Annotated in this window: 60 protein-coding genes (1 of these 60 running past the window's edge); 31 read left to right on the forward strand and 29 right to left on the reverse strand. The window is 35.7% G+C overall.

Going from position 1 to position 57,671, the window contains the following annotated elements:
* The first annotated feature begins 308 nt into the window (after nucleotides 1-308).
* Together A2530_RS05610 and A2530_RS05615 are read left to right on the forward strand one after the other, a co-directional pair.
* Nucleotides 309-1,496: an OmpP1/FadL family transporter gene (locus A2530_RS05610; RefSeq protein ID WP_294885145.1), complete on the forward strand. Its 1,188-nt coding sequence runs from the start codon at nucleotides 309-311 to the stop codon at nucleotides 1,494-1,496.
* 179 nt (nucleotides 1,497-1,675) lie between these two features.
* Complete coding sequence (locus A2530_RS05615) at nucleotides 1,676-2,257, forward strand: DUF302 domain-containing protein (protein ID WP_294885144.1); 582 nt, start codon at nucleotides 1,676-1,678, stop codon at nucleotides 2,255-2,257.
* A 65-nt stretch (nucleotides 2,258-2,322) separates the two neighbouring features.
* Here the strand turns inward: A2530_RS05615 and purM are convergent, their stop codons facing one another.
* The 3 genes from purM to A2530_RS05630 form a co-directional block, all read right to left on the reverse strand.
* Nucleotides 2,323-3,318 (reverse strand): phosphoribosylformylglycinamidine cyclo-ligase, encoded by a 996-nt coding sequence (purM, locus tag A2530_RS05620; RefSeq protein WP_294885143.1) that lies wholly within the window; start codon nucleotides 3,316-3,318, stop codon nucleotides 2,323-2,325.
* A gap of 64 nt (nucleotides 3,319-3,382) precedes the next feature.
* Nucleotides 3,383-3,562 (reverse strand): DUF2892 domain-containing protein, encoded by a 180-nt coding sequence (locus tag A2530_RS05625; RefSeq protein WP_294885142.1) that lies wholly within the window; start codon nucleotides 3,560-3,562, stop codon nucleotides 3,383-3,385.
* 150 nt (nucleotides 3,563-3,712) lie between these two features.
* Nucleotides 3,713-5,053, reverse strand: a complete 1,341-nt coding sequence (locus A2530_RS05630; protein ID WP_294885141.1) for an FAD-dependent oxidoreductase — start codon at nucleotides 5,051-5,053, stop codon at nucleotides 3,713-3,715.
* A gap of 181 nt (nucleotides 5,054-5,234) precedes the next feature.
* Between A2530_RS05630 and A2530_RS05635 the strand changes: the two genes are divergently transcribed.
* Genes A2530_RS05635 through dapF form a run of 3 tightly spaced genes read left to right on the forward strand, consistent with a single transcriptional unit; the run spans nucleotide 5,235 to nucleotide 7,116 of the window.
* The gene (locus A2530_RS05635) at nucleotides 5,235-5,780 is read left to right on the forward strand and encodes a spermidine synthase (protein WP_294885140.1); all 546 of its coding nucleotides are present in this window, start codon (nucleotides 5,235-5,237) and stop codon (nucleotides 5,778-5,780) included.
* On the forward strand, nucleotides 5,780-6,382 hold the full coding sequence (gene coaE / locus A2530_RS05640; protein WP_294885139.1) for a dephospho-CoA kinase: 603 nt from the start codon (nucleotides 5,780-5,782) through the stop codon (nucleotides 6,380-6,382). Before A2530_RS05635 ends, coaE begins: the two co-directional genes overlap by 1 nt.
* The gene (gene dapF / locus A2530_RS05645) at nucleotides 6,379-7,116 is read left to right on the forward strand and encodes a diaminopimelate epimerase (RefSeq protein ID WP_294885138.1); all 738 of its coding nucleotides are present in this window, start codon (nucleotides 6,379-6,381) and stop codon (nucleotides 7,114-7,116) included. The genes coaE and dapF overlap by 4 nt, the downstream gene beginning before the upstream one ends.
* Nucleotides 7,117-7,160: 44 nt before the next feature.
* On the opposite strand, the gene prfA is transcribed toward dapF, so the two are convergent.
* On the reverse strand, nucleotides 7,161-8,228 hold the full coding sequence (gene prfA, locus A2530_RS05650; RefSeq protein ID WP_294885137.1) for a peptide chain release factor 1: 1,068 nt from the start codon (nucleotides 8,226-8,228) through the stop codon (nucleotides 7,161-7,163).
* Between the two features lie 14 nt (nucleotides 8,229-8,242).
* Nucleotides 8,243-8,503 carry a 30S ribosomal protein S20 gene (rpsT, locus tag A2530_RS05655; RefSeq protein ID WP_294885136.1) on the reverse strand — a complete coding sequence of 87 codons (261 nt, stop codon included), beginning with the start codon at nucleotides 8,501-8,503 and terminating at the stop codon, nucleotides 8,243-8,245.
* A gap of 168 nt (nucleotides 8,504-8,671) precedes the next feature.
* On the opposite strand from rpsT, the gene glmM reads away from it, so the two are divergent.
* The 7 genes from glmM (at nucleotide 8,672) to A2530_RS05690 (ending at nucleotide 15,681) form a co-directional block, all read left to right on the forward strand.
* A complete protein-coding gene (gene glmM / locus A2530_RS05660; protein ID WP_294885135.1) occupies nucleotides 8,672-10,012 on the forward strand; it encodes a phosphoglucosamine mutase in 1,341 nt (446 codons plus the stop codon).
* Nucleotides 10,005-10,466 carry a signal peptidase II gene (gene lspA / locus A2530_RS05665; protein ID WP_294885134.1) on the forward strand — a complete coding sequence of 154 codons (462 nt, stop codon included), beginning with the start codon at nucleotides 10,005-10,007 and terminating at the stop codon, nucleotides 10,464-10,466. The genes glmM and lspA overlap by 8 nt, the downstream gene beginning before the upstream one ends.
* Before the next feature lie 75 nt (nucleotides 10,467-10,541).
* The gene (gene tig, locus A2530_RS05670) at nucleotides 10,542-11,843 is read left to right on the forward strand and encodes a trigger factor (RefSeq protein ID WP_294885133.1); all 1,302 of its coding nucleotides are present in this window, start codon (nucleotides 10,542-10,544) and stop codon (nucleotides 11,841-11,843) included.
* A gap of 5 nt (nucleotides 11,844-11,848) precedes the next feature.
* Entirely contained in the window at nucleotides 11,849-12,439 is a 591-nt protein-coding gene (gene clpP, locus A2530_RS05675) for an ATP-dependent Clp endopeptidase proteolytic subunit ClpP (RefSeq protein WP_294885132.1), read from the forward strand.
* Nucleotides 12,440-12,457: 18 nt separating this feature from the next.
* Complete coding sequence (locus A2530_RS05680) at nucleotides 12,458-13,495, forward strand: GGDEF domain-containing protein (RefSeq protein WP_294885131.1); 1,038 nt, start codon at nucleotides 12,458-12,460, stop codon at nucleotides 13,493-13,495.
* Between the two features lie 15 nt (nucleotides 13,496-13,510).
* Nucleotides 13,511-14,038 carry a peptide deformylase gene (gene def, locus A2530_RS05685; protein ID WP_294885130.1) on the forward strand — a complete coding sequence of 176 codons (528 nt, stop codon included), beginning with the start codon at nucleotides 13,511-13,513 and terminating at the stop codon, nucleotides 14,036-14,038.
* A gap of 131 nt (nucleotides 14,039-14,169) precedes the next feature.
* Nucleotides 14,170-15,681, forward strand: coding sequence for a YifB family Mg chelatase-like AAA ATPase (locus tag A2530_RS05690; protein ID WP_294885129.1), 1,512 nt, complete (start codon nucleotides 14,170-14,172; stop codon nucleotides 15,679-15,681).
* On the opposite strand, the gene A2530_RS05695 is transcribed toward A2530_RS05690, so the two are convergent.
* Nucleotides 15,678-16,247, reverse strand: coding sequence for a YceI family protein (locus A2530_RS05695; RefSeq protein WP_294885128.1), 570 nt, complete (start codon nucleotides 16,245-16,247; stop codon nucleotides 15,678-15,680). The genes A2530_RS05690 and A2530_RS05695 overlap by 4 nt on opposite strands.
* A gap of 101 nt (nucleotides 16,248-16,348) precedes the next feature.
* Nucleotides 16,349-19,840, reverse strand: coding sequence for a methionine synthase (gene metH / locus A2530_RS05700; protein WP_294885127.1), 3,492 nt, complete (start codon nucleotides 19,838-19,840; stop codon nucleotides 16,349-16,351).
* 165 nt (nucleotides 19,841-20,005) lie between these two features.
* On the opposite strand from metH, the gene ccoG reads away from it, so the two are divergent.
* The 7 genes from ccoG to aroC all read left to right on the forward strand — a co-directional run bounded on the left by ccoG (nucleotide 20,006) and on the right by aroC (nucleotide 26,270).
* Nucleotides 20,006-21,439, forward strand: coding sequence for a cytochrome c oxidase accessory protein CcoG (gene ccoG / locus A2530_RS05705; RefSeq protein ID WP_294885126.1), 1,434 nt, complete (start codon nucleotides 20,006-20,008; stop codon nucleotides 21,437-21,439).
* A gap of 48 nt (nucleotides 21,440-21,487) precedes the next feature.
* Entirely contained in the window at nucleotides 21,488-22,534 is a 1,047-nt protein-coding gene (locus tag A2530_RS05710; RefSeq protein ID WP_294885125.1) for a YeiH family protein, read from the forward strand.
* Between the two features lie 67 nt (nucleotides 22,535-22,601).
* Complete coding sequence (locus A2530_RS05715) at nucleotides 22,602-23,069, forward strand: hypothetical protein (protein WP_294885124.1); 468 nt, start codon at nucleotides 22,602-22,604, stop codon at nucleotides 23,067-23,069.
* Nucleotides 23,069-24,115: a tetratricopeptide repeat protein gene (locus tag A2530_RS05720; protein WP_294885123.1), complete on the forward strand. Its 1,047-nt coding sequence runs from the start codon at nucleotides 23,069-23,071 to the stop codon at nucleotides 24,113-24,115. The genes A2530_RS05715 and A2530_RS05720 overlap by 1 nt, the downstream gene beginning before the upstream one ends.
* Nucleotides 24,090-24,521, forward strand: coding sequence for a ribonuclease HI (gene rnhA, locus A2530_RS05725; protein WP_294885122.1), 432 nt, complete (start codon nucleotides 24,090-24,092; stop codon nucleotides 24,519-24,521). The genes A2530_RS05720 and rnhA overlap by 26 nt, the downstream gene beginning before the upstream one ends.
* A complete protein-coding gene (gene rnc / locus A2530_RS05730) occupies nucleotides 24,518-25,204 on the forward strand; it encodes a ribonuclease III (protein WP_294885121.1) in 687 nt (228 codons plus the stop codon). The genes rnhA and rnc overlap by 4 nt, the downstream gene beginning before the upstream one ends.
* Nucleotides 25,197-26,270, forward strand: coding sequence for a chorismate synthase (gene aroC / locus A2530_RS05735; RefSeq protein WP_294885120.1), 1,074 nt, complete (start codon nucleotides 25,197-25,199; stop codon nucleotides 26,268-26,270). Before rnc ends, aroC begins: the two co-directional genes overlap by 8 nt.
* Nucleotides 26,271-26,289: 19 nt before the next feature.
* On the opposite strand, the gene A2530_RS05740 is transcribed toward aroC, so the two are convergent.
* The 6 genes from A2530_RS05740 to A2530_RS05765 all read right to left on the reverse strand — a co-directional run bounded on the left by A2530_RS05740 (nucleotide 26,290) and on the right by A2530_RS05765 (nucleotide 31,000).
* Nucleotides 26,290-27,264 (reverse strand): DUF6781 family protein, encoded by a 975-nt coding sequence (locus A2530_RS05740; RefSeq protein WP_294885119.1) that lies wholly within the window; start codon nucleotides 27,262-27,264, stop codon nucleotides 26,290-26,292.
* A 12-nt stretch (nucleotides 27,265-27,276) separates the two neighbouring features.
* Nucleotides 27,277-27,546 carry a DUF493 domain-containing protein gene (locus A2530_RS05745; protein WP_294885118.1) on the reverse strand — a complete coding sequence of 90 codons (270 nt, stop codon included), beginning with the start codon at nucleotides 27,544-27,546 and terminating at the stop codon, nucleotides 27,277-27,279.
* Entirely contained in the window at nucleotides 27,527-27,997 is a 471-nt protein-coding gene (moaC, locus tag A2530_RS05750) for a cyclic pyranopterin monophosphate synthase MoaC (protein WP_294885117.1), read from the reverse strand. Before moaC ends, A2530_RS05745 begins: the two co-directional genes overlap by 20 nt.
* Nucleotides 27,998-28,056: 59 nt before the next feature.
* Nucleotides 28,057-28,629 (reverse strand): molybdenum cofactor guanylyltransferase MobA, encoded by a 573-nt coding sequence (gene mobA, locus A2530_RS05755; RefSeq protein ID WP_294885116.1) that lies wholly within the window; start codon nucleotides 28,627-28,629, stop codon nucleotides 28,057-28,059.
* Nucleotides 28,630-29,667 (reverse strand): OmpA family protein, encoded by a 1,038-nt coding sequence (locus A2530_RS05760; RefSeq protein WP_294885115.1) that lies wholly within the window; start codon nucleotides 29,665-29,667, stop codon nucleotides 28,630-28,632.
* A gap of 70 nt (nucleotides 29,668-29,737) precedes the next feature.
* Nucleotides 29,738-31,000: a 3-isopropylmalate dehydratase large subunit gene (locus A2530_RS05765; RefSeq protein WP_294885114.1), complete on the reverse strand. Its 1,263-nt coding sequence runs from the start codon at nucleotides 30,998-31,000 to the stop codon at nucleotides 29,738-29,740.
* A gap of 148 nt (nucleotides 31,001-31,148) precedes the next feature.
* On the opposite strand from A2530_RS05765, the gene A2530_RS05770 reads away from it, so the two are divergent.
* From A2530_RS05770 to A2530_RS05780, 3 genes are all read left to right on the forward strand, one after another.
* Nucleotides 31,149-31,991, forward strand: a complete 843-nt coding sequence (locus A2530_RS05770; RefSeq protein WP_294885113.1) for a helix-turn-helix domain-containing protein — start codon at nucleotides 31,149-31,151, stop codon at nucleotides 31,989-31,991.
* A 27-nt stretch (nucleotides 31,992-32,018) separates the two neighbouring features.
* Nucleotides 32,019-32,747 carry a GGDEF domain-containing protein gene (locus A2530_RS05775; protein WP_294885112.1) on the forward strand — a complete coding sequence of 243 codons (729 nt, stop codon included), beginning with the start codon at nucleotides 32,019-32,021 and terminating at the stop codon, nucleotides 32,745-32,747.
* A gap of 73 nt (nucleotides 32,748-32,820) precedes the next feature.
* On the forward strand, nucleotides 32,821-33,507 hold the full coding sequence (locus A2530_RS05780; protein ID WP_294885111.1) for a pseudouridine synthase: 687 nt from the start codon (nucleotides 32,821-32,823) through the stop codon (nucleotides 33,505-33,507).
* Here A2530_RS05780 and A2530_RS05785 read toward each other — a convergent pair.
* On the reverse strand, nucleotides 33,504-34,007 hold the full coding sequence (locus tag A2530_RS05785) for a hypothetical protein (RefSeq protein ID WP_294885110.1): 504 nt from the start codon (nucleotides 34,005-34,007) through the stop codon (nucleotides 33,504-33,506). The two genes, A2530_RS05780 and A2530_RS05785, sit on opposite strands and share 4 nt — an antisense overlap.
* A gap of 163 nt (nucleotides 34,008-34,170) precedes the next feature.
* Between A2530_RS05785 and A2530_RS05790 the strand changes: the two genes are divergently transcribed.
* A complete protein-coding gene (locus A2530_RS05790; protein ID WP_294885109.1) occupies nucleotides 34,171-35,385 on the forward strand; it encodes a NifS family cysteine desulfurase in 1,215 nt (404 codons plus the stop codon).
* Nucleotides 35,386-35,537: 152 nt separating this feature from the next.
* The gene (locus tag A2530_RS05795; RefSeq protein WP_294885108.1) at nucleotides 35,538-36,512 is read left to right on the forward strand and encodes an iron-sulfur cluster assembly scaffold protein; all 975 of its coding nucleotides are present in this window, start codon (nucleotides 35,538-35,540) and stop codon (nucleotides 36,510-36,512) included.
* Here the strand turns inward: A2530_RS05795 and A2530_RS05800 are convergent.
* From A2530_RS05800 to A2530_RS05815, 4 genes are all read right to left on the reverse strand, one after another.
* Nucleotides 36,509-37,336, reverse strand: a complete 828-nt coding sequence (locus A2530_RS05800) for a UDP-N-acetylmuramate dehydrogenase (protein WP_294885107.1) — start codon at nucleotides 37,334-37,336, stop codon at nucleotides 36,509-36,511. The genes A2530_RS05795 and A2530_RS05800 overlap by 4 nt on opposite strands.
* Nucleotides 37,336-37,602, reverse strand: coding sequence for a flagellar biosynthesis protein FliQ (gene fliQ, locus A2530_RS05805; protein WP_294885106.1), 267 nt, complete (start codon nucleotides 37,600-37,602; stop codon nucleotides 37,336-37,338). The genes A2530_RS05800 and fliQ overlap by 1 nt, the downstream gene beginning before the upstream one ends.
* On the reverse strand, nucleotides 37,602-38,465 hold the full coding sequence (locus tag A2530_RS05810; RefSeq protein ID WP_294885105.1) for an MqnA/MqnD/SBP family protein: 864 nt from the start codon (nucleotides 38,463-38,465) through the stop codon (nucleotides 37,602-37,604). Before A2530_RS05810 ends, fliQ begins: the two co-directional genes overlap by 1 nt.
* A gap of 63 nt (nucleotides 38,466-38,528) precedes the next feature.
* Nucleotides 38,529-40,841, reverse strand: a complete 2,313-nt coding sequence (locus A2530_RS05815) for an EAL domain-containing protein (RefSeq protein WP_294885104.1) — start codon at nucleotides 40,839-40,841, stop codon at nucleotides 38,529-38,531.
* A gap of 198 nt (nucleotides 40,842-41,039) precedes the next feature.
* On the opposite strand from A2530_RS05815, the gene recA reads away from it, so the two are divergent.
* Genes recA through A2530_RS05835 form a run of 4 tightly spaced genes read left to right on the forward strand, consistent with a single transcriptional unit; the run spans nucleotide 41,040 to nucleotide 44,388 of the window.
* Complete coding sequence (gene recA / locus A2530_RS05820) at nucleotides 41,040-42,077, forward strand: recombinase RecA (RefSeq protein WP_294885103.1); 1,038 nt, start codon at nucleotides 41,040-41,042, stop codon at nucleotides 42,075-42,077.
* Between the two features lie 26 nt (nucleotides 42,078-42,103).
* Nucleotides 42,104-43,369, forward strand: coding sequence for a phosphopyruvate hydratase (gene eno / locus A2530_RS05825; RefSeq protein ID WP_294885102.1), 1,266 nt, complete (start codon nucleotides 42,104-42,106; stop codon nucleotides 43,367-43,369).
* Nucleotides 43,370-43,377: 8 nt separating this feature from the next.
* Nucleotides 43,378-43,656 carry a hypothetical protein gene (locus A2530_RS05830; protein ID WP_294885101.1) on the forward strand — a complete coding sequence of 93 codons (279 nt, stop codon included), beginning with the start codon at nucleotides 43,378-43,380 and terminating at the stop codon, nucleotides 43,654-43,656.
* A gap of 45 nt (nucleotides 43,657-43,701) precedes the next feature.
* On the forward strand, nucleotides 43,702-44,388 hold the full coding sequence (locus A2530_RS05835; RefSeq protein WP_294885100.1) for an AMIN domain-containing protein: 687 nt from the start codon (nucleotides 43,702-43,704) through the stop codon (nucleotides 44,386-44,388).
* 13 nt (nucleotides 44,389-44,401) lie between these two features.
* Here the strand turns inward: A2530_RS05835 and A2530_RS05840 are convergent, their stop codons facing one another.
* On the reverse strand, nucleotides 44,402-44,986 hold the full coding sequence (locus A2530_RS05840; RefSeq protein ID WP_294885099.1) for a hypothetical protein: 585 nt from the start codon (nucleotides 44,984-44,986) through the stop codon (nucleotides 44,402-44,404).
* A gap of 147 nt (nucleotides 44,987-45,133) precedes the next feature.
* Here A2530_RS05840 and mgtE point away from each other — a divergent pair, with 147 nt between their 5' ends.
* From mgtE to A2530_RS05855, 3 genes are read left to right on the forward strand one after another with little or no spacing between them, the layout of a single operon-like run.
* Nucleotides 45,134-46,462: a magnesium transporter gene (mgtE, locus tag A2530_RS05845; RefSeq protein ID WP_294885098.1), complete on the forward strand. Its 1,329-nt coding sequence runs from the start codon at nucleotides 45,134-45,136 to the stop codon at nucleotides 46,460-46,462.
* Nucleotides 46,463-46,475: 13 nt separating this feature from the next.
* Nucleotides 46,476-47,699 (forward strand): dicarboxylate/amino acid:cation symporter, encoded by a 1,224-nt coding sequence (locus A2530_RS05850; protein ID WP_294885097.1) that lies wholly within the window; start codon nucleotides 46,476-46,478, stop codon nucleotides 47,697-47,699.
* A 24-nt stretch (nucleotides 47,700-47,723) separates the two neighbouring features.
* Entirely contained in the window at nucleotides 47,724-48,425 is a 702-nt protein-coding gene (locus A2530_RS05855) for a tetratricopeptide repeat protein (protein ID WP_294885096.1), read from the forward strand.
* Here the strand turns inward: A2530_RS05855 and A2530_RS05860 are convergent.
* From A2530_RS05860 to A2530_RS05905, 10 genes are all read right to left on the reverse strand, one after another.
* Entirely contained in the window at nucleotides 48,422-49,111 is a 690-nt protein-coding gene (locus tag A2530_RS05860) for a response regulator (RefSeq protein WP_294885095.1), read from the reverse strand. The two genes, A2530_RS05855 and A2530_RS05860, sit on opposite strands and share 4 nt — an antisense overlap.
* Nucleotides 49,098-50,627 carry an ATP-binding protein gene (locus A2530_RS05865; RefSeq protein ID WP_294885094.1) on the reverse strand — a complete coding sequence of 510 codons (1,530 nt, stop codon included), beginning with the start codon at nucleotides 50,625-50,627 and terminating at the stop codon, nucleotides 49,098-49,100. The genes A2530_RS05860 and A2530_RS05865 overlap by 14 nt, the downstream gene beginning before the upstream one ends.
* A complete protein-coding gene (gene cobA, locus A2530_RS05870; RefSeq protein ID WP_294885093.1) occupies nucleotides 50,620-51,360 on the reverse strand; it encodes a uroporphyrinogen-III C-methyltransferase in 741 nt (246 codons plus the stop codon). The genes A2530_RS05865 and cobA overlap by 8 nt, the downstream gene beginning before the upstream one ends.
* Nucleotides 51,360-52,499 carry a cytochrome D1 domain-containing protein gene (locus A2530_RS05875; RefSeq protein ID WP_294885092.1) on the reverse strand — a complete coding sequence of 380 codons (1,140 nt, stop codon included), beginning with the start codon at nucleotides 52,497-52,499 and terminating at the stop codon, nucleotides 51,360-51,362. Before A2530_RS05875 ends, cobA begins: the two co-directional genes overlap by 1 nt.
* Nucleotides 52,499-53,620: a radical SAM protein gene (locus tag A2530_RS05880; RefSeq protein ID WP_294885091.1), complete on the reverse strand. Its 1,122-nt coding sequence runs from the start codon at nucleotides 53,618-53,620 to the stop codon at nucleotides 52,499-52,501. Before A2530_RS05880 ends, A2530_RS05875 begins: the two co-directional genes overlap by 1 nt.
* On the reverse strand, nucleotides 53,620-53,925 hold the full coding sequence (locus tag A2530_RS05885; protein WP_294885090.1) for a cytochrome c: 306 nt from the start codon (nucleotides 53,923-53,925) through the stop codon (nucleotides 53,620-53,622). Before A2530_RS05885 ends, A2530_RS05880 begins: the two co-directional genes overlap by 1 nt.
* Before the next feature lie 186 nt (nucleotides 53,926-54,111).
* Nucleotides 54,112-55,752 (reverse strand): nitrite reductase, encoded by a 1,641-nt coding sequence (locus tag A2530_RS05890; RefSeq protein ID WP_294885089.1) that lies wholly within the window; start codon nucleotides 55,750-55,752, stop codon nucleotides 54,112-54,114.
* Nucleotides 55,753-55,813: 61 nt separating this feature from the next.
* Entirely contained in the window at nucleotides 55,814-55,966 is a 153-nt protein-coding gene (locus A2530_RS05895) for a hypothetical protein (protein WP_294885088.1), read from the reverse strand.
* Nucleotides 55,967-55,976: 10 nt separating this feature from the next.
* A complete protein-coding gene (locus A2530_RS05900) occupies nucleotides 55,977-57,401 on the reverse strand; it encodes a cbb3-type cytochrome c oxidase subunit I (protein ID WP_294885087.1) in 1,425 nt (474 codons plus the stop codon).
* Nucleotides 57,391-57,671, reverse strand: partial view of a cytochrome c gene (locus A2530_RS05905; RefSeq protein ID WP_294885086.1) — the final stretch only. Its footprint extends 373 nt past the window's final position; the window shows 281 of its 654 coding nt (coding positions 374-654); its start codon lies beyond the right edge, outside the window — the gene reads right to left on this strand; it ends in the stop codon at nucleotides 57,391-57,393. Before A2530_RS05905 ends, A2530_RS05900 begins: the two co-directional genes overlap by 11 nt.

Below are 57,671 nucleotides of genomic sequence, written 5' to 3' on the forward strand. Positions count from 1 at the left end.
TAACGGCAAGAATAGATACTGAGCAATTATTTTGTTACATAATTACACTTTTTGATTTTTTTATCACAAAGTATATATATAGTTTTATATAAATACATTGCTATTGAAATATACTATTTTCTTATAATAAAGCATAAATCTAATATTTTATATAGTTAAATGATTTTATTTATACATATAAATTATATTAATATCTTTATAAATTTTTTTATTATACTTTGTTTGTATTTGTATAGTTTTTTTTTAAGACTTAGTTAAAAACAACTCGCCTATAATGCTTCTATTCTAAAATACTCGTAGGAGAGAAAATGAAAAGAACAATTAAATTAGCGGTAGTAGCTGCCTTAGCTTTGGGGGCAACTTCTGCATTTGCAACAAATGGATCTGTGATGATTGGTATGGGTGCAAAAACTCGTGGTATGGGTGGAACTGGAATTGGTGTTGGACATGGTGCTGAATCTGCACTCTCAAATCCTGCTTTAATTACTACAATAAAATCAGATCATGAGATATCTTTTGGAGGCACTATATTTATGCCTGACGTTTCAACAAATGCCGGTGCTGGTCCAGAGTCAAGCAGTGATGCTGATATATTTGTAATTCCTTCTGTATCGGTTGCAAATAAAGTAACTGATAACTTTTATGCCGGTGTAGGTATGTGGGGTACAGGCGGTATGGGTGTTGATTACAAAGATAGCACAAATGCAGCACTTATGAACATGGAAACAGCTTTACAGCTTATGCAATTTGGTGTTCCGTTAGTATATACTTCTAATAACTTTTCTGTAGGTTTTACGCCGATTTTACAATATGCTTCATTGGATATTAATTATGTTACAGGCGGTATGACTGTAGGTACGGGTGTTGCTGATGATTTGAGCTTTGGTTATAATCTTGGTTTATCTTACGAGACAAATGGTTTAACGTTTGGTGCGGTATATATATCTGAAATAGAGATGGATTTTAATAGAGTACTAAGCACTGCAATAGGTGCTATGACAGGTGGAACTTATACAAATAATAAATTATCAAGTCCAGCTCAATATGGTCTTGGTGTTAGTTATAAAATGAATCAACATACAATAGCAGTTGATTATAGAAATATTATGTGGGAAGATGCAGAAACATATAAAGATTTTAGTTGGCAAGATCAAAATGTAATTGCTGTTGGTTATGAGTATGCTACTGATGCATGGGCATTGCGTGCTGGTTATCAATATGCAAAAAGTGCTGTTCAAGACAATGCTAATGCTACCGCAATTGCGGCAGGTCCAGCAAATTTAGGCAATACATTTAATCTATTAGGTTTTCCAGGCACACAAGAGTCACATGTGACTTTTGGCGGTACATATAACTTGAGTAAAATGGTATCAGTTGATTTAGCCGCAGTTATAGGCTTAGAAAATGAAGAGACTGCTGGATATTTCGGTGGTGGAAATATTACAACTAAACATTCAGAAACAAGTTATAGTTTTCAGTTAAACTACGCTTTTTAAATAGTAATTTTATTCTACATACCGCCCTTTAGGGCGGTACCTTCTAATATAAATCATAGTATGCTGTCATTGTTAATAAGGTAAAAAAATTCAGATAATATACAGATTTGTATGATATAATGTTTTTAGATTTGTTGTGATACTATTATCACAAAATTATTTAAATCAAAAGGAAAATGATGCTAAAAAAGATATTGATGGGAACTTCAACTATTTTAGTTGCACTAACATTTAGTGGTTGTACGATGATAAAGATGGGTACAACATTTATGGGCTTTGAGTCAGAAACACAAAAAGCTTATGCAGATATGATGGCTATAATTGGGGAGACAGGTGACCCAGCGCAAGCTATGATGAAAGAGTGGAAAGTTGCTGACAATGTATCAGAAGAAGATCTTTTTGAGAACATGAAAGAGCTAGCAGAAAACTACAATATGAGATTTGTTGGCGAAAAAAATATGTTCAGAATCAAAGATGGAAAACCTGATGAAGTTGTACATGCAAGAATCGGTGAATTTTGTTCTTTAAGTATTGCTAAGAAAATGTTAAATCACTCTCGTTATTACGGTGGTTTTATGCCGTGTAGAGTTATCTTTGTTGAGTATGGCGACGGTAGAAGATACCTAATTTCTATGGATATGACACTTGCTCTTTACGGCGGAACAGATAAAAAACCAATTAATAAAGATCTTTTTGAAGATATGTTAGCTGTTAAAAAAGCTATGGAAGAGATTCCAGCAAAAGCTGCGGCAGGCGAATAGTTTCATAATTATTTGCTATTTAATTTTTCACGCAAAAGTGCGTGAAAATTTTTAATTAAAAGAAGTTATATCATTACAGCTTCTCTTTTTCCCTCTTTAATTTCGCCTATTAAATAGCCGTCAGTTTTACTAAGAACTGTAGCTACATCTTCTTCTTTTACAACTAAAATCATACCGACACCCATATTAAACGCTCTATACATTTCATCTATATCTACATGTTGTGATATTAGTTCAAATATAGGTAGAACTTTTATGGCATCTTTTTTAATTTCAGCTCTTAAATTCTCAGGTAAAACACGAGGTAGGTTTTCAACTATTCCACCTCCAGTTATATGAGCCAGTGCAACAATCTGATTTTTTAGTTCTTTAAATATTTTTACATATATTTTTGTAGGTTCTAGCAAAGTTTCTATAAGAGGCTTGCCGTTAAAATCATCATTAAAGTTTAAGTTCATTTTTTCAAAAAGAACTTTTCTTGCAAGTGAAAACCCGTTTGAGTGAAGTCCTGAGCTAGGAAGAGCTATCAATTTATGTCCTGCTTTGACTAAAGCAACTCTGTCCATTTCTGACTTTTCTGCTACGCCTACTGCAAAACCTGCTAAATCATAATCATCATGTGAATACATTCCGGGCATCTCAGCAGTTTCTCCGCCTATAAGAGCGCACTCGCTTCTAATACATCCCTCAGCTATACCTGCAACAACATTTGTTGCAGTCTTAACATCAAGTTTTCCAGTAGCATAATAGTCTAAAAAGAAAGAAGGTGTTCCAAAATTACAGATTAGGTCGTTAACACACATTGCAACAAGGTCTATTCCTACCGTATTATGTATGCCAGAATCAATTGCAAGTTTTAATTTTGTTCCTACACCGTCAGTTGCTGCAAGCATTACAGGTTCTTTAAAGCCTTTTGGCAACTCAAATGCACCGGCAAAAGAGCCGATTCCGCCGATAACACCAGGAATTTTTGTTGATTTTACTAAGGGCTTGATGTTTTCAACGAAACTATTTCCGGCGTCTATATCTACACCGGCATCTTTGTAGCTTATTTGGCTCATTTTTGGCTCCAATATTAAATAATAATGAAATTATATCTAATGGGAGTTAAGATTGCTATTAATCTTAAATTGTACACTTTTTAGTGATTTTGCAGAGTGGACAAAAGTTTACTATGCCTGCAGCTAGAGGAATTACCCCTAAATAAAACCAAGCATTGCCTACTACAACACCCGTTGCTATTAACCCTAAACCTACAACAATACGAACAACTCTACATGTACTTCTTATTTTATCGTAATTCATTATAATTTCACTTTTTAATAATTTAGCAAAATTGTATCAAAATAGGGTTTATTTATAGCTTTTATAATTATGTATTATATTAAAATTAAAAATTTATTTATTTTAAGATAGGGGGTCTAACCCCTATCGCTATAAGGATAAAATATATAACTAATTAAACATATCGGTGTAGAGAGCTGTTGCCCAGCTATAAATAGAATTTGCATTTACTTTTCCGTCTTTTTTCCAATCTTCACTACTTACAGTATCGGCGAAATCAAAGGTATCGCTTATTTTGTCGTATGAGTACTGTGTATAGATATAGATAGCTCGTTCAGGTGCAATAGATACGGCAGAAAAACATGTAGTGGTCGGAGGCTCCCATTTGATTTTAGTTGTTTTGTTTATCTTTCGCGCAATAATAGATGCTACAAAGTGCCCCTCAGAATTTGAAGTATTGCCGGATTTTGAGAAGCCCATTGGGCGAGAATCGCCGGTGATAAAAACATTTTTTGCATCAATAGCTTCATATGTTAGAGGATTTATATTTGCTTCAAGTTTATTTTTAGCATCTTTAGCAAGTCCGACTCTTTCTAAAATTTTAGCGCCTCTTATATGAGGGTAAAAAGCGGCATCTTCAAACTTAAACTGCTCAAATTCAGTATGAACAACTTTATTATCCAAATCAATTTTGCTTATCGCTGTACCGGGGACATATTCGATATAATCTGCGTACAGCTCATCAAAAGCCGATTTAAATCCTTTTTCTTTGATAGTAATGCTATTATTTTCATCAAGCAGGATTACTTTAGCATCTAGTTTTTTTTGTTTGAAATAATCCGCAATTACACAAGCTCTCTCATAAGGTGCAGGAAGACATCTATAGTTTCCGGAAGGCACTGTTAGTATAAAATTACCGCCTTTAAAGTTTAAAACTTTATTTCTTAGAGTAATGTGCTCAGATCCAGGAATAAACCCTGCCGGATACTCTTGTCTAAGTCTATTTTCAAAAGCTATATCTTTTGTCCAGCGGGAGTAATCATAGTCAATCCCCGGAGCAAAAACTAAATAATCATATTTAATATTGCCATCGCTTGTTTTTAAAATTTGATTCTCTTTATCTAAATCAACGGCAGTTGCATGAAAATAGGTGTAGTTGTTTTTTCTAGCGGCTTGAAGATAGTCATGTGTTAAATATTCAAGCTCAATTTTATCTACTAGCCATAAGTTACTAAGAGGGCATGAGGTAAACTCGTGTCTTTGTTCAACTAAAACGACGTCAGCATTCGGTGCAAATATTTTTGTATATTTTGCAATTGAGAGTCCGGACCATCCTCCCCCTACGACAACAACTCTAGGATTTGTTGTATCCGGTAACGGTGCTTTATAATTAATAGCCGACTCTGAATTTTGATTTTGTTTTTTGTTCATAGAGTCAGCGCTTGCGCTTAGAGCGGAAGATGCAACAGCAAGACCAGATAGTGCAAGAGCATCTCTTCTTGAGATAGCCATATAAAACTCCTTATATAATGTTTCGTAATTAGATTATCATTTTTCGACTTACCTAAAGCTTATTTTAGTAAAAGCTACACATTTTTATCAATTGCTGCTTAAATTAATGCTATGTTTTAGCTTTTCAAAACTTTTTAATGCAAATATGCTAAAATCGCATTAAAACATAATTGGAAATCAAATGAAAAATTTTATCTATGCTGAGATGATAGTACATGTACCTATATGTACATCAAAAGAAGCAAAAGATGTTCTAATAATCAGCGATGAAGCGGAGTTATTGAGTGCAGAAGTAGCAAGACATGCTAATACAAACCTAAAAATAATCAGATGTTCTTTAAATGAAATTAGCTCTTTACAAGATAGAAATTATGATGTTGTTATATCTGAAATGAGTGCAGATGCCGCATTCTTTTCACATGTAAATCGTGTATTAAAAGATGATGGACAGTTTGTTAGTTCTAATGTCTCTTTAGAGGATATTCAAGCAACTAAAAATTTGATGATGACTTTGGCGAAATATTTTAAAATTATTATGCCTTATAACATAGGCAACGCCTCTAGCGCACTTTTTTGCTCTAAAGAGTATCATCCAACGGCAGATATTAATCTACAACGTGCAGATATGATTGACGGGTTAAATTACTATAATAGCGATATTCATCCTGCTTCTTTCGCTATGGGCAACTATATACGCAAAGAGTATTTGGGAATCATAAAAAACTAATGGCTTTTAGGTATGCTATAGCGCTAAGCGGAGGAATTGCTACAGGGAAAAGTACCGTAGCTTCTCTCCTTGCGCTTAACGGCATGAGAGTGATAGATGCCGATAGCATATCCCATGATATTCTTGATGCTTCTACTGAATGGGTAAAAGAGAATTTTGGCGATGAGTTTGTAGATGGCTCAAAAGTTGATAGAGAAAAACTCGGCAATATAGTTTTCTCAAATACTAAAGCAAGAAAAAAGTTGGAAGAATTTTTACATCCAAAGATAAGACAAGAAATAGAAAAAAGAAGCATAAAACAGGATAGTTTTAATTTTCCATATCTTATAGATATTCCGCTTTTTTTTGAAAATGACGCTTATGATATAAAAGAGAGCGTAGTAGTTTATACTCCTAAAGAGATTCAGTTAGAGAGATTTATGAAAAGAAACGGTTACTCAAAAGAGGAATCGTTAAAGAGAATAGCTTCTCAGATGGATATTGAGGAAAAGAAAAAGAGAGCTACATGGGTAATTGATAACTCTAAAGATTTGAAACATCTTCAGCGTGAATGTGAAGAATTTGTAGAAAAAATCAAAGTTAAATATTTGGAGAAAAAATGACGGTATCAAAATATAGTGCAAGCGGGAATGACTTTGTAATTTTTCACACATTTGTCAAAAAAGATAGAAGTCTGCTTGCAAAAAAGCTTTGTAACAGACAAAACGGTATAGGAGCAGATGGTCTTATCGCTCTATTGCCCCATAACGAATATAATTTTGAGTGGCAGTTTTATAACTCAGACGGCAGTGAAGCCGAGATGTGTGGAAACGGTAGCAGAGCGGCCGCTCATTATGCTTATGCAAATGAGTTGGCATCAGAGTCGATGAGATTTTTAACAGGTGCCGGAGTTATTGAAGCACATGTAGAAGATGATATGGTTTTAAGCGAATTAACGCCCCCAAAAATCTTAGATAAAACAATTATTGAAAACGGCAAATCTTGGTGGAAACTAGATACGGGAGTGCCGCATCTTGTACATGTATGTAATAATATAGAAGAGTTTGATATAGTAGAGGCTAGAGAGCTTAGATATAAATATAATGCTAACGTAAATATACTTTTTATAGATGGCAAAAACTTGCGTGTTAGAACATATGAACGTGGAGTCGAGAATGAAACGCTAGCTTGTGGGACAGGTATGGCAGCTTGTTTTTACATGGCATATCAGCAAGGCTTAGTAGGAAGCAATGTGGAAGTCTATCCAACGAGCGGAGAAACACTTTATTTAGGTATGAATGAGAGAACTATTACATTTAAGGGTATGGTTAAAAAAGTTTTTGAGGCTACTTATTAATTTTTCTATACGAGAAAAACTTGTATAGATTTGTAGAAGCAAGGTTAAAGACCAGCTGCTTCTACTATTTTTGCTTGATGATCTGCTATAAGCGGTTCTATTATCTCATCCATAAGGCCGCCTTGCATTATTTCAGCAAGCCTATACAACGTAAGAGTTATTCTATGGTCAGACATACGATTTTGCGGATAGTTATATGTTCTAATTCGTCCGCTTCTATCCCCTGTTCCAACTTGTGCCGAGCGGTTTGCACTATCTTTAGCAAGTGCTTCTTGCATCTCTAAATCATAAAGTCTTGCTTTGAGAACTTTCATAGCTTTTTCTTTATTTTTATGTTGAGATTTTTGATCTTGATTGGTTACTACCAAGCCGGTAGGCAAGTGAGTAATCCTAACTGCGGAGTCGGTAGTGTTTACACTTTGACCGCCGCAACCAGATGAACGCATAACGTCAATTTTTAAATCATTTTCATTAATATTTATCTCAACATCATCAACTTCAGGCATAACGGCAACAGTAATCGCTGAGGTGTGTACACGACCTTGCGACTCTGTTGCGGGAACACGCTGAACACGGTGTGTTCCGCCTTCATACTTCAACCTGCTATAAACCTGATCACCTTTTATGAGTGCAATAACCTCTTTGTATCCGCCTGCATCTGATGGAGATGTACTTAAAAGTTCAACTTTCCATCCTTTTAAATCAGCATAACGGGTATAAGCTTCAAAAAGATTACCGACAAAAATAGCAGCTTCATCACCGCCTGCCCCTGCGCGAAGTTCAACAATGATATTTCTATCATCATTTGGATCTTTTGGCAAAAGCAGAAGTTTTATCTCATTTTTTAATATCGGTAGTTTTGGCTCAAGCTCTTTAAGTTCCTCTTTTGCCATATCCGCCATTTCCGGGTCGTAAAGCATCTCTTTTGTATTGGCAATTTCTGCAAGTACTGATTTGTACTCTTTTGCTTTTTCTACAATATCTTCAAGGGAGGCTTGTTCTTTAGAGAGAGCTGTCATTCTTTTGATGTCTGAGGTTATGTCAGGCGAACTTAGCATTTCGCTAAGTTCGTTATAACGGTTGATAAACGGGGTAAGTTTATCGGCTAACATTTATATTGTTAACCTTATATAGCGTTTACAGCTCTGTGCAGACGGCTAATTTTTCTAGCAGCAGTCTCTTTTTTTAAGATACCTTTGCTTACAAATTTTTGAATTTGTTTGTTTGCTACGCCCATTGCTGAGGCTGCTTCTTCTTTGTTACCTGCTGTGATTGCAGAACGAACATCTTTTACGATGTTTTTAAGACGAGTTCTGTAAAAACGATTACGCTCTGAACGAACGATAGTTTGGCGAATTCTCTTAACTGATGACTTGTGATTTGCCATGCATGAGTCCTTCTCATAAAAATTTAGTGCAGAATATTAGCTTAAAAATAATTAAAATTAAGTTAAAGACAAGGTAAATCATAATAATTTCAACTTTATTGATTAAATATGTTAAAATACAGCACTTTATTTCATGAAAAAGTTTTAGATTTTTAAAAAAGGAGAAGCATGAAACTATTTGGAACCGACGGTGTTAGAGGCGAAGCAGGTACTTTTTTAACGGCAGGACTTGCTATGAGAGTGGCGATGGCTGCCGGAATATATTTTAAAGCTCACTCTAAAACAAATAAAATATTAATCGGAAAAGATACACGCAGAAGCGGTTACATGATAGAAAATGCTATTGTTAGCGGACTTACCGCTATCGGCTATGATGTTATTCAAATCGGTCCGATGCCGACTCCGGCGATTGCCTTTATTACCGAAAATATGCGCTGTGATGCAGGAATAATGATAAGTGCTTCTCACAATTCCTATGAAGATAACGGGATTAAATTTTTTGATAGTGCAGGAGATAAACTTCCTCAGAGTGTTGAGGAGGAGATTGAGAAAATCTATTTTAATAATGAGATGATTCAAGATGCTCAGGTTCGCGGTAAAAATATAGGCAAAGCAAAAAGAATCGATGATGTAATCGGTCGTTATATAGTTCAGCTTAAAAATTCATTTCCCAGAGATTTGTCTCTTAAGGATATGCGTATAGTCCTTGATACGGCAAACGGTGCTGGATATATAGTAGGTCCTACTGTTTTGGAAGAGCTCGGCGCAGAGGTTATAGTTTTGCATAACAAGCCTGATGGATTTAATATTAATGATGGTTGCGGAGCATTACACACCAAAGATCTTTGTGAGAGCGTAATAAAATATAGAGCAGATTTGGGTATTGCACTTGATGGCGATGCAGATAGGCTTGTTGTCGTTGATGAGAACGGTGAAGTTATTGATGGAGATCAGCTACTAGGCGCACTTGGCTCTTACATGAAGGATACATGTACTTTAAAAGGCGGAGGAATAGTTTCAACCGTTATGAGCAATAAAGGGTTAGACGATTTTATGGCAGAAAAGGGTCTGAAGCTGTTTCGTTCCGATGTGGGTGATAAAAATGTTTTAGAGATAATGAAAAAAGAGAGTATAAATTTCGGCGGTGAGCAAAGCGGACATGTAATAATAAACGATTTCGCAAAAACCGGAGACGGTTTAGTCTCTGCACTTCAGATATTGGCACTTCTGATAAATACTAAACAAAAAGCTTCAAAAGCTCTTCGCCCTTTTAGCCTTTATCCTCAAAAACTCATAAACATAAATGTAAAGATAAAAAAACCTCTTAACGAGATAGATGGACTTGACGACAAATTAAAAGAGTTGAGCCAAAACGGTATCCATCATTTGATTCGTTATTCCGGAACAGAAAATAAGCTGAGAGTACTATTGGAGTGCAGAGATGCAAAAAAGATGAATTTGCACATGAGTGATATGGTAGATTTTTTTCAAAAAGCTTTAAATGCATAACAAAACCATCCGCTTATTATCGGTGCTTTTTTTCGCAATGGCAGGTGTATTTATAATAGACCAAAATATAAAATCGCTTTTTGTAGATGGATTTAGATATTACGGTGATTGTGTAGATTTTATTTTGGTTTATAACAAAGGCGTAGCATTTTCAATGTTTGCATTTTTGGATGAAGCATTAAAATATATTCAGTCGGTATTGGTTCTTGGAATATTAGTTTATATTATCTATTTAAGCGAGATGTGCTATGCCTTTCCGTCAGGTTTGATGCTAGGAGGCGCTTTCTCAAATATTTATGATAGATTTATTCACGGCGGTGTCGTGGATATGGTTTATTGGCACTGCGGATTTGATTTTGCAATTTTTAATTTTGCCGATGTCATGATAGACGTTGCGGTTGTTTGGATTTTAATACTCCATTTTAAACCAAAATTCTGTAAAAATAGTATCTAAAGATAGATAAAAGCAGATTTAGGGTAATATTGCCAAAAATAATAGTTATATAACAAACTTAGATAAAGGAAATTGATGAAAATCAAAGTAAATAAAATCAATAGCGCAAATGCTCAAATTGAAGCCGAAATCCCAAAAACAGTAGTTGATGCTAATTTAGAAAAAATAGCTAAAGGGCTAACTAAAACTGCTTCCGTTCAAGGTTTTCGTAAAGGTAAAGTTCCTGTAGCCGTAGTTAAAAAACACTATGGAGAGCGTCTGCTTCAAGATGCTGAAGCTGAAGCACTTCGTGAAGTATTAAACAAAGGGCTTGATGAGTTAAAAGTAGCTATGAGTTCTCTAATAGGTGAGCCAAATATTTCTAAATTCGATAAGAGTGGCGACAAGATAGAAGTTACTGTTAAAGTTGCAATGAGACCTGATATAAATCTTGATAATTACAGCGATATGGTTGATGCTTTTGATAAGCCTGCAATAAGTGACGATGAAGTTAATGAAAGATTAGAAAAATTGGCGGATGCTCAGGGCAAATATGTTGATTTAAAAAGAAAAAGAGCGGCAAAAGAGGGTGACAGTGCAATAATAGATTTTGAAGGTTCGATTGACGGAGAGCTTTTTGAAGGCGGTGCAGCGAAAGAATTTGCTCTTGTTTTAGGTTCCGGTCAATTTATCCCCGGTTTTGAAGATCAAGTAATTGGAATGAAAATAGAGGAAGAAAAAGTTATAAAAGTTACTTTCCCGCAAAATTACGGTTCTAACAAATTAGCAGGCAAAGATGCAGAGTTTAAAGTAACTCTTCACAATATTCAAGAAAAAGCAAAAGTTGAAGTTGACGATGCACTTGCAGAGAAACTTCTTGCAGGACAAGATGATAAAACTTTAGAGAACTTAAAAGCTCAAGTGAAAACTCAACTTGAACATGAAGCATTGGCAAAACTTTACAATGACGAGCTAAAACCTGCACTACTAGAGACTTTTGTGGCAAAAATAAACTTTGATTTACCGGAATTTGTAGTTGATCAAGAGATAGATGTTTCGTTAAATAAAAAAGCTAGCACTATGAGCGAAGACGAGATAAAAGAACTTCGTGAAAATGCAGATAAACTAGAAGCGCTTCGTGAGACTTTCCGCAGTGATGCCGAAAAAAGTGTAAAAGCAACATTTATTATAGATGCACTAGCAACGGCAGAGAGTGTAAAAGTTGATGAAAATGAAGTAATGCAGACGATTTATTATGAGGCAATGCAAATGGGACAAGACCCAAGACTTGCTTATGATAAATATAAACAAGCAGGCTATTTACCTGCTATTCAGATGTCTATGGTTGAGGATAAAGTTCTTACACAAATACTTAATTCAAAGATGAAAGAAGCTTAATAAAAATGAGTTATATTCCTTATGTAGTCGAAAAAACAGCTCGCGGTGAACGCTCTTATGATATATACTCCCGTCTTTTAAAAGACAGAATTATCATGTTAAGCGGTGAAGTAAATGATGCTGTTGCTTCTTCGGTAGTGGCACAAATGCTCTTTTTAGAAGCAGAAGATCCGGAAAAAGATATATATTTCTATATAAATTCTCCGGGTGGAGTAGTTACTGCAGGGATGGCTATATATGATACTATGAACTATATTCGTCCGGACATAACTACGATATGTATCGGTCAAGCTGCATCAATGGGCGCATTTTTACTCTCAAGCGGAAAAAAAGGTAAACGATATGCACTTCCACATGCTAGAATTATGATACATCAGCCTCTAGGCGGAGCGCAAGGTCAAGCAACGGATATAGCTATTCAAGCAAAAGAGATTCTTAGAATGAAAGAAGAGCTAAATCAAATATTGGCAAAAAATACCGGGCAAAATATCAAGAAAATAGAAAAAGATACTGATAGAGACAACTTTATGAGTGCAGCTGAAGCTCAAGAATACGGTATGATTGACGAAGTATTAATAAAAAAAAATAAAGAATAAGTAATACAAGGAGTTGACATGTCAGGAACTTTAAAAAGTAGAATACGTCGAAATGTTAAAGATGAAAATGCTTTAAGTGACGTAGCTCCGGAGCCTGAAGGTGACTTGGAGGCGTACTCAAAAGAGGTTCTATCCGTACTTATGAAAAACGGCTTGCCGCCTACACCAAATAATTTCTCTCTCTATTTTGACAGACTTTTAGAGGACAAGAGTGAGAATACCCGCAAACATATTATGTCTATTCTTGAATTAGAAGAGAGTAATGAGGATGAAAACAGCATCTTGCTTGAACAGAGTTTAAAGCAAGGATTTTCATCTGTAAAAAATATTCTCGGAGTAACTGCAAATCTCTATAAAAATATGGCTCTTATGACAAAAATTCTTGATAAGAGAAAACAAGAACTAGAGATGAGTTCAAGCAGTACTCAAGATACAAGAAATGTCGCAGCTTCGTTAGAGTCCGACATATCAAAGTTGAACTCCATACTAAAAAAACAGAGTAGCAGCATGAAAGAGATGTATGACGATACTGCAAAAATAATAAAAAATGTTGAAAATGAGACAATTTTTGATAATCAGTACGGTGTTTATAATAAGCGTTATCTAATGACTAAAATTGAGCAGGAGATAGAGCTTATATATAAATTTAAACATAAAAGCTCACTAATTATGATTGAACTCTCTAGAAATCTCAAGAAAAGTGTAAATAATGATAAAGCTATAATGCTTATGACAAAAACAATTGCAAGACTTCTGCTTAAAACATCAAGAAGAAGTGATACGGTAGCTCATTATGGTAACGGTGTATTTACAATGCTTTTAAAACACACTGATATAGATAGCGCAAAAAGAGCAAGTGAGCGACTTTGTGATTTAGTTTCAAATAGTAATTTTTTCTTAGCAGATCGTGAAATACAACTGAAAATTTCTATAGGTATTACAGATATCACAGAAAATCACTCTGTAGAAGAGATTATCGTCAGTTCTATGGATGCAATTGAAAAAGCATACGAAGATCCAAATCTTGACTACGCAGTATTAGTTAGAAGCCATTAATAGTATAAAAAAAATATGAAGTTAAATATAGTAGAATATCCGGATAAAAGACTTAAAGAGAAATCTAAAATAGTTGAAAAATTTGATAAAGAGTTGCATGAGTTGTTAAATGCAATGTACACTGCAATGATGGGCTCAAACGGCATAGGTCTTGCCGCAATTCAAGTCGGACATGCTAAACAAGCACTGCTTTTAAATATTCCAAACGAAGATGATGAGCAATCTATTGATAATCTGATTGAGATGATAAATCCGATTATAATTGAAAAAAATGGGGAGACTATATACCAAGAGGGTTGTCTTAGTGTTCCTAGTTTTTACGAAGATATAGATAGATATGAGAGAGTAGTTGTTAACTATCAAGATAGAGAAGGCAATACGAAAACAATAGAGGCTGAGGGACTCTTAAGCATTGCTATTCAGCATGAGATAGACCATCTAAATGGAATACTATTTATAGACAAGCTTTCATATTCTCGCAGAAAAAAGTTTGAAAAAGAGTATAAAAAAATGCAAAAAGAGAAAAAAGCCAACCATTCATAACTGCTTCATACAAATAGAATTTACCAAATAAATATAACATAATATGACATATTGTCATATTATTAATACTGCACCCTTTTATTAACTATCATTACTTAAAGAATAATATCTATCATTAAGGAGTATGAATTATGAAAAAGATATATTGTGCAACATATGAGGGTATTGATGCCAAAGTAGTTCAGGTTGAGTCAACTCTTACAAAAGGGCTTCCTTCCTTTAGCGTGGTGGGAATGGCGAGTGCATCCATAACTGAGGCAAAGGACAGAGTAAAATCTGCACTTTTGAGCAATGAGTTTTCATTTCCGCCAAAACGCATAACTATAAATTTGGCTCCTAGTGATGTAAAAAAAGAGGGCAGTCAGTTTGATTTGTGTATTGCTCTATTAATTGCACTAGATAATTTAAAAGATGATTTAAGCGAATGGTTTGTATTTGGTGAGTTAGGATTGGATGGAGTAGTAAAAGAGAATATTCAACTATATCCGCTTCTGCTCTCACTAGCAAATCAAAAAATAATTAAAAAAGCAATAATTCCGCATGAGAGCTTGCAAAAGTTATCTAATATACCAAATATAGAGTTTTACGGAGTCAAAACATTAAATGAAGCTATAGATTTGCTAAAAAAAACAAAAGAGTTTGTTGCGCAAAAAAATAGTAGTAAACTTGAGTATCCAAGTTATAGCATAGATGAGCAGATATACTATTTTGATAATAATTATATGGATGATTTTTTAGATGTTAAAGGTCAAGAGATTGCAAAAAGAGCGGCACTTATAAGTGCCGCAGGATTTCATAATCTGCTTTTAGAGGGGAGTCCCGGTTGTGGAAAAAGTATGATTGCACAAAGACTTAGATATATTTTGCCTCCTCTTAGCAATGAGGAGATTTTAGATATTGCAAAACTTGATGCACTTGAATCAAAAGAGCCTGAGTTTAGAGCTCTTAGAAGTTACAGAGCACCACATCACTCTTCCACCAGTGCCAGTATCTTTGGAGGCGGGAGTTTTAGGGCAAAGATAGGTGAAGTTGGATTAGCTCATCGAGGAATACTTTTTTTTGATGAACTGCCTCATTTTTCAAAAGGAATATTGGAAGCTCTTCGCGAACCGCTTCAGGATAATAAGATAAGAATTTCAAGAGTAAATGCAAAAATAGAGTATCCGAGTGATTTTTTATTTGTAGGGGCAATGAATCCATGCTCATGTGGAAATCTTTTAAATCAACATGTAGAGTGCAGATGCAGTGAAGTAGAGATAAAAAGATATAAAAATAGGCTCTCCGATCCATTTTTAGAGAGGATTGATTTATATGTGGTAATGCAACATGTAAATCAAAATGATAAAGCTACAATTAGCTCAAAGGAGATGCATGAAAAAGTGCTTGAGGTTCATAAAAGAGTAAAGCTAAGAGGGCAAACAAACTTCAGTGCAAAACTGAGTGATTCTGAAGTAGATAGATACTGCATTTTAACGACTGAGGCACAAGATACTATAAACAGGGCTGTTGATAGATTTGCACTCTCTTTTAGAAGTATAAAAAAAATTCAAAAAGTCTCGCGAACGATTGCCGATTTGGATTGTAGCGATACCATCGAAAAAAGGCATGTTCTTGAAGCATTAAGTTATAGAAGAAGAGTTTAATTATCTAAAATACCTTCAATCGATATTTCTAGTTTTACTTTTTCACTTACAGCCACTCCACCTGTTTCTAAAACTTTGTTCCATGTAACGTTATACTCTCTTCTATCAATTGAACCGCTAAGTGTAAATCCTGCTCTTTTTTTCCCGTACGGATCAACAATCGTTCCACCAAACTCATAATTAAGTACAACATCTTTCGTAACATCTTTTATAGTAAGTTTTCCATATGCTTTGTCAGCTTTAATCTTATCAAGAACAAATATAATTTTTGGATATTTCTCTGCGTCAAATATTTCAGATGATTTTAGGTGAGCATCTCTATCCTCTATATTTGTGTTAATAGAATCAACATCAATTTCGCCATTTAGAGCTTTAAGTTGATTTGTTTTATCATCAAGCTCAAACGAACCCTCAAAACTCTCAAACTCACCGCCTACGGTACTTATCATCATATGCTTTACTTTAAAAGCAACATTAGTGTGTGACTTATCGACTGTGTAAGTGGCACCAAAAAGTGAACTAAATCCAAATATGACTGTTATGACAACAGAATTTAAAATTTTCATTTTTTTATCCTTGTATTAATTTCGGGCAATATTAACTAATTTGCAGCAATTAATAGTTAAAATTGTCAATTAATGCCATATTTTAAGAAAACAACAAAATATCATACATTGTAGTAAGAGGCATTTGGATGATAAACAACAATAGCACATGTAGATTGCTCAGGATGAATCTGAAACGTTTCGCTTAACTCAATACCGAACTCCTCGGGTTTTAGCAAATTAAACAGTGGACGGTTAAGCTCAAGATCCGGACAAGCGGCATAGCCAAACGAGTATCTTGAACCTTGATATCTGTTCATCTGCACATCGCTTAGTTTGTTTCCTTCTCCTTCAGATATGTTCAAATCAAGTCTTATCTGTTTATGTGCTATCTCCGCCAGAGCTTCCGCAAGTTCAACTCCTAGTCCGTGAAATTGGTAGTACTCTGTATATTCACCCCTATCATAAATCTCTCTCTCAGCCTCGCTTAGTTTTGCTCCTGCGCTTACACATGTAAGAGCCAAACAGTCATGTCTGTCATTGTGGAAAAAGTCGCTAAGCGCTCTGTGAGGCTCTTTAGATTGGCGCGGAAAGGTAAATTGCTCTTTCGCTCTGCCTATTACATATTCTAAATGCTCACGGTTAATTTCAAGCTCAGAGTTGTACCCTTCACTCTCATCAAATATAAGCAGCGTATTGTCATCGCTTCTGCACGGCCAGTATCCGTAAAGTATTGTCGGTTCAAAGAGTTTTTCGTCTATAAAACGCTTTTTCAGTTTTTCGTATGCCGGCCAAACAACTTCATTTAGCTGTTTTTCGTAAGCTTCTTTTGTCATGCCTTTTGAGCTGTATCCCCAACGTGATTTAAAAAGAAGTTTGTGATTAATCCACTCAAAAGCCATTTCAATTTGTTGTGGTGTAAGCTTTAGCTCACGTCTTCCCCAAAATGGAGGAATAGGTACATTAACATCGCGAGAAGGCATTTTTATCTCCAAAAACGGCGGAATAATAATCTCTTCTTTTATTTTTACAATTTTTTCTTCACTGTTTTTTCCATGTAAATCTGTATCAAAGTTTCCTGCCTCAATACGACTCATAGCAGTTACGCCATCAAACGCATCTTTGCAGTAAAAAATTGGTCCATCATAAAAAGGACGACAAAAATCATCTATAAAAGAGCGGGTAAGAGCTGCTCCGCCGAGTAAAACAGGTATTGTAATCCCTTCCCTTTGAAGAGCCTCTAGGTTTTCTTTCATAACCTGAGTAGATTTTACCAAAAGTCCGCTCATCCCTATTGCAGTTGCAATTGACTCTTTTATCGCTTTTATAAAACTCTCTATTTCAACTTTTATTCCCAAATTTATAACTTTAAAACCATTGTTTGAAAGGATGATATCAACCAAATTTTTACCTACGTCATGCACATCACCTTTTACCGTTCCAAGAGCCAAAGTTGTATCTACGGCTTTATCAATTTTAGGTAAGTAAGGGTTTAGATAGTCAACCGTTTTTTTCATTGTCTCTGCGCTTTGCAAAACAAAAGGGAGCTGCATTTGTCCTGAGCCGAAGAGCTCGCCTACAACCTTCATGGCATCTATTAAAATTTCGTTTACGATTCTCTCTGGGGCTATTTTATGACGAGCCTCTTCAACTAAAGGAATCATTCTATCTTTGTCGCCGTCCATTAAAAGTTTTGCAATTTTCTCTTCATCGCTCATAGCAAGATAAGCTTCATCGACTGCTTGATTATCAACGGCTTCTTTAGTGCTAAAGTGCTCTATAAACTCAAAAAGTGCAGCGGCATTTGGTTTGCGGTTGAAGATAAGATTATTACAAATCTCCTGATCTTCATCACTGATTTTATTGATAGGTATAATATGTTGAACATTTATAATGACGCTTGTAAGCCCCGCTTGTATGCAGTGGTGCAAAAACATAGAGTTTAGATAGGGTCTTGCGTCTTTATCGAGTCCGAAAGAGATATTTGAGAGTCCTAGAGTTGTTCCAACTTCCGGATGGCGACGACGCAGTTCACGTATGGCTTCGATTGTGTTTATTCCTGCATCCACATACTCTTCATCGCCGCTTCCAAGAGTAAACGTAAGTAGATCAAAAACCAAATCTTCGGCTTTTATGCCATGTTTTTTTGTAGCCAATTCATAAATACGTTCGGCAACTTCAAGTTTTCTCTCAACAGTTTTTGCCATACCGATTTCATCGATGGTTAGACAAACCAAAGCGGCACCGTATTTTTTTGCCAATGCGCATACGGTATCAAACTTCTCTATACCGTCTTCAAGATTTACGGAGTTTATAATAGGTTTGCCGCCGATTAGTTTAAGTGCCGCTTCAAGAGCAGTTGTTTGAGTAGAATCGGGCATAATAGGAAGTGCGATTTTTTGTGCATAAAGACTCATTACGCTATTCATATCTTTTGTCTCATCGCGTCCCGCAAAGCCCACACTCAAATCAATTACATGTGCGCCTGCACGAACTTGTTGTTGAGCAACGCTAAGTGTTCCCTCATAATCTTCTGCAAGCAGTAGCTCCCTAAAAGCTTTTGAACCGGTTGCGTTTGAACGCTCTCCGATAAGCAGCGGGGCAGGTTCTTGCATAAGAGGAACTGTTGAAAAAAGTGAAGCCAAAGAGTTCTCCTGTTTTCCGCTTGCACTTTTTGGAGTTGTACTATTTACTCGGTTTACCAATGCACGAATATGTTGAGGTGTCGTTCCGCAACAGCCGCCCAAAAAGCTTACCCCGTCGTATTGTAAAAAACTCTCCTGTTTGTCGGCAAACTCATCGGGTCCCATTGGATAATAGGTATATCCGCCGCGGTTTTGAGGAAGTCCTGCATTTGCATGAACGCTTATTGGTTTATGCCAAAGTTCACTAAGAGTTTTTACATGTTTTAAAACCTGATCAGGTCCGGTTCCGCAATTAAAACCAAGACTTATTATGTCAAAAGGCTCTAAAATCGTAGCAATCGTAGCTGCGTCCGTACCGATTAACATTGTGCCGCTTAATTCGATTGTAACCGAAACCATAATCGGTATTTCTCTTTTTCTTTGTCTTGAGGCTTCGCTGCAGGCATGAAGAGCGGCTTTTATCTGAAGCGGGTCTTGACATGTCTCTAGCAAGAAAATATCCACTCCGCCATCAATTAAAGCCAAACAAAATTCGGTATAACCCTCATACATCTCATCATAAGATATGTGCCCTAAAGATGGAAGTTTTGTTCCAGGACCGATTGAGCCTAAACAAAACCTCGGATGCTCCAAAGTGGAGAATTTTTCACACTCTTTTTTAACAAGTTCTGCTCCTGCTCGAGTTAGCTCGTAAGCACGACTGCCAATCCCGTACTCATCCAAAACCCATGCGAACGAGCCAAAAGTGTTTGTAGTGATAAAATCTGCACCAGATGTAAGATAGGCATGAAAAATTTCACTTAAAACTTCAGTACATGTAACGTTTAATAGTTCGTTACACCCTTCGTTTCCTTCCCACGCCTCTTTTGGAATTTTATGATCCCGTTGTTGCAGCTGTGTACCCATCGCACCGTCAATTATAAGTGGTCTGGTTTTTATAGTTTTTAGGATATACTCTTTTGTTGTCATAAAAAATCTTTTTGTAAAATAAATAATTTTCTCATTTTACCAAATTTGAGCATAAAAGGGACTTTCTCCTTTTTATATTAGCACAATATGTAGTTATAATAATAATTATAACAATTAATAAATATTTCGATATAATTTTGTCAAAATAGTGTCAAAGGAGCAGACATGAACAAAGAAAATATAGGCATAAAGACACCAACTCCATGGAGATATAAAAGGTATTTTTTCTTTGCTTTTTTAACAGTTACGGCTTTAGTTTTGCCGTGGATACAGGTAAACGAAAGCCACTTTTTTTTACTTAGTTTTGATAAGCTGAAACTTCATCTTGCATTTGTTCAGTTTGACATGCAGGAGTTATACCTTTTACCGTTTTTACTTATGATACTTTTTTTGGGTATTTTCGGTATGACTGTTGTGGGTGGTCGTGTTTTTTGCGGATGGGTATGCCCTCAGACTATTTTTAGAGTCATATATCGTGATTTAATAGAAACAAAACTTTTAGGTTTAAGAAAACGTATAAAAAACAAACAGCTAGAACCGGATATGAGTAAGAGTGAGAATAAAATCAAAAAGGTAATAGCCGTTACGTTGTGGATAATGCTTTCACTTATAGCAAGTGCCAATTTGGTATGGTACTTTGTTCCGCCTGAAGATTTTTTCACATACTTAATGAACCCTTTTGATCATGTTATTGTCTTTGGAACAGTTTTAGCATCAGCGCTATTCCTTATATATGATGTCGTATTTTTACAAGAAGATTACTGTATTTATGTTTGTCCATACTCTAGAGTTCAGTCTGTTTTATATGATGAAAATACCGTTATGGCTCTTTATAACACTCATAGAGGTGGACATATTTATGACGAACACAAACACAAACAGTTTTCCAAACAAAAAGATTTGCAAGAGGTAGAACCTCATGCCGAATGTACTGCTTGTGAGAGTTGTGTAACTGTATGTCCGACGCATATTGATATTCGTAAAGGTTTGCAACTAGAGTGTATTAACTGTTTAGAGTGTGTAGATGCCTGCACAGTGGTTATGGGAAAACTTGGCAAACCTTCTCTTGTTACATGGTCAAGTGATTATGAGATAATAGATCAAAAGGGAAAAACAAAATATTTTCGTCCTAAAGTTATTGCATACGCAATTTTGCTTGTTGGACTGGCGATAGGTATGGTTCTTCTAGGAAGTAAAAAAGAGCATATGCTTTTAAATATAAACAAAGAGAACAGACTTTACTCGGTTGATAAAGATAATGAAGGAAGAGTTTTTGTTGATAATGCATATGAGTTTTTAGTTCAAAATACGCAAAATGACAAGATGGAGTACTATTTTGAAATAATTTTGCCAAAAGATATAAACGGAAAAATTGAGATATATAAACCTCAGGAAGCTTTTGATGTAACGCCGGGAGTGAAAAAGAAAAAAATTGTTGTGCTTAGAACCTATGACAAATTGGTAAATGATGCCAGACACGATACGATTATCCCGATAACGATTCGTGCTTATGCACTTGGGCATGAAGATAAAATTGTAGTATTTAGAAAATCAACTTTTACTTATCCTAGAGCAGATGTTTTAAAAGAGACAAAATAGAGGTTAATATTTCTTTGATATAATTTGCCTTTTAATAAAAGGATTTATATGCCATTTTCACCAAAAAATAGAAAAGGCACCCTAAACGGTGTGCTTTTTGTAGCTATTTTTGCTGCTGCTGCTACGATGATTTCTGAAATAGAGTTTATTAGAGCACTCGGAATTTCACCTCTTGTTATCGGTATAGTAATTGGTATTTTTTATGCAAATACACTGCATAACAACACTCCTAAAGAGTGGAGTGGCGGTATAACCTTCTCCGGCAAAAAGATTTTGCGTTTTGCAATAGTATTTTATGGATTTCGTATAACATTCCAGCAGATTGCAGAAGTCGGCATAGAAGGTTTTATGGTTTCCCTTATAATGCTATCTACTACATTTATTTTGGGAACATTGGTCGGTCAAAGATTTTTCAAAATGGATAGAGACACTTCAATGCTTAGTGCTGCAGGTGCTTCTGTTTGCGGTGCAGCTGCTGTTTTGGCAACAGAGCCTGTTTTAAAAGCTGAAGAGCATAAAACTGCAATAGCGGTTTCAATGGTTGTACTTTTTGGAACTATAGCTATGTTTTTATATCCTGCGCTATACAACATGGGTATTTTTGATATGAATGCAAAAGAGTTTGGTATTTATGTAGGCGGAACTATTCATGAAGTTGCTCAAGTCGTAGCGGTTCCTGCCTCGATTTTAAATGCAAGCCAGGAGATGGCAAATTCCGCTGTTATCGTAAAAATGACTAGAGTTATTATGATTGCTCCGATGCTGATTATATTAGGTATTTACTTATCATATAGCTCTAAAAAAACGGGCGGTGAAGCAGGTGGAGTTAAGCTCGTTATTCCTTGGTTTGCAGTCTATTTTATTGGAATGGCGGGATTTAACTCTCTGCAACTTATTCCTCAAAATATAGTAGATATTATAAACCAGATAGATACTTTTTTACTAACTATGGCAATGACGGCACTTGGAATGGGTACAATATTTGCAAAATTCAAAGGGCTTGGCTTAGCTCCGGTTTATACGGCAGGAGTAATGTTTGCATGGCTTATGATAGGTGGCTATTTTATTACAAAATGGGTTGTCGCCATATTTTAGGAGCTTGTTACTTTAAAGTAAAAAAGTTTATAATAGGAAAACTGATAAAAATTAAGGAACCGCTAGGATGTCATATTTGCCAAATACGCTCAACTCTTATTGGCTCTGGCGTGAAGTTTCATCAAAACTAGGTGTTTCAAATCCTGCATATAAGTACTGGAGAGAGACGCCTACTCTAAAGTTAAACAACAAATACCTCTTTATACAAAAGAACACTCTACCTCAAAAACATCAACATGTAGAGAAGATTCTTACAGACCTTAGCGGCTATCTGCCGATAAAATACGCTTCTGACAGATTACATGTAAATGAACATATATTTTCATACGATAAAATGAGACTCTATAAAGAGTTTGAATATAAGTTTGTCGAAGACGTCAAGTTTGTAAATATCAAAAAATTTTTTATTGAGTTTGGAATAAAAGTAAATAAAAACTCAATTATTCAACTTGGAAAGATAAAAGATTTAGAAATTAGCGCCGAGTGTACGTTTTATAATCTAAAAGAGGATTACGGCGTAGTGGTGTACGAATAATGAATACATTTTTCTTAGAGTTTTATGACCCGCTCTTTGGGATAATAATATTTTTTGCACTTATTTTCGTAATAACATTTTTTTCTTACTGGTTTGCAAAATTTAAAAAAAAAGAGGATTATAAACACCTTGATAAGTTTTTAAAACAGTTTGCCTCGCTTCCCTCACAAAACGAGTTAAAAGTTTTGATAACAAAGGGAGAGTTGTCTGAGAAATCTTGGCTTTTGTTGGCAAATGCATACACAAAAAGCGGTAATTATGAAAAAAGTATTGAGATATACAGTGAACTTCTCAAAGTTGGCGATAAAGCCAATTACAGAGACACTATGTTTTTACTCGGTAAAACATACTTTAGGGCAGGTTTTCTTGAACGTGCAAAGCGTATTTTTTTAGAGATATTAAAAAATAATCCTCGTACTCCTCAAGCCCTTAACTACCTTCTTTTAGTCTATGAGCAGATGAAAAATTATAATATGGCATTAGAAGTATTAGAGCCGTTGAGTGAACTAGACAAAGATATTGATTTAGAGAGTGCATATCTGAACTCTTTGCTTATTTTAAACAGTGTTGGCAGTTCATCTGATGAGAAGGTTTATAAACTCTTGGAGATATATAAAAGAACCAATCAGCTAACATATCTTATTTTTGAGTATATATTTAGAGTAAACCCGAAAGTAGCATGGGAAAATCTTGATACGTCAAAAGCTGAACTGCTAGTAGATATACTATGGAACTCTAATAAAAAAGATTTGAATTTTGATATAATAATGCAAAATGGCTATTTGAGGGAATTGTATAGCGCAAAGAAATATATTAATGAGAGTTATAAAAGCTCTATTTTTGAATTTAATATACTTATTAATCTTGATTCAAAAGTAAATGCAACGCTTGGTTTTGAGTATATTTGCGGTGATTGTAAAACTGTTTATCCGTTTGCTTTTAGCCGTTGTAGCAGTTGTCATGCGATAGATACATCCAGAGTAGAGCTATCTATCGTAAAAGATTATCATAAGGATTTTAGTGAAGAAAATAACTCTTTTCAGTGACGGCAGTGCTCTTGGAAACCCAGGTCCTGGGGGCTATGGCGCTATACTGAGATTTGGAGATAAAGAGAGAGAAATCTCAGGAGGAGAAGAGCATACGACAAATAACCGGATGGAGCTTTTAGGCGTTATTGAGGGTTTAAAGGCTTTGAAGGAGCCGTGCGAAGTTGATATTGTTTCAGATTCGTCATATGTTGTAAAAGGTATAAACGAGTGGCTAAGAGATTGGATAAAGAGAGATTTTAAAAAGGTAAAAAATCCTGATTTGTGGAAAGAATATATTGAAGCTTCAAAAGTTCATAAGATAAATGCTATTTGGGTACGAGGACATGACGGACACATTGAGAATGAGAGATGTGATGTATTGGCAAAGAGTGAAGCTCAAAAAATGAAAGAGATTATAAAATGAATAAAAAAATAGAGGTTTTAGAGAAAACTTTGGGTTATGAGTTTAAGGATGAGAAGCTCATTATTGAAGCGCTGACGCATAAAAGTCATAAGCAGCCCTACGATAATGAGCGACTTGAATTTTTAGGGGATGCTGTTTTGGACTTGATTGTAGGAGAGTATCTGTTTTTTAAATTTTCCAATTCTGATGAGGGGAAATTATCAAAAATAAGAGCATCTTTAGTAAACGAGAACGGATTTGAAAAGTTGGCAAGGTCTATAAATCTGGGTGAATATATTTATCTCTCAAATGCCGAAGAGAATAATGGCGGCAGAGAGAAGGCATCACTGTTGTCAAACGCATTTGAAGCCGTTATAGGAACAATTTATCTTGAATCGGGACTTGACGTTGCACGAAAAGTAGCTATTGATTTGATAGAGAAAAATCATAAAGAGATATCACTTGATTCATTATTTAGAGATTTTAAAACTACTCTGCAAGAGTTGACTCAAGCAAGATTCGGGGAGACACCTGAATATAGAGTAATTGCAAGTCGTGGGCCAGATCATAAAAAAGAGTTTGAGGTTGCAGTTATTATTGAAAACAAAGAGTACGCAAGGGCTATCGGTAAAAGTAAAAAAACTGCTCAGCAAGAGGCGGCAGAAATGGCAGTTAAGTTGTTAAAAGGGGAGAGCAGTGAATAGTTTTGGTCAAAAAATAAAGTTTAGCACTTTTGGAGAGTCTCATGGAAGAGCCATCGGGTGTCTGCTTGATGGAATACCTGCCGGACTCGATATAGACGAGGAGTTTATTCAAAGTGAGCTAGACCGCAGAAAACCGGGAAAAAGCGAGTTTGAAACGGCAAGAAAAGAGGAAGACAAAGTAGAGATATTAAGCGGCGTTTTTGAGGGGAAAAGTACCGGAACCCCTATTGCAATGGTAATATATAATACAGACCAAAAATCACGCGATTACTCCAATATAAAAGATGTTTTTCGCCCCGGTCATGCAGACTTTACTTATTTTTACAAGTATGGTATAAGAGATTACCGCGGCGGCGGACGAAGTTCGGCGCGTGAAACTGCTGCTAGAGTTGCTGCAGGTGCTATTGCAAAGCTAATGCTAAAAGAACTGGATATTGAAGTTTTAAGCGGAATTTGCGAGGTTGACGGTATAAAATCGGAAGTTTTTGATTATGATGCCGCAAAAAAAAGCATAATTTACTCTTTAGATATAAATAAAGAGCAAGAGCAAAAAGATGCCATTTTAAAGGCAAAACATGAGCATGACTCTGTCGGCGGAGTTTCAAGAGTTCTTATAAAAGGTGCGCCAAAAGGTTTAGGGCAACCGCTTTATTATAAACTAGATGCAATTCTAGCCGATGCCATGATGGGTATAAATGCCGTTAAAGCAGTTGAGATAGGCGATGGAGTTTTAAGCGCATCTCTAAAGGGTTCAAAGAATAATGATGAGATTAGAGCAGATGGATTTGTTACCAACCACTCGGGAGGAATTCTAGGCGGTATAAGCAATGGCGAGGATATAGTTATGAATATCTATTTTAAACCTACGCCATCAATCTTTAAAGAGCAGAGAACGGTCACTACAAAAAATGAAGAAGTTGATTTTTCCCTAAAAGGCAGACATGATCCGTGTGTTGCTATAAGAGGCACTATAGTTTGTGAAGCTATGGCAGCATTGGTTATTGCCGACATGTTGCTTTTAAATATGGGCTCGCAGATGGATAGAGTGGTTAAATATTACGAATAATTTTTGCTAAAGAGTAAAATTACTCTTTAGGTTCTATAACGCTTTTAGCTGATTTTATAGCACTTCCAAGAGCCGTTTTAGCGACTCCCCAAGCTTGAATTCCCATTCTTTTTGCCTCTTTTGCAGCTTCAGAGTGCAGGGCTGTATCGGCTTTTTTTACCGCTTTTTTTGCCAATGAAGAGAACCGTTCACGCATAACTTGTGCCGTCTCTTTTGATACATGTATTAACTCTTCAAGGTCGTAGTGCATTTTGTTATTTAGTTCTATTAAAATTTTTCTTGTAGATAAGTCGCTCTCATTTGCTTGTGTTTGAACAACTTGCAAAAATAGGGTATCGCTTTGGTTTAAATCCTCCATGATAGTGTCATAGTCTTCTATAAGTATATGTTTTGCTTCAAGAGGCATATAAACAAGTCGTTTTTTAAATCTGTCGATTGATTGTAAAAGCCCTGCTCTCATACCTTTTAGTGTAGCTTCTAAAATCTCCTCTGAAATGTTCGGAGATGCTTCGGCTATATTTATGCTTGAATGTAAAATAGTAGAGAGAATTTTTCTGACTCTGATAGTATTTAGCGTTCCTTCTTTTATGGTTTCATAGGTAAGCTCTTTTATAACCTCTTCTATTATCTCATTAGCTTCACTATCTTTTGATTTTTCCAAAGCAGTTATGATAGCACTCTCTACTGTTTCGCTAAGCAAATCAAAAAGGTCTATTAATTGAAGTTTTGCCTGATGAAGTTTTGATAGTGAGTGAGTGTCATCTTTATCTATAAGAGCTTCTAATTCATCAAAAATTTTATATTTTGCTTCTTGAAGTTCATGTGATTTTTTTTCTAGATTTCGCTCTATATGCTCTTTTTGTAGCAACAATTCTTCTAGCTCGTCTTTTAAGCTTTTTGTATTTTCATTAATAATGCTAGAAGCTACCTCTTTGATTTCATTAAGATTTAATTTATCAAATTCTATATTATTTTTTATCTCTTGTAAACTCATGTAAACTCCTTTTTAAAGTACCATTTTTATATGTTGATGAGCTTTTAATGCCTCATAAATAAAATTTCTGTCATCTTCATTGTGAACAAGCATATCTAGGTTCATACTTACATACTTACCGCCTTTGCTACTTTTTGAATGAGTCAGTTTATGTTCTCTCTCGCTTATAACGTCATGTATCGCTTTTTTCAAAGCTTCTACTTCAGAGGCGATAAGCTTATAAGACCATGAACATGGATAAATAAGTTCCAGTTTTTCTTTACTATCGTTGATAATCTCCACTCTTGCCTCCTGATTTTTTCTCCAGTTGTACGTTTCTTATAATCATACCTTTGTCAATCGCTTTTACCATATCATATATGGTTAAAAGACCGATACTTGTTCCGGTAAGGGCTTCCATCTCAACGCCAGTTTGTCCGGTTAATTTGGCAGTTACGGTTAATTTAAAACCTGGAAGTTCTGCTATCTCCTCAACATCACAGTTTATACCGCTAAGATTTAGCGGGTGGCACATCGGAATCAAATCGCTTGTTTTTTTAACTCCCATAATTGCCGCAATAACGGCAGTTTGAAGTACGGGACCTTTTTTTGTTTTCTCTGTTACAATGGCATCAAAAGCATCTCTGCTCATCTCAATTATACCGCTTGCAACGGCTACTCTGGTAGTCTGGTTTTTATCCGACACGTCAACCATCTTAGGTCTTTGATTCTCATCAAGGTGAGTTAAGTTCATATTTTTATCCTGAAAAACTTATTTATACAATCTTATATTATATCAAAAGTAAAATAATTTTAAATGAGTTGCAGTGCTTCTTGATATTCGTGGGGATGATTTAGGTTAAGAAAGGATTTTTCATCTTCAAAATCAACAAAAACGGTATTTGAAGATTTAAGTAAAAAGCTTAGTTTATGGTTATCTTCTTTTAACATGTTAATAAATTTTTTTTCCAAAGAACGATGGTATATCCCGCACATAGGCTGTAAGCCGCTTTTTGTTCTTGCAATAGTTGCATCATTGTCTAAAGAGTCTTCCTTTATTAGACGCGATATCTCATGTTCGCTTATAAAAGGAGAATCAACGCTAAGTGCAAAAAAACTCTCACATGTCAAATGCTTAAAAATAGCAACAAAGCCTGCTGTTGGGGCAAAAGTAGAATTGCTTTTTATATCCTCTATGAAATCTGCTTCGAAGCTAAATTTCGATTTGTCTTTACATGAGATATAAACGTTTTTAAAAATTTTACTAAGGCGAGAGAGTTGAAATTGAGTAAGCGATGCAGAATTTCCAAAAGGGAGAAGAGACTTATCCTCTCCCATTCGACTGGATTTTCCGCCTGCAAATATAATACAAGGGATTTGTATCATCTATTTTGAAAGTTGTGCTTCTATACGTCTGTTTTCTGCACGACCCTCACGAGTTTTATTTGTAGCTATAGGCTCACTTTCGCCTTTTGCAGATGTTGTTACTCTATTGGCATCTACACCGTCTTTTACAATCTCGTTTCTTACGGCATCTGCACGTCTTTGAGAAAGTTTTTGATTATAAGCATCAGTACCTACACTGTCAGTATGACCTATGATTTCAGCTTTGTATTCTTTTGAACATTTCAAGAACTCTGAAAATTTTACTACACGCGGTTTTGACTCTTCATCTATTACCGCAGAGTCAAATTTGAAGTTGATGTGCAGGTTGATTTTAGGAGGACATGCTTTAGCTTGAGTCTCTATAACTTTAGCAAGTGCTATCTCGCATCCGTTAGCATCAACTTTTGCCCCTGCTTTTGTGTTAGGACACTTATCAACAGAATTTAAAACACCGTCTTTATCATCATCACCGTCAACAGGCTTTTGCTGTGGTGCAGGTGTAGGCTCCGGTTGAGGTTGTGATTTTGGTCCAAAAGCAAAATTTAGACCCGCTAAGAGAGCAAGGTTGCTGTCCATATTGCTATGATTGTTTTTTAACATGTAAAGAGCTTCCAATTTTAGAGCAATAGCATCACTAAAGGGAATCTTTGCTCCAACACCGGCATTTAAGAACATACCGTCTCTATTACCTGCTAAACGAGTGTCGATTGTTTCATAACCTACACCAATTTTTGCAAGTGGCGTAAAGATACCCATCGAGCTAAACTCTTTAACTCCGTTGATAGCAATACGATAAATATCCGTGCTAATCGTAGAGTTGTCATAATCTGCGTCAGTGTATAAAACGCTAAGCTCAGGTTTTAAGAACGTATTAACGTCGTTATACTGCAACTCAGCACCATATAGAGTTTGGTTGTCGATTTCAATATTTCCTTCAGCAACATTGTATCCGACAACAGGCGTTATCTCATATTTATAATCTTGCGCAAATGCCATACTTCCGGCTAAAATAGCAGGAATTAACAGTAGTTTTTTCATCGTACATCCTTTAATGTTTTACGTATTTTATCTATCTCTATCTTAAAGCGTTATAATTTATTAAACTTGCTCAAACTCTCGGGTCTGCAATATAGCCTTCAATAGCAGAAATTGCCGCAACTGCGGAGTTTGCCAAATAAACTTTTGATGAGCGAGACCCCATACGACCGACAAAATTACGGTTGGTTGTAGATATCGCAACCTCATTGTCGCCGAGTATTCCCATATATCCTCCAAGACAAGCTCCACATGTAGGATTGCTTACGACTCCGCCGGCATCAACGATTATGTCGATATAGCCTAGCTTGTTTGCTTCACGAAGAATCATCTGTGTCCCGGGAGTCACGATAAGGCGAACATCGGGATGAACTTTTTTGCCTTTAAGTATCTCTGCTGCAACTTTTAAATCTCCGAGTCTGCCGTTTGTACAGCTTCCGATAAATGCCTGATCTATCTTGATTTTGTCTTTTACGGCTTCTGTTACGCTGTGGCCGTTTGACGGTAAAAACGGATAAGCGATAACGGGTTCAAGTTTTGCAACGTCTATCTCTAAAATCTCTGCATAAGAAGCATCTTCATCGGAGTAGTGGATTTTCGGCGCTCTTGCTAGATTTTTATCTGCTAAAAACTCTTTTGTAATATCGTCATACGCTACAATGCCGCTTTTTGCACCCGCTTCAATAGCCATATTACACATAGAAAATCTGTCGTCCATGCTTAGATATTTAATTGTGCTTCCCGTAAACTCCAAAGTTCTGTAGAGTGCACCATCAACGCCAATCATTCGGATAATTTCTAAAATTATATCTTTACCCGTAGTATATTTGCCTGGTTTTCCGCTAAGAACGACTTTTATCGATTCAGGAACTTTAAACCAGTTTCCTCCCGTTACCATGGCAAATGCCAAGTCGGTTGAACCCATACCCGTAGAGAATGCTCCAAGAGCGCCGTGAGTACATGTATGTGAATCTGCTCCGATGATAACATCACCGGGAACGACAAGACCTTTTTCCGGTAAAAGAGCATGCTCAATCCCCATGTCTTTTTCATCAAAAAAGTTTTTAAGATTGTGTTTTTTTGCAAAGTCACGGCTGATTCTCGCTTGATTTGCACTTGCAATGTCTTTTGCAGGGATAAAGTGGTCAAGAACGATAGAAAAACCGTCCGGGTTTGCAAGTTTAGTAGCACCGCTTAGATTAAAAGCGCTTATTGAGATAGGCGTAGTGATATCGTTTCCAATGACCATATCTATGTCGCAGCGGATAATTTCTCCTGCATAAACCGCTTTGCCTACATGCTCGGAAAATATTTTTTCAGTTATAGTTTGAGCCATAATGAACCTTTATAAAAGTAATTAATTTTGCGATTATATCATTTAAGATTTAAAATTATCGTGAAACTGCTCTTGTTGACGGTTTAATACAAGCGGAACAATTTACATTTGGGATATTATAACTTAAAATAAAAATAACGGTTATGGTATGATATATAATATTTTTTCTCCATCAAAAGAGTTAGACGATATCGTTAAGCAGTATATTGTTATAACTTCATTAAAGGGTATTGAGACTTTACTGTTTCTGCCAAACGGGTGCAATTTTATGCTCTTTAACAGGGGATTTGACGGATATACGGAAATTTACAATGAGGATAAAAAATTCCCCATTCCAAAGAACTACTCTATCAGCATTAAAAATAACAAGATAAAAAAATTTGTATTAAGCAGCAAAGATTCTGCGTCAGATATAAAATTTCCGCTAATATTGGCAGAGCTTACGCCTATAGGTTTTTATAAACTCTTTAATACTAATGCGTCTGTTTTAAAGGAGGGTTATTTAGAGATTGAAATAAGTGTAATAGAAAACTATTTTAAAGAGTTATACACTCACTCAAGCATAAATGACGAAATAGAGTATTTAAACAGCGCTTTAGATAGACTGCAATCAGCGCAAGGCAATAAACATATGTGCATACAAGACGTGATAGATATGATTATTCATAAGTATCACTTTGAAGTGAGTGTCAAAACCCTTCTTGAAGAGTTTAATTGCAGTAGAAGTAAATTGGAGAGAGAGTTTAAAAAAATCATAGGGTTGACACCGAAAAATTTTATATATATCTCAAAGTTTTGTAATACCGTGCTTTCATATATAGAAGATGATTGCGGATTTAAAGAACTAGAATATCTTTATAGCGATTATTCGCATATGAACTCTGTTTTTAAAAAATTTTTCGGTGCAAACCCAAGTGTTGTTTTTGATGACGTGACAAATCAAAAAATACAGATATATCAGATGCAACGCAACGAGCTAAAGAGTAGTTAAAACGTGATAGAGGAAAAATATTAGATTATGATAAAAAAAAGTGAGCAAAAAAAATTAATTATAAAAGTTATTGTTGTGATTTTATTAGCTTTAGTACCGTTGTCAGCTTTGAGAGTTCTGCTTGTTTATGATGATTTTACATATATTATTTTTTTTAAAGAGCTGATTTTCTCCGTTATATCCGCTTTAGTTGTTGCCTCGATACTCTACCTGATAACAAAAAAAGAGATTAGAAAAATCAATGCCAAAGCTCGTAGCTACGCTTTTACCGACGGTTTGACAGGTTTATATAATCGTCACTACTTAAATGATTTTTTACTAAAATTCAAGATATTGCGTAAAGAAGGTTCGGTTTTTGCCATCGCATTTATAGATATAGATAAATTCAAAGAGATTAACGATACGTTAGGGCATGAAGCGGGTGATTGCATTTTAAAGTGTTTGGCACTGAAATTAAAATCTTTAACGAGAACCACTGATACTCTTTGCCGTTACGGCGGAGAGGAGTTTGTAATTATATATAATGATATTGCCAAAGATGACATATTAGAGAAGATGCAATATATTAGAGAGTCGGTTCAAAATAGCTCTTTTAGATGTGAACATAAAAATATAACAATATCAATAGGATTAAGTTTCGGAAAAGGCGGTGATGATATAAATATGATATTGCAAGAGTCCGATAAAGCGTTATATAGAGCCAAAAGCGCCGGAAGAAACTGTGTAAAACTCTTTTCTAAAGAAGATGAAAAGTAAAAATCGGATTTCAAAGATATTTTGTATATAATTTAGTCTAAAAAACAGTCCTACTTTTAAAAAAGCGATAAATATGCAAAACAGTTACAAAAGAGTCGATGCCCATCTCTCAAGCTTAGGGTATTGTTCAAGAAGTGAAGCAAAAAAATTTTTAAAAATGTTTAGAGTTTGTATTGATGGCGTAAGAGTTTTTGATGTTGATAAAAAAGCTTATCATAACGATATAACGGTAGATGATGAGGTGCTTGATGCGGAAAGTTTGCTGATACTTTTGAACAAGCCACACGGTGTAATCTGCTCTCATGATGATGCAGGAGTGCTTATATATTCACTGCTTCCGCTTCGCTGGCAAAGAAGAAATCCAAAAATTTCTACTATCGGCAGACTTGATGTCGATACCACGGGCGCAATTTTACTAACTGATGACGGTGCATTAAATCATAAGCTTACAAGTCCAAAAAGTGATGTAATAAAAGTATATGAAGCTACTCTTGCGCAAGAACTCAGAGGAGATGAAGCAGATATTTTTGCAAGCGGAAAACTTATGCTAAATGGTGAAAAAAAACCGCTTCTTGGAGCAAAATTGGAGGTAATATCGCCTTTACATGTAAGAGTTGAGATTTGTGAGGGAAGATATCATCAGGTAAAGAGAATGTTTGCGGCAGTCGGAAATAGAGTCGTGACACTTCACAGAGTAAGTTTTGGAGATTTTAGCGTTGAGGAGCTAAAACCATCACAATATAAGGTTATAACTATCTAAATCTCATATTTTAGAGCTTTTTTCATATACTCTGTTGAGCAGAAAAACATTGCAGCAAATATAGGATTTACTTTTACATAATCCTCTTCAACAGTTTCAAAAATTTTAAAATTAAATCCGGAATACTCTTGTGAACCCTTTGCGGTCACGCTAAACTCAATCGGTGCTAGAGTTTTTACCATATTTAAAATTTTTTTTCTCTTTTTTTGATTATCGTTTTCAAGCAGATTAAAATCTTGACTTTCTGAGCTTTTATGTGAGCGCACAGCCTCTTCTAAAACATCAAATTTATCTTTAAAAACTATTTTGTTCCATGAGATTTTAAGCTCTTTAGAGTCAACTTTACATGTATTTATTATTAAAGCATTGGGTTTTTTCTCTTTCATTGCTTCTATTAAACCTAGCAGAAAATTGGCACCGCCTACGGTGTCTGCGCATTTTTTCATTAAAAGATGTATTAATGCTTTCGTATCGTCGTTTTGTTTGTTAAAATTACACATGAATAGTTCCTAAATTGTAATATAAATATAATTATAGCTTAAATCTGACATAAGTACAGTTTCATTTAAGCATAATCAAATCACAATACTATTATTATGTCAATAACAAAACAAGACAAAAATTGTCTTAATTAAAAAACAACCCGATTTAATGAGGTAAAACATGCAAGTTTATTTAGATAATAACGCTACGACGATGGTTGACCCGTCTGTCGTAGAGGTTATGCAGCCATTTTTTAGCGAGATATACGGTAATCCCAACTCGCTTCATAAATTTGGCACGGCTTCTCATCCGGCACTCAAAAAAGCGATGGATCAAGTTTATACGGCACTTAATGCAAGTGACGATGACGATATTATTTTTACGTCATGCGCGACAGAATCAAACAATTGGGTTTTAAAATCAATTTTTAACGACCATATAGTAAACGGCGAGAAAAATCATATTATTACGACTGAAGTTGAACATCCATCAGTCTATTCTGCCTGTAAAGCACTTGAAGATGAGGGCGTAAAAGTAACGTACCTTCCGGTAAATTCTGAGGGCGTAGTAGAAGCACATGTAGTTAAGAGTTTTATAACCGATAAGACTGCTTTGGTATCAGTTATGTGGGCATCAAATGAGACGGGAATGATAAACCCTATAAAAGAGATAGGCGAAATCTGTAAAGAAAAAGGCGTACTGTTCCATTCTGACGCCGTTCAAGCTATCGGAAAGATACCTGTTGATCTGCAAAGCGTACATGTTGATTTTGTTTCGATGTCGGCTCATAAGTTTCACGGTCCAAAAGGAATAGGTGCGCTGTATATCAGAAATTCTCAGCCGCTCTCTCCGCTTTTACACGGCGGAGAACATATGGGCGGACGCCGTTCAGGTACTCTTAATGTCCCTTATATCGTGGCAATGGGCAAAGCGATTGAACTTGCAACGACAAATATAGAAGAAAAAATAGCTTCAATTCGTGCAAAAAGAGACCGCCTAGAAGATGCACTTTTAGAGTTAAGCGATACGTTTGTAGTCGGAAATCGCGAAAACAGAACGCCAAATACTATTTTAATATCTATTAGAGGTGTTGAGGGCGAAGGTATGCTTTGGGACTTAAATAATGGACAAATCGGGGCTTCAACAGGTTCTGCATGTGCCAGCGAAGACCTTCAGGCAAATACTGTAATGCTTGCAATCGGGGCGGACAATGAACTGGCTCATACGGGAATTCGTTTAAGTCTTAGCCGCTTTACGACCGATGAAGAGATAGATTATACTATCGAGCATTTCAAAAAAGCGGTTGCTAGATTAAGAGCAATTTCAAGCTCGTTTGCAAAAGTAGGTCCAACACCCGGTGGAGAGTCAAAAGAGTGTGAGTTGCACTTTCATTAAGTAATTAAGTGTTCTGATTAAAAATAGATTGCTTCGCCATTAGCTTCTTGCAATGACTGTCATTGCGAGCTTCGTTAGAAGCGCGGCAATCTAAAACTATAATTATTCAGATAACTCAATTAATAAACAATTATAAAAAAGGAAATAAAGTTATGGCAAAAAATGATTTATTGGGCGCTTCTTTATGGGATGCATACTCAAATAAAGTAACGACTTTAATGAATAACCCTAATCATCAGGGCGAAATAAGTGAGGAAGAGGCAGCGGCACATGGCAATAGGCTGATAGTTGCCGATTTCGGTGCGGAGAGCTGTGGGGATGCAGTACGTCTTTATTGGGAAGTTGACCCAAAAACAGACGTAATAGTAAACTCCAAATTTAAGAGTTTTGGATGCGGAACGGCTATAGCGAGTTCTGATATTATGACTGAACTTTGTATCGGTAAAACCGTGAAAGAAGCGGTTAAAATTACAAATATCGATGTTGAGTTTGCTCTCCGAGACAACCCTGAAACTCCTGCCGTTCCGCCTCAAAAGATGCACTGTTCGGTTATGGCGTATGATGTTATCAAAAAAGCTGCAGCTCTTTACATGGGAGTTGATGCGGATAGTTTTGAAGAGGAGATTATAGTATGTGAGTGTGCTCGCGTTAGCTTAAAAACTCTTCAAGAGGTTATTAGACTTAATGACTTAACGACAATCGAGCAGATTACAGATTACACAAAAGCAGGCGGTTTTTGTAAAAGCTGTATAAAACCTGGCGGACATGAAAAAAGGGAGTACTATTTAGTGGATATTTTAAGAGATACGCGTCGTGAAATGGATGAAGAGAAGATGAAAGCCGCTGCGGATGCAGGTTCAAAAGGTAATTTTGAGTCAATGACATTGGTTCAGCAGATTAAAGCAATTGATGCTCAAATAGATGAGAGTATTAGACAGTTTTTAATTATGGACGGCGGAGATATGGAAGTAATAGACGTAAAACCCGGTGATGATTATATAGATGTTTACATCAGATATTTGGGTGCATGTAACGGCTGTGCTAGTTCGGCTACGGGAACTCTTTATGCGATTGAGTCAACTTTAAAAGAGAAACTTTCTAAAAAAATCAGAGTATTGCCAATCTAAATCCTATTTGGATTTAGAAGTGGCGAATTCTCGCCCATATATCTTTTATCCAAAATTTTTATCTCGCACTCAAGCCAAATATTAAATTCACTGTAAACTCTCTTTTGAGCCTCTTGAATCAAAAAAACAGCTTCGTCAAATGTGCCGTTTTGTATATTTACCAAAAAGTTTGCATGTTCTTTGCTAAACTCCATACCGCCTACTCTAAAACCTTTTAGCCCGACCGCTTCTATAAGTCTTCCTGCATAATCGCCTTTTGGGTTTTTGAAACAGCTTCCGGCACTCGGGGTAGCAGGTTGGTTTTTACGCATTGCTTTAAACATTTTTAACTTTTCCTTATCAAAGCCGTAAGATAAAAGAAAAGTCGCTTCTAAAATGGGAGCGTTTATGTCGGTATATCTATATCCGTAATTAATATCGTTTTTTACAAAATTGCCGTTACATGTAGTTACGGATACAAGATTGTTAAATATTTCAAACTCTTTTAGTCCGGCATTCATAAAAACCAATCCGCCCAAAGTTCCGGGCAGATGAGAGATAAATTCAAAGTTTGCAATATTGTGTTTTTTGCAAAAAGAGGCGACTTTACCAGATGGCGATGCAGCGCCTATTTTTAGAAGATTATCTTCTACATGTATATAGTCATATTTCTTGCTAAGTTTCAAAAGCAGCGGAGGCTTTGTACCCATTAAAATATTATTGCATGAACCGATGATATGGTAATCTTCGTATCTCTGAGTGCAATCTTCTAAAATAGAAACTTCTGTGGTTTGCCCTATTTTTATTGAAGATAAATTGGAAAAATTTATGTTTTGTTTTTTCATTACTCTACAAAGGAGGGCATCATGTTAAATGTTTCTGTTGCAAAGTCTATCATAACGTTTAACATCCACGGCATCGTTAAAATAATAACTATAACGACACCGATAATTTTTGGGATAAAACTTAGAGTCATTTCGTTAATTTGGGTAGTTGCTTGAAATATACTCACTGCTAAACCTATAAGCATACCTGCTAAGAGACTTGGAAGTGCTAGAATTAACGCCGTTTTAAATGTTTCTATTCCCAAAGCTATTAATTTTGCTTCCATTATGAATTCCTTAACTCTTTATATTCTGTAGGAATCATGAAGTCTTCTATGGCTACAGGCGAATCATAAAAACCGTGCTTATAGCCAATCTCAAAAAGTTTGTTGATTGCACTGTATTGAATATCGCTAAGTGTTATAGAGTTGTCGTTTGCATAAAGTTCAAGATACTTGTCTAACGTAGGAGCATCAATGCGAACCAAATCTCTCTCAAGCAGCATTTGGGAGAGTTTATTTTTATGTTCCCTTGCTACATGTACTGCTTTTGTGAGCGTTTGTTCATATTCTATTGCTTTATTTAGCGGAATCGAGCGGCTGATTGCCATTCCTCCAAGAGGAAGAGGAAGCCCGCCACCGGATAGCTCTTGCCAGATATCCCACATTTCACGCTCTACTTCAAGCTCATTGTCGTAAGTTAAAATGGACTCGTGAATTAAAACACCTGCATCTACTTTGCCATTCAAAACCGCTTGTTCAATCTCAAGAAAGTTCATGTAAGTTACTCTTGCTTCAGGATAAGCTATGCGAAAGAGCATAGCATTTGTGGTATGTTCTCCGCTAAGGGCAACTTTAAAATTACGCTTTAATTTAGCACCTTTTTTCTTGATAACTTTAGGACCGTAACCCTCTCCAAAACTTACGGCAGTTCTAAGCAGAGCATAATCTTCCCTTATATGCGGATAAAGAGCAAAACTGATGGCAACAATCTCATAAACGCCGTTTAACGCCTTTTCATTTAGAGTTTGGATATCTTCGGCAATATTATCAAACTTTGTACCTGCCATATCAACCCAACCAAACTTTATAGCATAATACATAAATATGTCGTCGGCATCGGGTGAGTGTGCAATGAGTGTTTTTTTCAAATTAACTATCCATCCTCTAAGAGATTAAATGTAAATTAGATTTTAACTAAATAAGAATAAATTCTACATGTATCGAAGCAAAAATTCTCTACACTCATCTACTCTCAAAGGTTTAGAATAAAAATAGCCTTGAATATTGGGACACCCCTCATCCAGAAGAAAATCTCTCTGCTCTTTATTTTCTACACCCTCTGCAATTATATCTAGTGAGAGATTGTTTGCTAAAGCAATGATGGTTTTTACAATAGCGACATCATCTTTATCGTGGGGTAAATCTTTTACAAAACTGCGGTCAATTTTAAGTTTATCAATCGGAAGACGTTTTAGATAGGACAATGATGAGTATCCTGTCCCAAAATCATCGACGGATATGGAGATGCCTAGTTTTTTTATAGCCTCAAGCGTAGATATTACATGTATATTATTTTTCATAAGCAGACCCTCCGTAATCTCTATCTCTAAATCGCTAGGAAATAGACCGATAATCTCTAACTTTTTGCGTAGATACTCTATATAATCGACATCTTCTAACTGTTTTGCCGATACGTTAAGCGAGAGTTTACCGCAAGATATATTCTCATTTTTCCATGAGAGGATATGCATAGCAGATTCACGCATCATCCACTTGTCAATCTCTACGATAAGTCCTATGTCTTCTGCAAACGGAATAAATTTCACCGGAGGAATAAGCCCTAGTTCCGGATGATTCCAACGTATGAGTGCTTCTAAACCGATAACTTTATCTATTCTAGCATCTATTTTTGGTTGAAAATAGACCTCAAACTCTTCATTTGCGATAGCTTTTCTAAGATTATTCTCAAGAGCTACTCTCTCAAAAGCAAGCTGTGTCATCTTTGTATTATAAAATTTATACCCATTCTTACCGTTGTTCTTTGCTTCATGCATTGCCGTATCTGCATTTCTGAGTAAAATATACGAGCTATCCGCATCTTCTGGAAAAGTGCTTATTCCAATGCTAAATGTAGTGTAAAGCTTAATATTATTTATGATAATTGCCTCGCACATAGCATTCATAATATTTTTGACAACCTCCATCGTCTGTATTTCATCGGTATTGTTAAGGATAATAATGAACTCATCACCGCCGAATCTTCCAATCGTATCATTATAGGAGACAAACCTTTTTAATTTTTGAGCAATCTCATTTAGTAGTGTATCGCCTATTTCGTGACCATAAGTATCATTTACCTCTTTAAATCTATCAAGATCTAAAAAAAGTATTGAGAGCTTTTGGTTGCTGTTTTTAGCAGCTTTTATACTCTGCTTAAGTCTATCAAGTAGCAAAAGTCTGTTTGGGAGTTTTGTGAGGGTGTCATAACGCGAGAGATGTTCAAGTTTAGTTGCTGTTGTTTTAACTCTGTTTTGCAGGTTTATATTTCTTTGCTCTATCGCTCTTTTTTCCTCTTTACTGTAGAGATAGTAGGATAGTAAAATTAAAAAAATAAAGATAGAAATAAGAAAAAGCACTAAGCTGTCCCTTACTCTCGATATAGAGCTAAAGTCAATCTTGTTCAAATCTTGAAATATAATGAAATACGCAATATCTTTATTATCAAGCCCTTTGAGATGATACGTGCTTATAAGTCTGTTTTTATTCTCTTCAAGATGAAACGAGGAATTTTGTATAAAATATTCTGCACCCTTGTTTTTAAGAAGTGCTAAGTGCTCTTTGTTATAGTTTGAGTTTGCTACATAGTAGTCTGATATGAATATTTTCTTTGAGGGTTCAAGTAAGAAATCTTTATATTTTTTATCCGCCAACAGTATAGTCTCGTATCCGTTGTCCCTCATCTTTTTATTTATAGAGTTAAAGTTGGAAATAGTTTCTACAGACCCGATGAACAAGCTATTTTCATAGACCGGCACCATCGATTTGAAAGTTATATCGAAGATACCTGCACTTATCGAAGAAATTACATGTGGATTGTGAATCATCTCCGCTACATCATCCCTTATAAGTGCAAGATTATCTCCTCTTTTTTGAGTCCAGCTTCTATAAAAACTTTTGCCGTCGGTTGTTAGGAGTTGAAACCATGTTCCTTTTAAGGATGTGTTTTTGCTTAGGTTGTCTGAGAAGTCATGTAGGTCTAGTTTTTTTATATCATTTTGTATAAGTGACTCTTTTATGATTGTGTCATTTGCGATAGATAAAGTTACAAATAAAAGAGCCTCTTTTTTCTCTTCTATGAGCATTTTTAGTTTTTCATGCACCTCTGCTATGACGTTTCGGTATTTCTCATTTTTTAGAGCTTCAACCTTGGAGTTTATAAAAAGAAATCCCGCAATAAACAATACCGTGGAGATAAGTATGAGAGAGTATTGGGAAGAGAAGCTGAACCCTTTTTTAGATATCAAATTTATGGCCTTAGTTAGAGTACTTTTAATTTTGTATTGTATCTCATAAACAACGTTTTAACAAAAAAAAGGTAAAATGGCATTAATTTATGTAGAGCTTTTACATAAAAAAAGTTAATATGACAATTTGCAATATTTTTTAGTTAAAAAAGTAGATTGTCATATAATAAGTCTAAATTTAATATAAGTGAGCCTAAAATGGACGCAAATAAACAAAAATCATTAGACTTAGCGATGAAGCAGATTGACAAGGCATTCGGCAAGGGTGCTCTTATGAGACTCGGCGATAAAGAAATTGTACCTATTGAGTCGATAAGTACGGGTTCTCTCGGTCTTGATTTAGCACTTGGCATAGGTGGAATACCTCAGGGAAGAGTTATTGAGATATATGGACCTGAAAGTTCCGGTAAAACTACTTTAGCACTTCAAATAACTGCAGAGTGTCAAAAAACCGGCGGAGTATGTGCGTTTATTGACGCAGAACATGCTCTTGATGTGGCATATGCAAGAAATTTGGGTGTTGACGTTGATAATCTTCTTGTATCTCAACCTGATTACGGAGAACAAGCGCTAGATATTGTTGAAACAATCGCTAGAAGCGGCGCGGTAAATTTGATAGTTATCGATTCGGTTGCCGCTCTTACTCCAAAGTCGGAAATTGAGGGGGAAATGTCAGACCAAAATGTCGGTGTTCAAGCTCGTTTAATGTCAAAAGCATTGCGTAAATTAACCGGTATTTTACACAAAATGAACTGTACCGTAATATTTATAAATCAAATTCGTATGAAAATCGGTATGATGGGTTACGGTTCACCTGAGACTACGACGGGCGGAAACGCGCTTAAGTTTTACGCTTCTGTTAGAATAGACGTAAGACGTATTGCATCGCTAAAGCAGGGTGAGAGTCAAATAGGAAATCGTGTTAAAGCAAAAGTTATAAAAAACAAAGTTGCACCTCCGTTTCGTCAGGCTGAGTTTGATATAATGTTCGGTGAAGGAATCTCAAAAGAGGGTGAGCTTGTCGATTATGGTGTTAAGCTTGATATCATTGACAAAAGCGGTGCTTGGTTCTCTTATGAGGAGACAAAACTTGGGCAAGGACGTGAAAACGTTAAAGCCAAGTTTGCGGATGAGCCTGCGTTGGCCCGTGAAATAGAAGAAAAAATTAAAACAGCTATGGGCATGAGCAATCTTATGACGATGGATACAATCGAGATAGCTGATGCTGATTTATAATGTTTAATATACAAAAAAGGTAGGCAATGTTTATAGATAATATAAGTGCAATTGAAGTAATGGATTCTCGTGGAAATCCAACGGTTAAAGCAACGGTAGAGCTTAGTGACGGAACAAAAGGGAGTGCTATAGTACCATCAGGTGCAAGTACGGGTAAGCGTGAAGCGTTAGAGTTGCGTGATGGCGGCAGTAGATATATGGGTAAAGGTGTTTTAAAGGCTGTTGAAAATGTCAATAATCAAATAGCCGACGCTCTTATAGGTCACTCACCGTTTAATCAAGCTATTATTGACGCTACTATGAAAGAGCTTGATGGCACCGAAAATTATGGAAACTTAGGAGCGAATGCAGTTCTTGGCGTTTCAATGGCGGTTGCTCGTGCAGCTGCAAAAAGTTTAGGCATACCTCTTTACCGTTATTTAGGTGGAGCAAATGCTATGGTTATGCCTACTCCCATGTTAAATATTATCAATGGCGGAAGTCATGCGGATAATTCTGTTGATTTTCAAGAGTATATGATTATGCCTGTAGGTTTTGATGATTTTGCAACTTCACTGCAAGCTTCAGCAGAGGTTTATCATAATTTAAAAGCTATCTTAAAAGCAAATAAACATAATACGGCACTTGGAGATGAGGGTGGTTTTGCCCCTGATTTAAGCTCAAACGAGGAACCTATTCAAATTATAATGCAAGCTATTGAAAAAGCGGGATATGAAGCAGGTAAGCAGATGGCAATTGCACTAGATGTTGCTGCTTCAGAATTGGTAACAGAGGGTGGATACAGACTTGATAGCGAAAATAGAACGGTAAGCTCAGCTGAGCTTGTTGATTATTACGTTGATTTATGTTCAAAATATCCTATCGTATCTATTGAAGACGGCTTAAGCGAAGATGATTGGGATGGTTGGAAAATATTAACTGAAAAATTAGGCGATAAAGTTCAGCTTGTAGGCGATGATTTGTTTGTTACAAATGCAAATATTTTAAGTGAAGGTATTGAAAAGAAAATTGCGAATTCTATTCTTATTAAACCAAATCAGATTGGTTCGGTAAGCGAGACTATGCTTACTGTTCGTTTAGCTCAAAGAAACGGCTATAAATGTGTTATGAGCCACCGTTCAGGTGAGAGTGAAGACGCTTTTATTGCTGATTTTGCAGTTGCGCTTAACTGCGGTGAGATAAAAACAGGTTCAACTGCTCGCGGAGAGAGAACTGCTAAATATAACCGTCTGTTAGAGATAGAGAATGAAGTAGTCTATAGTGAGTATTTAGGTTCAAAACTTTTTAATTAAGAGTAATTATGAATAACGAAGAACTTTTTGAGGGGATAGACGATACGGAGAGCTTAGCTCAAAAGTATTTGGGTGTATCTCTGACGAAGTTTTTAGTATTGATTATCCTTATTTTTGGTGCAGGTATATATATAGGTTTGCTGCTGTACGGCACAAACTCTTTGCAAGTCTATTTGGGACTGCAAGATTATGAAGGGTATCTACAAGGTGAGATACACAGATTAAAAGATGAAAATGCAGAGCTACAAAAAGAGTATTTTGAATTAAAAGAGATTTCTGCAAAATAGTAGTTAAACTTGATATAATACATGTAAGTAAATATAGGAGTAAACTTGATTAGAATTTTATTCGCATCTCTCTTCTTACTTCTTACAATGCATGCGAGAGAGAATCCTTTTTTCCCTTCAGCGGGAGAGAAGGATATCCTTCTAAGCACAAATGAGAATATGGCAAAACCATCTTTGCAAAGAGTAGCTCTAAATCTTCCTCCTCAAGCCAGAACAGTCCAAAAAGTTACAATAGAGTTCAAAAATCTTGACGGTACGTTGGAGAGCAAAAGTATAGATCTTGATAATTCGATTGACTGGCATCTTCCGGTTTTTATATCACAAACTTATACACAAGCTCCAAAAGAAATAAAATCTCAAAACAGTAAACCCGAAAATAAAAAATCTGAAAAAACCCCTCCTGAAAATGTAATTAAACAAAATACGTCAGCATATACAAATATTGCTACAATAAAAGATTTGTCAATTTCATCACTGCAAAAGAGTTTAAAGTTAGTTACAAAAGATGAGATGATAAGAAACTTTTTACTGGTAAATCCTCACAGAATTGTTATTGATTTTAAAAAGGAGATAGATATCAGAAGTTACAGTAAAAAAAATCCAGACAATATCTTTAAAGAGATTAGGATAGGAAATCACAAAGGTTACTACAGAGTCGTAGTAGAACTTGACGGATATTATAGATATGATATGCAAAAAAGCTCCGACGGGTATCAAATAGAGCTGAAATAGAGCATTGTCATTTTTAATTTAAATCTTTATCTTTCCAATATTTTGTACCTTGAATGGTTGCTTGAAGCACGATACCGTTTTGAGTCAATTTATAGAGTCTTATTCCAGGGGCAACTGTAATTGCGGCATTTAAAGCCCCGCCATCTTTTTTATATTTAGCAGCGGCATCTGCTTGTGCATTTGCTTCCCAACCGGAATTTACAAAAGAATCAAAAACTTTTTTGTTTTCAAATAAAAATATAGCTCTGAAATCTTTGATTCCAATACCTAAACCGACTCCCCCGGAAGCCATATTCATGTAGGTATTGATGCCCGTTTTATTGTTGTGAGCCACACCTTTTCCGCCCTCAGCAGAAAAGAGAACCAAATTTACGCCTACATTACTAAAAGTAGCGTATCCGTAAGAGCGAAGAATCATGGCTTTAGCTTCAGGAGCATATTTATATAGAAGCTGTAGTGTTTCATTGCTCATTTTAACACGTTCAACTCTCTCTACTCTATTTTCTTCTGCTATCTCTTTTTTGCTTTTTCCTGACCAAAAGCCTGAAAATATGGCAATGACTGCAACTAAGGAGATAATTAATTTTAAATGTTTCATAATAGCAACCTTTATTTATAACAATTATAATAGCATAATTATAAAAATCTCAAAAATTTTATAAAAAAAAGAGAGCTACACAATAACTTTGATATAATTTACAAAGAGTTCTACATGTAGAAACATCGATACATCAAGAAAGCATATATGAATAAATTAGAAGAGTACTTAAGCGCTCACGAAGTCAGTGAGATTCATCCATCCGATATAGCAAAAATATTAAAACAGCTTGATGAGAGTGAGTTTGCCGAGGCTTTAAAACTTGTACCGAAAGATTTGGTGGGAGATGTAGCACTCGCCCTTCCTGATAGATACTTTGACGATGTTGTTGAAAATCTTAGCGTAGATGAGTTAAGAGACGCTGTATCAGCACTTGAGTCTGACGATCAAGTAGATTTTTTACATGAGCTTGAAGAGGTTGATGAGAGTATTGCTTCAAAAGTATTTGATACGCTTGATGAAGAAGATAAAAAAGAGATAATAAAACTTCAAACGTACGGTGATGACGAAGCCGGTGCTTATATGCAGCTTGAAGTTTTTACCGCAGATAAAAATGAAGTTGTACATGACGTCATAAAAAGGTTTGCAGCGCTTAGACGTGCCAAAACGATAGAAAATATTCAGAACCTCTTTATTACAAGCAGTGACAAGAAGCTTCTTTTTGCCGTTGGTTTAGATGATTTGCTAGTATTTGATTTTAACAAAACATTAATAGAAAATATTGAACAAAGCGAAGATAGTTTTGAGCCAAAAAAGGCGCAAGACAGAGAAGACATTAGAGACGTCGTTCACTATTTTGAAGAGTACGATTTATCCGTAATGCCTATTATTAACAGTTATGGAGTTTTACTAGGGCGTATAACATCCGATGATATTTATGACATTATCAATGAACATGCAACGGAACAGATGTATAACCTAGCCGGATTGGATGATGATGCGGAAGAGGATGACGAAATTTATAAAGCCGGCAAAAAAAGAGCTTCATGGCTTGGCGTAAATCTCTTCACGGCTATATTTGCCTCTTTTGTAATCGGTATTTTTGCAGATACGTTAGAGAGTATGGTCGCACTTGCGGTTTTGATGCCAATTGTTGCTTCAATGGGCGGAAATGCAGGAACTCAGAGTTTGACTGTTGTCGTAAGACAGCTAGCACTTGGCGATATTTCCAAAGGCGATGCGATGAGAATTATCAAAAAAGAGGTTCTTATCTCTTTGATGAACGGGGTTTTCTTTGCCATAATCATGGGTGTCGTAGCCGCCATTTGGTTCAATATGAAAATGTTAGGAGTAGTTATTGCACTAAGTATGATTATAAATCTCTTTATGGCAGGTCTCTTCGGTGCAGCTATACCGCTTTTTTTAAAAAAAATAGACGTAGATCCCGCAATTGGAAGTGCGGTAATTTTAACTACTGTTACTGACGTGGTAGGGTTTTTTAGTTTTTTAGCTTTAGCAACGTATATATTATTGTAAAGTTAAATATGAGATGATACAGAAAATCAAAAAATATTCCACCACAAATAGATTAGTTCTTTTGGGAATGATTCTAGGTCTATTATTTGGGATTTTTTTACCTCAGTTGGCACTTAAACAGCAGATAATCGGACAAATTTTTATCAGTTTTTTAAAAATGCTTGTAGTGCCGCTTGTTTTTTCAAGTGTTTATGTTGCCATTGCAGGATTAGGAAATTTAGAGAGTTTAAAAGATATAGGATTAAAAACGGTAGGTTTGTATATCTTAACAACGGCTCTGGCTACATTTACGGCTATTGCTATAATGAATATCATACCGATTGGTAATCCAACTTCTATTGAGGGTTTAGAATATGCAAAAGCTTCTCAAATTGCATCGTTTTCGTTTACGGAAATGATACTTAGTTTTATACCTACAAATATATTTAATGCTCTCTCGGAAGGCTCAATGATGCAGATTATTATCTTTTCGGCACTATTTGCTATAGCCTCTTTGCATCTAAAAAAAGAGAGACAAGAGTTGATAGTTGATTTTTTTACTGCCGTGACAAATGCCATGTTGATTATGGCGGAGTGGGTCATTAAGATGACGCCAATCGGTGTATTTAGTCTTATCTCATACGTAATTGCCGAGCAGGGGATAGAGGTTGTCATAAATCTATGGAAATATATGGCAATGGTAATAGCTGTTTTACTTATACATGTAGTAATAACGCTGCCTCTTATTTTAGCTCTTTTAGGACGGATTAATCCATTTAAATATTTGAGTGATATTCGTGAAGCGCCTATTATGGCATTTTCTACCGCGTCTAGCACTGCAACTCTGCCTGTGTCTATGCGTGTTGTTGAAGAAGTAGGCGGAGTCGATAGAAAAAACGCATCTTTTGTTCTTCCTCTTGGTGCTACGGTCTCTATGGACGGTACGGCAGCATATTTAAGCGTAGCAGTTCTTTACATAGCTAATTTGGCCGGAGTCGATTTGAGTTTTGGCACACAGCTTCTTCTTGGAGTAACGGTCATCGCTTTAAGTGTCGGGGTTGCTGCTTTACCGAGTGCTTCTTTGGTTATGATGGTTGTTATCCTAAATCAATTAGGTCTTGCCACCGAGTATATAGCACTGATAATAGCAGTAGATAGGATTTTGGATATGGCAAGAACATCTATAAATGTTACATCTGATTTGGTTGTAGTGAAAATAATAGACCAATTGCAGAAATTTAAAAAGCAAAATGTATAATTATAAAAATAAAAGGAAAAAGATATGTTTAGATATTTACTGATGGGATTTTTACTATTTAGCGGACTAAAAGCGGATAATAAAGAAGCTCTTGAAGCTTTTAAAAACAGAGATTATACAAAAGCTTTTAAACTATATGAAAAAAATGCACTCAATGGTGATACGAAAGCACAAAGTGCACTTAGTTATCTCTACTCAAACGGACTTGGCACTAAAGCAGATGCTACAAAAGCAATATACTGGCTAAAAAAAGCAGCAGAAGGTTTAAACTCTGCAGCTCAATACGATTTGGGTATGATGTACTTAAGTGGACAAAATGTAGAAAAAGATAGTAAGAAAGCATTTGATTTACTTACTAAATCATCAGAGCAAAATAATTCTGATGCTAAGTATAATTTGGCACTGATGTACTATAACGGCGATGGAGTAGATTTAAATGTAACAAAATCTGCCGAGTTATTGGAGAGTGCGGCTAATGCAGGACATCAAATAGCAAAGAAGAATATAGGTCGCGTATATATGCAATTGATAAACCTTGAGAAGGCAGCTGAATGGTTTGAAAAAAATGCAGATGATGGCGATAATGGTGCTTACTACTTTCTTAGTGAGATATATTGCCAATTAGAGAAGTTTGACAAAGCAAAGATATGGGCAAAAAAAGCTATTGACAGCGGAAATAAAGAGGCTGAAGTACTTTATAAAAAGTATGAGTTGCAAAAGTACTAAATAGGTATTACTTTATATCCTGAGCCGTAAACATTGTGAATAACATCGTAAGGGAGTTTTGCACGTATTCTTTTCATAAGAGATGTCGTGGAGTGCGTAGAGAACTCTTTTTCTTCTTTGTCTTGATGTAGATATTCAAAAATATCTTTTGTTGAAAAACAGTGACTTGGTTGTGAAAACAGTAGTTTAAGTAGCAGATTTTCCATCTTTCTTAGTTTAATCTCTTTAGAGTTTTGCCATAATCTATCTGTGTTGTTATCCCAATATATAGTGTCACTGACATAGATTCTATTTGTTGTCTTTCTAATTAAATCTACTGTTTCAAAAAGTATATTTTTAAGCGCATCTGTTTTTATGGGCTTAATCAAATATGACTCAAGATGAAGTTTAATAGCCTTAAGCAGCTTTTCTTGTTCAGAGTGAGCGCTCATAACTATAATTTTTGTATCTTTATCTTGAGCCCTTATTTTAGCAATCATTTCTAATCCGTCAAGATTAGGCATATTTATATCAGTTAGAATTATGTTTGGTTTTTTCTGTTTATAAATATCATATGCTTCATCTCCACATGCCGCAGTATATACTCTGTGAAAAAAGAGTTGCAAGTACTCGTAGAGCATTTCACGTAGTTCCGTCTCATCTTCAGCCAATAAAATTGATATATCTTTTATTTTATCTGTTTTCATTTTTCATCTTTATGGTAAATTCGGCTCCGAGTATTTTATCGTCTTTGGCATAAATATTTTTTGCACTTAAGTAGCCATTCATGTTGTCTTCTATTATCATCTTTGCTATATGTAAGCCTAGCCCTGTTCCCATAGCTTTATGCTTTGTCGTAAAATAGGGGTCAAAAATTTTATTTAAATTTTCTTCGTAAATTCCGCCGCAGTTATCAGAGATGGAAACCACAGTGTACATGTCATCTTTACATGTTGCAATTGTAACATGTGTATCGGTTAAATTTTTAGCTGTTATTAAATCATTTATATTTGATAAAATGGAAACAATGACTTGTATAAACTCATTCATTAACCCAAAAACCATATATTCGCTGTTTAATAGAAGCGTTAGTCCGACCCTTTTATCGTTTTTAGACATGTTTACTATATCAAGAGCTTTCTCTATTGCTAAATTGATACTAAACCAATCCTTCTCTCTATCAGGAGAGTAGTAGCTCATAAAATCTTCTATGGTATCTGACATGTATATAACACGTTTCTCCATCTTTTCAAGTTTCTCTGCAATTTCTTCTTTGCTTAGTATTCCGGCTCTATTTTTCTCTTTTAGTATTGCTAGTGAGGTGTTAATAATTGCTAAGGGCTGACGCCACTGGTGTGCAATATTTCCAATCATCTCCCCTATCTCCGCCCTTTTAGATTGTTCGGATAGGAGTAAATTACGCTCTTTTAGAGCTTGTTCTTTTTTTCGCAGCTCTTCTATCGTGTCTATTAACTCACGGTTGTACTTTTTGTCAATGTATAATCCGCAATCGAGATTTTTCATATCTTTTATTAATTTTTTTATATAGGTTTTTTCTATTATTGAACCATGTTGTGGAGCAATAAGATTAATATCTAGTTTTTCAATTTTTCCTAGTGCATAGTTAAAAATATCTTTGCTTGGCATATACTCCTGATGAAATTGTTTTGCTTTGTCAAAGTATGTCTCATCTGCATAAAACTCCCAAGACTCATCTATGCCTCCAAATATATCTCCTGAAAAAAGAGTTTTTGAATTTGGCTCATATGTTACAAATGCGCCTGGAGAGTGACAGTATGGGGTAGTTAAAAAATCAAGAGTAAATCCTGTTTGGGTTGTGAGTGTATTTTCATTCTTATCTATTTCATAGTAATCAGATGTTACCAAATAGTGTTTAATTAGTAGAGACATTCTAGAGTGAGTTACTATAAGCAAATCATCTCTGTTTATTAGTTTTTCTATCTCCGGTACTGCTGCTACTAAATCCGGGTCTTGATGATGAAGCACTATATACTTTATAGATTTTATGTCTATGATACTTTTTACTTTTCTAATAGTTTCATCAAACTCAATCATAGAACCCGGATCGATAAGAATAGATTCATTTTTATTTTTGATTAGGTATGGATGACACTGAAACGGGTCATCCTTTAAGTGCATGCCTACCCAGTAAATATTGGGTGCAATCAATACTGCTTCTGAAGTATTATACTTTTTAGACATTTTCCTCAAACCATTTTAATTGCTCTCTAAGTTCAACAACTCGTCCGACAACTATAAGCGCAGGAGTAGGGACATCTTTTGTCTTTTCTACAATATTAGAGAGCGTGCCTACAACTACGCTCTGCTCTTTTGTTGTCCCTTTTGATATTACCGCACATGGATAATCTTTTGCTTTTCCTATCTCAATAAGTTTTTTACTTATTTTTGGGAGATTATGTAGCCCCATTAAAAAAACAATCGTATCATCCGTTTTAAAAGTATCCCATGGAATCTGAGACTCTTTTTTATGCGGAGATTCATGCCCGGTTACAACTCTAAAACTAACGGCTACCCCGCGATGAGTTACTGGAATACCTGCATATGCCGGTGCGCTGATAGCTGAAGTAATGCCGGGAATAATGTCAAATTTAATACCGCGTTCTTGAAGATACACCGCCTCTTCTCCGCCGCGTCCAAAAACAAAAGGATCGCCGCCTTTTAAACGAACAACATTCTCATACTTTAAGGCGTTTTGATAAATAACTTCATTAATATCATCTTGAGGTACGATATGACGTCCGTCTTCTTTGCCGACATAAACAAACTCACATCCGTTTTTTGCCTCTTTTAAAATATCTGGATTTGCAAGACGGTCATATATGATTACATCTGCTTCTTTGATTACTCTAAGTGCTTTTAGAGTTAATAACTCTATATCCCCTGGACCTGCACCCGTTAAATAAACTTTACCCATTATTTCTTTGCCTCTTCGTAAATAAATATACCTGATGGTTTGTTTATGTTAAACATTTCACGAGAGAGATACCAATCTTTTGTATTTATAACCGCAATTTTATTTGTGTCGTTTACGGATACATAGAGATTTGCTCTTGTATCTGACCATCTTACATGTAGAACTTTTCCATCAAACTCAAATCTTTTTATAACTTCTAGCGTCTTTGTATCTATAATCTGGATAACAGGAAATTTATCGCCGCTAAATGTTACAGCCATATATTTTTTATCCGGAGAGAGTGCAGTAAAAACGGGAAGCCCTTCGGTTTCAATATTTTTTACAAATTTAAAATCAGAAGTGTAAACTAAAACTTTATTATTTCCGACTGCGGGAATAAATACGTTTCCATCGCTAATGCTCCAAAAACCAAAATGAGGAACTTTTAAAACCGGTTTTCTATCTTCAAGTAAAATTTTAATTTTTGAGTAGGTCATTGTATCTAAATCAACAACACCGAAAAAATCGCTTTTAAAGAATCCCGTTATAAAGTTGTTGTCCTTTATCATCGCATCAAAAGGCATTACTCCGACATCTTCAAATTCTTTGTATATTTCAAAATCAGGAAGACCTTTTCCATCATTTTTGTCTTTAAGAACCGTAATCTTATCATTGTCCATCTGAGAAAAAACTAGATAATTTTTGTACTGTTTAATACCTACATTTTTTGAACCTGTCTCAAAAGATTTGATAGGATTTAAATCTCTATCCAGTATATCAACGCTTTTTTTTGCATAGTTTGCAACTGCTATATAGTTTTTTGTAACTGTAAAACCGATTGCACTATCACTTGTTTTAAACTCTTTAACAATTTTTTCTGCTTCAGGATCAAATTTTACGATATAGCCGTCTCTGGAAATTACATATCCATCTTTTTCATAAAACTTAACAACACCGTGGTTCATATTATGCATGCCCGTAATACGCCCTTTTGGCATGCCTTGTTCTATAATCGCTAATGATTCACTCTCTCTCTCAACAACAAATAGCTTCTCATCCGTATTTAAAATATTAAGCAGAGGATTAACTCCTTTTGCATGTGAAGCTGTAAAAATTGACGCTATTAGTGAAGCTGTTAGTAAAATTTTATCTATTTTCATTAATGTTTCCTTCTCTCTTGTTGTGTTAAATAACATGATGGGTCTTCGCTCCACAAATCACCTGTAATTGCATATGCACGGGCACGTGAACCGCCGTTACAGATATCTATCTGTTCGCAATCTGCACAAATTCCCTTGATTTGAGTTCTTGGATGAATTCGTAGTTGCTCTAGTAGTTCACCACTTTGCCAAATATCGCCAAAGTTCTCCTCTATAATATTGCCTACGGTTAAAGGAAAGAACGGATCAGGGCGTACAAAACCTTCACTATTTATGTTTAGAAGTTTACGTCCGGCACTGTTTCCGCCCCAACTTACAAGGCGTTTACGCATAATATCTTTAAGCGCAGGATACTCTAGTGCAAATCTATCTAAAAATAAAATTGCATCTTGTTCCATATTTCCGGTTACTATCTCAATATCTCTACCAGTTTTGTAGTACTCAAATGCTTTGTCAAGTATAAATTCAACAGATTTTCTTCTCTGTTCTTTTGTCAAATCCATTTTAAGGTTATCTAAACCACGCCCTGAATAGACTAGATGTGAGATGTAGATTTTTGGAATATTCTCTTTCTCTGCTAAATCAAAAATATACTCTAGGGAGTTTATGGTATCTTTTGTAATCGTAAAACGAATACCTACTTTCGCCCCTGTAGAATTTGCTAACTGTACAGCTTTTAGTGTCTCTTTGAAGGCACCTTTTAATCCGCGGAAATAGTCATGTGTAGGCTCATCACCGTCAATGCTTACACCTACATAGTTAAAGGTATCTACTATGCGCCCAATATTGCTTTTAGTAAAGTATAAGCCATTGCTTGAGAGATAGGTTATAACGCCGTTAGTTTTACAAAAATCCGCAATTTCAAAAAGGTCTTTTCTTGTTAATGGCTCACCGCCTGAGAAGATAATAAACTTGACACCGTTTGCTTTCATCTCTAAAATTGTTTTTTTAATCTGCCCAGTACTAAGCACATCAACTTCATCAAGAGTTGATTTTGAGTAGCAGTGAAGGCATGAAAGATTACAGCGGTTTGTAAAGTTCCAAATAGCAATTGAGCCATCAAGAACTCTCTCAGGTTTTCCCTCTACAACTGAAGAGATAAGATTTGATAGTCTAAACATTACTTGCCTTTATATGAGAGTATGTATTTTGCAACAGCTTCTCTCTCATCTTCATTTAATTTTAACTCTGTCATCGCTGTTCTTTTGTAGCCAAAAGATTTGTACATCGCTTTAGGGTCAATTATATAGGCTTGAATCTCTTCATAAGAGCGTTTTTTTGCTATTTCGCTAAAAGGGGGACCAAATGCTACCGCAGTTTGGTGATGACAGCCCCAACAATATGTTTCAAATACCTTTTTACCGTCTAACTCATTAGCAGACAAAAAAGAGGCTAAAAATAAGGTTATTAATAATTTTGTTTTCATAGTTTTTCTTTTGTTTAATACATAATTCTAACTAAAACAAGCTTGAATTTTGGCTTATAAATGTCACAAATATTTTAATTTAATATATATAGCATAGATATAAATTTAAGAAAAAATTAGATACATATAATTGTACTTGAAGTGATTTTAAAAAAGCTTCTCTCCACAAGGGAGAGAAAGTGCAAATTATGCACCTGGAATAGTTTGTCTATGCTCGATAGAGTAAGTAAATGTAGGAGTTGTTAAACCAGTGATATATTTAACAAATTTACCTGTTTTAGCTTCATAAATACCGATACGACCGCAGTTCCACTCAGAAATCATAGTCCAGTGACCGTGATTAGCCGGCTCAGCATGTAAGATTCTTGGAGTAAGTGCATTACCTTTAGCATCTTTTACAGTTGGAACATCCCATTTGTACATAACTTTATGAGTTACTGGATCAGTAACAGTACCTTCAGTTGTACCAACAGTGATAATTCTGTCTAGTTCAAGAGTTTGTTTGTTGATTAAGTGAACTTTATTCCAGTTCTCTTCACCGCCAAGTACGTTGTCAGCCCATAAGAATGGAGTGTGCTCAGATGTACCGATAAATAGACCACCGCCACCGATTGGAATTTGACGAATAACATCGAAGTGATCATCCCAAATAGTTACTTGACCTAGGTTCATATTAACCGTTGCACCAAGTTGTTGACCTAGTTGCTCATTGTACCAAGAAGAACCTTGACCTGGGTGTGGCTTAGCTGATGGACCTGTATAGATTTTAGTAACTAAAGATTTAGTTTTAAAGTCAACTACACCAACAACGTCACTTCCTTGAGAAGCGATAAATAAGTATCTACCAATCTCTTTACCTTCATTTAAGAAACCATCATGAAGAATATCTCCAATATTTGGAATATCTCCAACGATTGGGTAATTTGGTTTAGAATAATCTACGATATAAACGTGACCACCGTCTTTAAGTGCAAATGCGATATAAGGACCGTATGGAGTGTCAAAAATACCTGCAACACGAGATGAATCGATGTCACCGTTTGGCTTGATTACGCTTGAAGTCGGGTAAACTTTTAACGGCTCAAGAGTCATTGCGTCCATTAAGATTGCTCCGCCCGGTACATAGTTACCAGCCATTAGGTATTTACCATCCGGTGAAACTGCAAGACCACGAGATTCAGAACCAACTTGACACTCAGCAATTTTTTGTTGACCCGGTGTATTTAAGTCGAACATTGTTACTAAACCTGAACGAGAGATTGAGTAAGCATAACGAGGTTGACGTTTGTTAGTTACAGTTACGTGAACAGCAAAACCTGCTGGGTGTTTTGATAAAACTTTACCGCTTGTTCCATCAACGAATGCAACACGCTCAGCATCACGCTCAGTTACGAAACAGATATCAGTATTTTTCTTAACATCTACAGCTTGTGGATATTTTTTGAAAAATGCCATTCTGTCATTAAGAGTTTTCCAACCAGCTTTTACAGTTTCAATTGTAAGTTGATTGATCTTTTTGCCTTTAAAGTGTTGAAGATAATCAACCATCGCATCGGCGTCTGATTTAGTAAATTTTTCTTTAAACTGAGGCATAGCCGTACCTGCTTTACCGTTTAAAATAACAGCAGCAAGCTCGTATGCATTTTTCTTAGCCGTAACAGCCGGACGTAAATCCGAACCAACACCACCTTCGTGGTTAGGACCGTGACAACCTTGACACTCTTTTTCAAAAACTTTTTCAACATCCATTTTCGATGTATCAGCAACTAAACCCGAAGTAACAACTGCCATAGCAGCAACAGACATAACTAATTTATTTAATCTCATTTTATTTCTCCTTCTAAAACAGATAATGTGCAGGCCCGAGGGCCCGCACTACTAGTACTAATTAACCCTCTTGCTCTAAACGAGCTTTCTCTTGTTTGTAAATCCAAATCATTGGAAGTACAATAAAAGTATGTAAAAAGATTGTTAAAGTCAACGGTCCTTGGTTTAACCAACCAAAAAAACTCGGAACAACATCTACAAATGGTTCAAACATAATTGTCTCCTTAACGTTTGTGATGAGTAGCTTTGCCGATACTCAATAAATCTTTTACCAAGAATAAGAAACCTAAGAATGTAACAACACCCATTGCAAGTCTCCAATCCATACCTTGTGCAAACCACATACCTGATTGACCGTCAAAGTAACCTGCCCATGTAGCACCCATTTGTGCGCGAGAAACAAGAACTTGAACATATCCAGCTACAGTAAGTGCTACAGTCATACCAACAACACCACCTACAATCATGCTTGTTGCCCAGATAGTTGATGTAGTATTGTTCATAACTTTAATACCGTTTTTGCCTTGAACACCTATGTACATCATACCGATAAGAATAGTAGCATAAGCACCAAAGAACGCTAAGTGTCCGTGAGCTGATGTAAACTGTGTACCGTGTGTATAAAGGTTTACCTGTGGTAAAGTGTGGAAGAATCCCCAGATACCGGCACCTAAGAAGTTACCAAATGCATTTAAAACAAACCATGTAAATGCAGGTTTATTTGTAATAACAGACTCTTCTTGACCTTTTGCACTCTCTTCACCTTGCATTCTACCCCAGTCATAAAGAACGTGGATAAACATTGCTACAAGTGGTAATGGCTCTAGCGCAGAGAAAAGTGCACCGATTTCCCACCAATATTCAGGTGTTCCAATCCAGAAATAGTGGTGTCCTAAACCAAGGATACCTGAACCGAATAACATTGTTACTTCAATCCATAACCACATTTCAACAACTTTACGGTGTGCACCAATCATCGTGATTAAACCATAAGCCGCAATCGAACCAACGAAAACTTCCCAAGTAGCTTCAACCCATAAGTGAATTACCCACCACCACCAGAATTGGTCAATTGAGATGTTGTCTGTAAAAAATACACCAGCTAAGTATAGACCGGCAAAAGCAATCATATCTGCCATTAAAACAGTTACGATACCTGAACGGTTACCTTGAATACCTGTCATAAAAAGATTAGCAACAAATCCAAGAGCAACTACAACTATACCGATATCTGCCCAACGAGGAGCTTCGATATACTCACGTCCTTCCATAATGAACCAAATAGTTGTTTCATCCGCAGGTCCAACTTGAATAAATAGATAAACAAGAACAACAACTACGATTGCAGCAGCAAATATCCAGAAAAGAAGTTTTCCAAGACCGACACCTACTGTTTCAATACCTGTTTCATCAGGCAGTAACCAATAAACTGAACCAAACATAGCAAAAACCATCCATACAACAAGTGCATTGATATGCAGCGTTCTTGCAACGGAGAAGTCAAGTATCTCAAATAAGAAGCCAGGAACTACGTACTGAACAGCAGCTACAAGACCGAAAAGTAATTGTGCACCAAAAATAATTGCAGCAAAAGTAAAATACCATGTCGCTAGTTTTTTTGATTCTGATGTTAAATAACTATTTGCCATTTACTGCTCCTTGAATTTTTCCAAAGTTTCTTGGGAAACCATTTGTATCTATTGATGACATATGTTTTAAGAAAGCAACTAAACCTTTAGCCTCTTCAGCAGTAATACCAAGATTTGGCATCATACGAGCATGAGTAGGGTATTGAGACGGATGTTGTAAAAACTCAGCCATCGCTTCTTCTTTTGTGCTTTTACCTGTCATAGCTTGCATTGAACCGTTTGCTTGCCATGCTGGATCTAGCCATGATTTAGTTAAATCAGGAGCATAAT

This window comes from Sulfurimonas sp. RIFOXYD2_FULL_34_21, assembly GCF_001830805.1.
GTDB lineage: Bacteria > Campylobacterota > Campylobacteria > Campylobacterales > Sulfurimonadaceae > Sulfurimonas.

Bases quoted from the DNA above. Each gene is read 5' to 3' on its own strand.
- A2530_RS05850 (WP_294885097.1), top strand. From the start codon at position 46,476: ATGATACAGAAAATCAAAAAATATTCCACCACAAATAGATTAGTTCTT.
- A2530_RS05875 (WP_294885092.1), bottom strand. From the start codon at position 52,499: ATGAAAATAGATAAAATTTTACTAACAGCTTCACTAATAGCGTCAATT.
- A2530_RS05765 (WP_294885114.1), bottom strand. From the start codon at position 31,000: ATGGCTCAAACTATAACTGAAAAAATATTTTCCGAGCATGTAGGCAAA.
- tig (WP_294885133.1), top strand. From the start codon at position 10,542: ATGAAAATCAAAGTAAATAAAATCAATAGCGCAAATGCTCAAATTGAA.
- moaC (WP_294885117.1), bottom strand. From the start codon at position 27,997: ATGAACTTAACTCACCTTGATGAGAATCAAAGACCTAAGATGGTTGAC.
- A2530_RS05690 (WP_294885129.1), top strand. From the start codon at position 14,170: ATGAAAAAGATATATTGTGCAACATATGAGGGTATTGATGCCAAAGTA.
- A2530_RS05860 (WP_294885095.1), bottom strand. From the start codon at position 49,111: ATGAAAACAGATAAAATAAAAGATATATCAATTTTATTGGCTGAAGAT.
- A2530_RS05775 (WP_294885112.1), top strand. From the start codon at position 32,019: ATGATAAAAAAAAGTGAGCAAAAAAAATTAATTATAAAAGTTATTGTT.
- ccoG (WP_294885126.1), top strand. From the start codon at position 20,006: ATGAACAAAGAAAATATAGGCATAAAGACACCAACTCCATGGAGATAT.
- metH (WP_294885127.1), bottom strand. From the start codon at position 19,840: ATGACAACAAAAGAGTATATCCTAAAAACTATAAAAACCAGACCACTT.
- A2530_RS05770 (WP_294885113.1), top strand. From the start codon at position 31,149: ATGATATATAATATTTTTTCTCCATCAAAAGAGTTAGACGATATCGTT.
- A2530_RS05890 (WP_294885089.1), bottom strand. From the start codon at position 55,752: ATGAGATTAAATAAATTAGTTATGTCTGTTGCTGCTATGGCAGTTGTT.
- prfA (WP_294885137.1), bottom strand. From the start codon at position 8,228: ATGTTAGCCGATAAACTTACCCCGTTTATCAACCGTTATAACGAACTT.
- purM (WP_294885143.1), bottom strand. From the start codon at position 3,318: ATGAGCCAAATAAGCTACAAAGATGCCGGTGTAGATATAGACGCCGGA.
- A2530_RS05625 (WP_294885142.1), bottom strand. From the start codon at position 3,562: ATGAATTACGATAAAATAAGAAGTACATGTAGAGTTGTTCGTATTGTT.
- eno (WP_294885102.1), top strand. From the start codon at position 42,104: ATGTTTATAGATAATATAAGTGCAATTGAAGTAATGGATTCTCGTGGA.
- A2530_RS05695 (WP_294885128.1), bottom strand. From the start codon at position 16,247: ATGAAAATTTTAAATTCTGTTGTCATAACAGTCATATTTGGATTTAGT.
- A2530_RS05680 (WP_294885131.1), top strand. From the start codon at position 12,458: ATGTCAGGAACTTTAAAAAGTAGAATACGTCGAAATGTTAAAGATGAA.
- A2530_RS05880 (WP_294885091.1), bottom strand. From the start codon at position 53,620: ATGTTTAGACTATCAAATCTTATCTCTTCAGTTGTAGAGGGAAAACCT.
- def (WP_294885130.1), top strand. From the start codon at position 13,511: ATGAAGTTAAATATAGTAGAATATCCGGATAAAAGACTTAAAGAGAAA.
- A2530_RS05855 (WP_294885096.1), top strand. From the start codon at position 47,724: ATGTTTAGATATTTACTGATGGGATTTTTACTATTTAGCGGACTAAAA.
- A2530_RS05710 (WP_294885125.1), top strand. From the start codon at position 21,488: ATGCCATTTTCACCAAAAAATAGAAAAGGCACCCTAAACGGTGTGCTT.
- A2530_RS05790 (WP_294885109.1), top strand. From the start codon at position 34,171: ATGCAAGTTTATTTAGATAATAACGCTACGACGATGGTTGACCCGTCT.
- A2530_RS05840 (WP_294885099.1), bottom strand. From the start codon at position 44,986: ATGAAACATTTAAAATTAATTATCTCCTTAGTTGCAGTCATTGCCATA.
- fliQ (WP_294885106.1), bottom strand. From the start codon at position 37,602: ATGGAAGCAAAATTAATAGCTTTGGGAATAGAAACATTTAAAACGGCG.
- recA (WP_294885103.1), top strand. From the start codon at position 41,040: ATGGACGCAAATAAACAAAAATCATTAGACTTAGCGATGAAGCAGATT.
- A2530_RS05760 (WP_294885115.1), bottom strand. From the start codon at position 29,667: ATGAAAAAACTACTGTTAATTCCTGCTATTTTAGCCGGAAGTATGGCA.
- glmM (WP_294885135.1), top strand. From the start codon at position 8,672: ATGAAACTATTTGGAACCGACGGTGTTAGAGGCGAAGCAGGTACTTTT.
- A2530_RS05720 (WP_294885123.1), top strand. From the start codon at position 23,069: ATGAATACATTTTTCTTAGAGTTTTATGACCCGCTCTTTGGGATAATA.
- A2530_RS05740 (WP_294885119.1), bottom strand. From the start codon at position 27,264: ATGAGTTTACAAGAGATAAAAAATAATATAGAATTTGATAAATTAAAT.
- A2530_RS05785 (WP_294885110.1), bottom strand. From the start codon at position 34,007: ATGTGTAATTTTAACAAACAAAACGACGATACGAAAGCATTAATACAT.
- A2530_RS05715 (WP_294885124.1), top strand. From the start codon at position 22,602: ATGTCATATTTGCCAAATACGCTCAACTCTTATTGGCTCTGGCGTGAA.
- cobA (WP_294885093.1), bottom strand. From the start codon at position 51,360: ATGGGTAAAGTTTATTTAACGGGTGCAGGTCCAGGGGATATAGAGTTA.
- A2530_RS05615 (WP_294885144.1), top strand. From the start codon at position 1,676: ATGCTAAAAAAGATATTGATGGGAACTTCAACTATTTTAGTTGCACTA.
- A2530_RS05610 (WP_294885145.1), top strand. From the start codon at position 309: ATGAAAAGAACAATTAAATTAGCGGTAGTAGCTGCCTTAGCTTTGGGG.
- rpsT (WP_294885136.1), bottom strand. From the start codon at position 8,503: ATGGCAAATCACAAGTCATCAGTTAAGAGAATTCGCCAAACTATCGTT.
- dapF (WP_294885138.1), top strand. From the start codon at position 6,379: ATGACGGTATCAAAATATAGTGCAAGCGGGAATGACTTTGTAATTTTT.
- rnc (WP_294885121.1), top strand. From the start codon at position 24,518: ATGAATAAAAAAATAGAGGTTTTAGAGAAAACTTTGGGTTATGAGTTT.
- A2530_RS05895 (WP_294885088.1), bottom strand. From the start codon at position 55,966: ATGTTTGAACCATTTGTAGATGTTGTTCCGAGTTTTTTTGGTTGGTTA.
- A2530_RS05885 (WP_294885090.1), bottom strand. From the start codon at position 53,925: ATGAAAACAAAATTATTAATAACCTTATTTTTAGCCTCTTTTTTGTCT.
- mobA (WP_294885116.1), bottom strand. From the start codon at position 28,629: ATGATACAAATCCCTTGTATTATATTTGCAGGCGGAAAATCCAGTCGA.
- A2530_RS05800 (WP_294885107.1), bottom strand. From the start codon at position 37,336: ATGAAAAAACAAAACATAAATTTTTCCAATTTATCTTCAATAAAAATA.
- A2530_RS05830 (WP_294885101.1), top strand. From the start codon at position 43,378: ATGAATAACGAAGAACTTTTTGAGGGGATAGACGATACGGAGAGCTTA.
- coaE (WP_294885139.1), top strand. From the start codon at position 5,780: ATGGCTTTTAGGTATGCTATAGCGCTAAGCGGAGGAATTGCTACAGGG.
- A2530_RS05780 (WP_294885111.1), top strand. From the start codon at position 32,821: ATGCAAAACAGTTACAAAAGAGTCGATGCCCATCTCTCAAGCTTAGGG.
- A2530_RS05900 (WP_294885087.1), bottom strand. From the start codon at position 57,401: ATGGCAAATAGTTATTTAACATCAGAATCAAAAAAACTAGCGACATGG.
- A2530_RS05635 (WP_294885140.1), top strand. From the start codon at position 5,235: ATGAAAAATTTTATCTATGCTGAGATGATAGTACATGTACCTATATGT.
- A2530_RS05795 (WP_294885108.1), top strand. From the start codon at position 35,538: ATGGCAAAAAATGATTTATTGGGCGCTTCTTTATGGGATGCATACTCA.
- lspA (WP_294885134.1), top strand. From the start codon at position 10,005: ATGCATAACAAAACCATCCGCTTATTATCGGTGCTTTTTTTCGCAATG.
- clpP (WP_294885132.1), top strand. From the start codon at position 11,849: ATGAGTTATATTCCTTATGTAGTCGAAAAAACAGCTCGCGGTGAACGC.
- A2530_RS05630 (WP_294885141.1), bottom strand. From the start codon at position 5,053: ATGGCTATCTCAAGAAGAGATGCTCTTGCACTATCTGGTCTTGCTGTT.
- A2530_RS05865 (WP_294885094.1), bottom strand. From the start codon at position 50,627: ATGTCTAAAAAGTATAATACTTCAGAAGCAGTATTGATTGCACCCAAT.
- mgtE (WP_294885098.1), top strand. From the start codon at position 45,134: ATGAATAAATTAGAAGAGTACTTAAGCGCTCACGAAGTCAGTGAGATT.